General features: G+C 48.7%; 31 protein-coding genes and 3 tRNA genes. 29 read left to right on the plus strand and 5 right to left on the minus strand.

Annotation, left to right across the window (positions count from 1 at the left end):
• From OXH39_08935 to OXH39_08945, 3 genes are all read right to left on the minus strand, one after another.
• Positions 1-396, minus strand: a 396-nt coding sequence (locus OXH39_08935; GenBank protein MCY3550574.1) for a hypothetical protein, incomplete at its 3' end; no start/stop codon positions are given.
• A 259-nt stretch (positions 397-655) separates the two neighbouring features.
• Positions 656-973, minus strand: coding sequence for a hypothetical protein (locus tag OXH39_08940; GenBank protein ID MCY3550575.1), 318 nt, complete (start codon positions 971-973; stop codon positions 656-658).
• Between the two features lie 4 nt (positions 974-977).
• Positions 978-1,952 carry a hypothetical protein gene (locus OXH39_08945; GenBank protein MCY3550576.1) on the minus strand — a complete coding sequence of 325 codons (975 nt, stop codon included), beginning with the start codon at positions 1,950-1,952 and terminating at the stop codon, positions 978-980.
• Positions 1,953-2,403: 451 nt separating this feature from the next.
• Between OXH39_08945 and OXH39_08950 the strand changes: the two genes are divergently transcribed.
• Entirely contained in the window at positions 2,404-3,231 is an 828-nt protein-coding gene (locus OXH39_08950; protein MCY3550577.1) for a phytanoyl-CoA dioxygenase family protein, read from the plus strand.
• Positions 3,232-3,261: 30 nt separating this feature from the next.
• Positions 3,262-4,494 carry an Npt1/Npt2 family nucleotide transporter gene (locus tag OXH39_08955; GenBank protein MCY3550578.1) on the plus strand — a complete coding sequence of 411 codons (1,233 nt, stop codon included), beginning with the start codon at positions 3,262-3,264 and terminating at the stop codon, positions 4,492-4,494.
• Between the two features lie 52 nt (positions 4,495-4,546).
• Here the strand turns inward: OXH39_08955 and OXH39_08960 are convergent, their stop codons facing one another.
• Positions 4,547-5,530, minus strand: a complete 984-nt coding sequence (locus OXH39_08960; protein MCY3550579.1) for an alpha-ketoacid dehydrogenase subunit beta — start codon at positions 5,528-5,530, stop codon at positions 4,547-4,549.
• Positions 5,531-5,574: 44 nt separating this feature from the next.
• Positions 5,575-6,921 carry an aspartate aminotransferase family protein gene (locus tag OXH39_08965; protein MCY3550580.1) on the minus strand — a complete coding sequence of 449 codons (1,347 nt, stop codon included), beginning with the start codon at positions 6,919-6,921 and terminating at the stop codon, positions 5,575-5,577.
• A gap of 313 nt (positions 6,922-7,234) precedes the next feature.
• On the opposite strand from OXH39_08965, the gene argJ reads away from it, so the two are divergent.
• From argJ to OXH39_09100, 27 genes are all read left to right on the plus strand, one after another.
• A complete protein-coding gene (argJ, locus tag OXH39_08970) occupies positions 7,235-8,440 on the plus strand; it encodes a bifunctional glutamate N-acetyltransferase/amino-acid acetyltransferase ArgJ (protein ID MCY3550581.1) in 1,206 nt (401 codons plus the stop codon).
• Between the two features lie 145 nt (positions 8,441-8,585).
• Positions 8,586-8,660: transfer RNA gene (locus OXH39_08975), tRNA-Gly, on the plus strand.
• A 6-nt stretch (positions 8,661-8,666) separates the two neighbouring features.
• Positions 8,667-8,741: transfer RNA gene (locus OXH39_08980), tRNA-Cys, on the plus strand.
• 15 nt (positions 8,742-8,756) lie between these two features.
• Positions 8,757-8,830 (plus strand) — tRNA-Val (locus tag OXH39_08985).
• Between the two features lie 233 nt (positions 8,831-9,063).
• Positions 9,064-10,239 carry a hypothetical protein gene (locus OXH39_08990; GenBank protein MCY3550582.1) on the plus strand — a complete coding sequence of 392 codons (1,176 nt, stop codon included), beginning with the start codon at positions 9,064-9,066 and terminating at the stop codon, positions 10,237-10,239.
• A 205-nt stretch (positions 10,240-10,444) separates the two neighbouring features.
• Positions 10,445-12,232, plus strand: coding sequence for a threonine--tRNA ligase (thrS, locus tag OXH39_08995; protein MCY3550583.1), 1,788 nt, complete (start codon positions 10,445-10,447; stop codon positions 12,230-12,232).
• Between the two features lie 137 nt (positions 12,233-12,369).
• A complete protein-coding gene (locus OXH39_09000) occupies positions 12,370-13,002 on the plus strand; it encodes a penicillin-binding protein activator LpoB (GenBank protein ID MCY3550584.1) in 633 nt (210 codons plus the stop codon).
• A 75-nt stretch (positions 13,003-13,077) separates the two neighbouring features.
• Positions 13,078-14,412, plus strand: coding sequence for a hypothetical protein (locus tag OXH39_09005; GenBank protein MCY3550585.1), 1,335 nt, complete (start codon positions 13,078-13,080; stop codon positions 14,410-14,412).
• A 31-nt stretch (positions 14,413-14,443) separates the two neighbouring features.
• The gene (gene nifS / locus OXH39_09010; GenBank protein MCY3550586.1) at positions 14,444-15,604 is read left to right on the plus strand and encodes a cysteine desulfurase NifS; all 1,161 of its coding nucleotides are present in this window, start codon (positions 14,444-14,446) and stop codon (positions 15,602-15,604) included.
• A 207-nt stretch (positions 15,605-15,811) separates the two neighbouring features.
• Positions 15,812-16,966, plus strand: a complete 1,155-nt coding sequence (locus OXH39_09015) for an RNA-guided endonuclease TnpB family protein (protein MCY3550587.1) — start codon at positions 15,812-15,814, stop codon at positions 16,964-16,966.
• 346 nt (positions 16,967-17,312) lie between these two features.
• Positions 17,313-18,779, plus strand: a complete 1,467-nt coding sequence (locus tag OXH39_09020) for a DUF4159 domain-containing protein (GenBank protein ID MCY3550588.1) — start codon at positions 17,313-17,315, stop codon at positions 18,777-18,779.
• A 291-nt stretch (positions 18,780-19,070) separates the two neighbouring features.
• Positions 19,071-20,546 carry a DUF4159 domain-containing protein gene (locus OXH39_09025; GenBank protein MCY3550589.1) on the plus strand — a complete coding sequence of 492 codons (1,476 nt, stop codon included), beginning with the start codon at positions 19,071-19,073 and terminating at the stop codon, positions 20,544-20,546.
• Positions 20,547-20,709: 163 nt separating this feature from the next.
• Positions 20,710-22,173, plus strand: a complete 1,464-nt coding sequence (locus OXH39_09030; GenBank protein ID MCY3550590.1) for a DUF4159 domain-containing protein — start codon at positions 20,710-20,712, stop codon at positions 22,171-22,173.
• 125 nt (positions 22,174-22,298) lie between these two features.
• Positions 22,299-23,375, plus strand: a complete 1,077-nt coding sequence (locus OXH39_09035) for an Ldh family oxidoreductase (protein ID MCY3550591.1) — start codon at positions 22,299-22,301, stop codon at positions 23,373-23,375.
• Between the two features lie 112 nt (positions 23,376-23,487).
• Positions 23,488-24,525, plus strand: coding sequence for an Ldh family oxidoreductase (locus tag OXH39_09040; GenBank protein MCY3550592.1), 1,038 nt, complete (start codon positions 23,488-23,490; stop codon positions 24,523-24,525).
• A 59-nt stretch (positions 24,526-24,584) separates the two neighbouring features.
• Entirely contained in the window at positions 24,585-27,044 is a 2,460-nt protein-coding gene (locus tag OXH39_09045) for a T9SS type A sorting domain-containing protein (GenBank protein ID MCY3550593.1), read from the plus strand.
• A 247-nt stretch (positions 27,045-27,291) separates the two neighbouring features.
• Complete coding sequence (locus OXH39_09050; protein ID MCY3550594.1) at positions 27,292-28,368, plus strand: Rpn family recombination-promoting nuclease/putative transposase; 1,077 nt, start codon at positions 27,292-27,294, stop codon at positions 28,366-28,368.
• A 577-nt stretch (positions 28,369-28,945) separates the two neighbouring features.
• On the plus strand, positions 28,946-29,737 hold the full coding sequence (locus OXH39_09055; protein MCY3550595.1) for an SDR family oxidoreductase: 792 nt from the start codon (positions 28,946-28,948) through the stop codon (positions 29,735-29,737).
• A 108-nt stretch (positions 29,738-29,845) separates the two neighbouring features.
• Positions 29,846-30,571: a glycosyltransferase family 2 protein gene (locus tag OXH39_09060; protein MCY3550596.1), complete on the plus strand. Its 726-nt coding sequence runs from the start codon at positions 29,846-29,848 to the stop codon at positions 30,569-30,571.
• Between the two features lie 31 nt (positions 30,572-30,602).
• Entirely contained in the window at positions 30,603-32,216 is a 1,614-nt protein-coding gene (locus tag OXH39_09065) for a dockerin type I domain-containing protein (GenBank protein MCY3550597.1), read from the plus strand.
• Positions 32,217-32,456: 240 nt separating this feature from the next.
• Complete coding sequence (locus tag OXH39_09070) at positions 32,457-34,322, plus strand: bifunctional homocysteine S-methyltransferase/methylenetetrahydrofolate reductase (protein MCY3550598.1); 1,866 nt, start codon at positions 32,457-32,459, stop codon at positions 34,320-34,322.
• A gap of 21 nt (positions 34,323-34,343) precedes the next feature.
• On the plus strand, positions 34,344-36,272 hold the full coding sequence (locus OXH39_09075) for a hypothetical protein (GenBank protein ID MCY3550599.1): 1,929 nt from the start codon (positions 34,344-34,346) through the stop codon (positions 36,270-36,272).
• A gap of 11 nt (positions 36,273-36,283) precedes the next feature.
• Entirely contained in the window at positions 36,284-37,303 is a 1,020-nt protein-coding gene (locus OXH39_09080; protein ID MCY3550600.1) for an AIR synthase family protein, read from the plus strand.
• 79 nt (positions 37,304-37,382) lie between these two features.
• Positions 37,383-38,048 carry a methyltransferase domain-containing protein gene (locus OXH39_09085; protein MCY3550601.1) on the plus strand — a complete coding sequence of 222 codons (666 nt, stop codon included), beginning with the start codon at positions 37,383-37,385 and terminating at the stop codon, positions 38,046-38,048.
• Between the two features lie 233 nt (positions 38,049-38,281).
• A complete protein-coding gene (locus OXH39_09090) occupies positions 38,282-38,911 on the plus strand; it encodes an ANTAR domain-containing protein (protein MCY3550602.1) in 630 nt (209 codons plus the stop codon).
• Positions 38,912-39,271: 360 nt separating this feature from the next.
• Entirely contained in the window at positions 39,272-40,849 is a 1,578-nt protein-coding gene (locus tag OXH39_09095) for a ferredoxin--nitrite reductase (protein MCY3550603.1), read from the plus strand.
• A gap of 93 nt (positions 40,850-40,942) precedes the next feature.
• On the plus strand, positions 40,943-42,295 hold the full coding sequence (locus tag OXH39_09100) for an MFS transporter (protein MCY3550604.1): 1,353 nt from the start codon (positions 40,943-40,945) through the stop codon (positions 42,293-42,295).
• The last annotated feature ends 325 nt before the right edge of the window (positions 42,296-42,620 follow it).

The following is a 42,620-nucleotide window of genomic DNA, read 5'->3' on the forward strand; positions in this document are numbered from 1 at the left end:
ATCTTCAGTATCTGAATCGCCGAAGTAAGCAAACGCAAAAGGTTTGAAATGTTCATCCGCACATATAAAGAAGATTTCCTCCGGATTGATGTCTTGCTGGGATAAACCTTTCGCGACCTTACGTAGAATTTCTGAAAAGTCTGACTCACGTCTAAATCGAACGAGGAATGGTCTCCGATCTCCTAAAGTATCCTGAGAAAATCCTCTGAAGTCTTGACAATCTATGATATGTTCAGAGATAGACTGGTCAAGCCCAAGAAATGGAAGTGGCAAGGGAAGAGCAATCTGTGCAAGCGTTGCTTTTTCTGGAATGGGTAGGTCCAATTTCTCTTCCAAAAAGTGCATCAGCGTATCTTCATCACCGATGCATTGAATATCGTCTCGTGTTATTAACATTTAGGTCTCCTTTGTTGACAGTGCGTAATGCCTTGTTATCTGGCTCGACTTAGAATTTCACTATATCGCTTGTGAAGGTGGTTCTTGCATGATAGGGATGACGTAGCTCCGAATGGTGAAACCTTTGACAGTCTCCGTTTCTGTCCGGGGTGCTGGATTCTTCCGATGACGAACACAACATAGTATTACCCCGCTGCATCTCCAAAGGACCTCGAGTTTCAAAAGTTTTCATCACATCTTCTCGCGGACTTTAGTGTTTTTAATCAGAATTGTTGCTGGTCTGCCCTACGGTCTTTTTACGTTTGCGCCGCGTAAAGGAGATACCACCGAAGCCGCTGATAATCGCGATATAGAACCCAAGATCATACCACCACCCTGTGTTTTGAGGTTCATAGACACGGATATCTGGATTAAAAATTCCCCATATTAGTGAGATAGGGGCGATCCAGCCGTGCCAGATGCCCCAGAAAAAGCCAGCGGGTTTCTCGGTGGTGTGTTTGCCATCGCCGGGGACGCATCCTGCGGAAGTAATAAGTGTTATCAAAAGTAGTGTGCAGACGAATTTTTGGGTATTCATTCTTTTACTCCATATCAACAATAGCACGCGACAATGCCCAATCCAATCGTCGTCGATAGCATCCATCGCGGCGTATGCCCTTGAAGGCTGTTAGGAAAACATCGTGAGTTTTCTCTCGGATTTTTGCTAAGCGCGCATTGAGCATATCTACGTCCACACGCCACGGTACGCCAATTTTTGTGATGGAGCGGCAATGGACACGGATAGGATAGTCTTTTAGTTCTTCTGGTGGACAAAAGCGGATAGACGCAGAAACGGTGTTATCTATAGCAATGAGTCCAAGGTTTCCGTTCGGGTCATTGAACACAATGTTACGATTGCTGGAAGATTGAGGCAGGTGTGTCCGTAGTTCACGGAGTCCTCCGAGAAACTGATTGTTGCGCCATACCCTAACGTCCGATGTTACGTCCGGCGTAAACAGGGCGAGACCTACCGGATGCTCGGTATCTTCAAACATATAGAAGGTGTCTCTTGGTTTATTTTTTTTTATGGTTTCACCTTCTGTTTGTGGGACTAAGGAGATGAAATCGTGCAACCGTTGTCGGAACAGACCACTCCGAATGAACGCCTCTGGAATAATTGCTGCGACCCATCCACAGTGCACCAAGCACTGTTCAAGGGCATATTTGTAAAGGTCGTCGTAGCGGGTTGCTTTGGGAAAGGGTAAGCCGCGACGCGTTGCGGAATTGCGTGCCAGCCACGGTGGGTTGGTAATGCAAACATTGAATCCTTTAGGAAAATCCGCGAGCGTGTCACGTTGTACAATGCCTTCTGTGCCCGGCTCAATGTCAAAAAATGACCAATCGCGGCACTGCAGATGTGCTTCGTCAATCAACTGTGGAATGTCTTTAGCACCGGCAAAGGGTTCTAAAGCGATCTGTTGTTCCAGATTGGATGCCTTTGCCCATGTCTGGAACGGTTCCAACTGAAACGGGTTTCCGCGAGTATAATAGCGTCCGCTTGCTCGTTTTTCGTCCATTTTCTTACGTGTTTTTCTAATCGGTAGGTCTCTGTGGGTATGTCTGTTCTTCTGTCCAAAGGGGTTAGACAACTCATTTGCGAATACACTGTGTGCATTAATATAAACTTATTCCTCCTAAATGTCAAGTTGAATTTTCGTGTGAGCCAGCGTCATTGAGTGTCCAGTTTTCTGTCCGTTGGATAAAATAAGTCGGCATTTAGTAGAAGAATGCCGTTTTCAATTGACGTATTCGTTGTGTTTAGATATAATTGTCGGCAGTTTGGTTGTTGGTGTTAGTTGTCTGAATCAGGTGGTATCGAACACGCTCGGATCGCATGGAAGAAGCGGAACGGGCGAAGTATTACTTCCTTTAGCGGACCAGCAAAACAGAATTGACAGCCGAGACCAAATTTGGTATCATACCCACACTATAAACTTCTGACCCACGTAAAGAAACGAGGATCTTCTGATGCCGATTACGGATGCAATGCCGGAACTCAATCGAACACTTCAGTTTTTTCGTGTTGAAAACGACAATCCATCGACCTTAACGCATGCCCAAATTGAGCACTTCAACGAGAGAGGTTTTATTTCACCGTTGGATGTCTTTTCCGAAGCGGAGATGGCGGAACACCGCGCCTATTTCGATCAGCTCATGGAAAAGGCACTCGCGGCAGGGATGAATAGCTACTCCATCAACGGATGGCATACCACCTGCCCCGGTATTCACGATCTGATTACCGAAGGCAGAATTCTGGATTATGTGCAAGATCTACTGGGTGAAGTGCTTATCTGTTGGGGAACGCACTATTTCTGCAAGATGCCGGGTGATGTAAAGCAGGTGAGTTGGCATCAGGACGCTTCCTATTGGCCCCTTTCGCCAAGCAAGACTGTCACCGTATGGCTCGCGATTGATGATGCTGAGATTGAGAACGGTGCGATGACCGTCATTCCGAAATCACATTTACACGGGCAAATCGCATTTGAACCGAGCACCGCTGAGGAAAAGAATGTACTGGGTCAGACGGTGCACGGGGCTACACAATACGGGGACGCGCCTTTTCCGTTTGAGATGAAAGCCGGGCAGATGTCTTTGCATTCAGATTTGCTATTGCACGGTTCTGAACCGAACACTTCAGATCGACGGCGTTGCGGGTTGACGATGCGATTTGTACCGCCTGAGGTCCGCGCCTCAAACGATTGGAATCAACGCGCGATTGTCGCCAGAGGCAGCGATCCGAGTGGACATTGGGTCCACAACCCGCGTCCAGACGAGGATAGCATTCCGAAAAGGTAAAGAAATTTCTTGAAGGGACAACCCTACATAATGTTTCCACGACGACTTATTTTCGCCGCGATTGCGATCAGTAGTGCCGCCTGTTTTGTGCTATTCGGTTATGAATTTATCCGTTCTGTCTCCACTTCCTTGTTTGTTGATGCTTACGGTGCAGAAAACCTCCCACGCGGTATGATGGCGATCCCGCCGAGTATGATCGTACTGCTCTACGGTTACGGACGTTTACTCTCATGGCAGGGTGCGACGCGTGCTTTGGTAGTGACCTTGCTTTTTTCTGCCGCTTTGATCCTCTGGTGTTATACTGCGCTTTCCCGCGGCATGCATTTCGCTGCGGCGATTATCTATGTGTTCCGTGAAGCGTATATCGTGATTGTCATTGAGCAATTTTGGTCGTTTGTGAACAGTGTGCTGACAACTGAGCAGGCGAAGCGTATTAATGGACCCTTCTGCGCTGTCGCGTCTCTCGGTTCGTTCCTCGGTGGAACCCTTGTGAGTCAATTGGCAACTGTATTAGGCACTGAGGCGTTATTACTGTTCACAGCGGGGTCTCTCGTACCGACAGCGGTTCTCGGTGTAATGGCTTACAGGTTCGGCGGTGAACCCAAACCCAGCGAAGAAGAGACTGGTGGTAGACTCGGACACATTGGTATAAGAACCCTTTTTCGTTCCAAGTATCTGGTCTTTATCGGTGTGTTGATTATAAGCACACAAGTGGTGTCCACTGTGCTGGATCTTCGGTTCAATTTATTGGTGGAACTGGAGAGACCTGATAAGGATATGCGGACAGCATTTTACGGTTCGGTGTATGGAAATCTCGGACTTGCCGCTGGTATTTTGCAATTGGTGGTGGTGCCGCTCGCGCTTAGGTTTGTTGCCCTGCGTTACATTCATCTCGTTATTCCAATAGTTCACTTCGTCAGTAGTCTTATTCTGACACTTTCCCCGTCACTTCGGACAGGAACAGCGGCGTACGTGATTTTTAAAGCCTTAGATTACTCGGTTTTTCGGGCAGGGAAGGAATTGTTCTATATGCCGCTCTCGTACGACTCACGCTATCGCGCGAAGCAAGTTATTGATTCGTTTGGATACCGCTTCTCAAAAGGTGGGAGTGCAGGTGTGATTGAATTGGTAAAATTGGTTGTAAAGACGATTCCGGGTATTGCGTTCTCAATTACGGCGATGGTGGCGGCGATGGTGTGGACACCGGTCGTCTTGAGTTTGACGCGGGCGTATCAGAGGTTAGTAAACACGGAAGAGGTGTAATTTTCGGCTGCTGGCGCGCGAGCGAAACGCGCCAGTGCTTCACCGAATGCAATTAGATTTCATAACGGACGAGTTTCCTTGCGGCATCCGCAATTTGCTCGGCGTTCGGGATAACGAAATTCTCCATCACCGGTGCGAAGGGGACAGGCACGGGCATGGCTGCGACCCGCTCAATCGGTGCATCAAGATAGTCAAACGCCTCTCGCACGACAAGTGCGGCGATCTCCGCACCGAAACCAGCCCTACCGACTGCCTCGTGTGCAATGAGTAGCCGATTCGTTTTCCGAACAGAGTCGAAGATGCTCTCTTTGTCGAGCGGCATTAGCGTTCTCGGATCGATGATTTCGGCAGAGATCCCTTCCTCAGCAAGTGTATCTGCGGCGATGAGTGCGTTCAAGACCATCCGCGATGTCGCGAGAATTGTTATATCATCACCCTCACGTTTCACGTCCGCGACACCCAACGGAATTGTATACTCTTCGTCAGGGATTTCTCCCTCTTCTGTATAGAGGAGTTTATGCTCAATGAACATAATCGGATTGTCGTCTCGGATGGCAGTTTTCAGTAACCCTTTTGCATCGTAAGGTGTAGAGGGCATCACAACGAGCAAACCGGGGATGTGCACGAACCACGCTTCAAGGCTCTGTGCATGCTGCGCTGCGGAGGATCGACCGGCACCCCCCTGCGTCCGAATCACGAGTGGCACATCCAACTGCCCGCCGACCATATAACGAATCTTCGCGACCTGGTTCACGATCTGGTCCATACCCACCGCTGTGAAGTCGATGTACATCAACTCTGCGACGGGACGCATACCTGTGACCGCTGCACCGAGCGCAGTACCAATGATGGCGGCTTCCGAGATCGGCGTGTTTCGGATGCGGTCCTTTCCAAAATCTTGGAACAGTCCGTCTGTTACTTTATAAGCACCGCCGTACTCAGCGATGTCTTCACCCATCAGAAAGACGGCATCATCGCGTTCCATCTCTTCTACGAGTGCTTCCTTGAGCGCGTCCCGATACGTAATCGTCTTCATTCAATCTCCTTTACCTTTTGATAGCGTGCTATATGAATCCATCTTTAAAACGCGTTTTCCGCCTTCAACCATTCAAGCGTCTGTGCAAATGCTGCAACTGTTTTCGTGATGTCTTCCTCCGTATGCGCTGCCATCGTCATTCCACCGTTACTGGCGAGATCAACGCCGTTCAGCAACAGGCCACAGCGGAGACGCTCCAGCATATCTGGATCGCTGTTACCTTTCAGTTTCCGATAATCCCACGTGTGCGGATCGAAATCGGAGGCACGGACATCTTTTTCACCGTGTCCTATGAGCAGTCTAATCCCCGAAAATTCGCCGTAAACCACCCAGTCGAGTCCGTAGTCATCAATAACGCTGTTGAGCTCTGTGCGAAGTTGTGTTGCGATCCGATGCGCCTGCTTGTGCGGTTCGCCTGTTTTAATGATGTTGAGCATGGCGATCCCCGCGGCGGCAGAGAGTGGGTTCGCGTTGAAGGTGCCGGGGTGTGGCATTTTCAAGCCGTCGCGTTCTGATTTCATGGAGATCAATTCAAGGATCTCTTCTTTGCCAACAAGCGCGCCACCGGGGAGTCCACCCGCCAAAATCTTCGCCAGCGTTGTCATGTCTGGTGTGACGTTGTAATGTGCTTGCGCACCGCCGGGTGCGACCCGGAATCCGGTGATTACTTCATCGAAAATCAACAACACGTCGTGTGCTGCTGTCAGTTCACGCAGCTGCTTTAAAAATGTCCCGTCCGTCGGAACGATGCCGAAGGATGCGCCTGTCGGTTCGAGGATGACACAGGCGATGTCTTCGTCTGTTTTCAGCAGTGTCTCAACAGCGTCAATGTCGTTGGGTGGACATAGCAACGTTGTATCTTTTATCTCTTGTGGGATACCGGGAACACTCATATCGAAAGGTGGATATGCGCCTAAGATGAGGCTGTCGTGCCAACCGTGGAAATGTCCAGCGAATTTCAACACTTTATTTTTTCCTGTATAGGTCCGCGCAAGGCGGATTGCCATCAGTGTTGCTTCCGTGCCGGAACTAACGAATCGGACGCGTTCCGCTGAAGGAATTAACTGCGTCACGAGCGAACCCCATTCTAATTCCAATGGATGACATGCACCATAGTGTGTACCGCGTTGCATCTGTGTTGTTACGGCTTCCACGACTTCCGGTGGATTGTGTCCGAGGAGCAGTGCCCCGTGTCCCGCCCAGTAATCGATGAACTCCCTATCCTCAAGCCCCCACTTTTTTGAGCCTTCGGCACGGGTGATGTAAACCGGAAAGGGTGACATATACCGTCCATCGTGCGTTACGCCATCGGGAAACAGATGGTTCGCAGCGTCTGACATCTCTCTATCTTTTGCAAAAGTTTTTTGGTAGCGTTCTAAAATGGTGTGCATCTTTATTTCCTCGTCTTTTTTCAGTATTTGCGAATAATTATATCATACTTCCATTTTATTTGCTTTTTAATTTTACTTTTTTATTTTACCTTGCGGAGGAACAGCGTGCGTTCAACTCTCACATGCGTTTCTCAAATCCGTCCTCCACTACGTTACGGACTACAGGTTTGGAACTAAAGAACACCTTGATTTCGCCAGTCGTTCTGATAAGGGAGTACTGACAACTGACGACTGATAACTATTTTTTATCTTTTGACATTTCCTTCAAGACATAGTATAATTTTGCCCTACATCATTTCTCAAGGAGCGTTTCATGAAACAGATAGATGGCGGGATCACCGCGGTTTCGGGTATCCGGGCATCAGGTATCCATGCCGGAATTAAAGCAGCCGATGCAAAGGACGTAGCACTCATCGTTACCGATACGCCAGCGACCACCGCTGGAGTCTTCACAAAGAATAGCGTCACCGCTGCGCCAGTTCTTGTATGTCGCGAGCATCTCAGCGATGGACATGCACAAGCCGTTATTGTCAATAGCGGGAATGCCAACGCTTGCACCGGCGAGGTAGGCATGGCAAACGCACGACGGATGGCTGCCGCAACCGCCGAACAACTCGGTATAGATGCGAATCTCGTTCTCGTCTCCTCCACTGGCGTTATCGGACAGCAATTGCCAATGGACAAAATCGAAAGCGGGATCCAAGCCGCCGCGAGTGCTCTCAGCACCGAAGGTGGTGCCGATGCCGCGGAAGCGATTATGACGACCGATACGCATCCGAAATCTGTCGCCGTAGCGGTGGAGGTTGACGGTGTACCTGTGAAAATCGGTGGGATCGCCAAAGGGTCCGGTATGATCGCCCCCAATATGGCGACGATGCTCTCCTATCTGACCACGGATGTCCGAATCAGTGCCGAAATGCTCCAAACTGCCTTAAACCGCGTCGTAGATGATACCTACAATCTCTTGACGGTTGACACCGACCGCAGCACGAATGATACTGTGCTGATTCTCGCGACCGGTGTTGCTGATAACGCCAATATCGTTGCAACGGATGGAGAAGATTACGAAGCGTTTTGTGAGGGACTCCAGTTTGTCTGCACCGAGTTGGTAAAGATGCTCGCCCGTGATGGCGAAGGTGCAACGAAACTCGTTGAGGTGATCGTCAAACACGCCAAAAATCGGAGCGATGCTGAAAGCGCGGCGCGTGCAGTTGCGGAGTCGCCACTCGTTAAAACTGCCGTTTTTGCCAACGATGCCAATTGGGGGCGAATCATGATGGCGATTGGAAAATCGGGAGCGGAATTTGACCCGTATCAGGTGGATGTCTATCTTGCCGATTATCGACTCGTCGAAAACGGAATGGACGCTGGTTACGATGAAGACAAAGCCACCGCGCTGTTCGCCCAGGATCCAGTGCGGATCACGATTGATCTTCGCGCTGGGGACACTGAGATAACGATGTGGACCTGCGATTATTCCTACGATTATATTCGGATTAATGCGGATTACCGCACTTAGTCTGTTGGTACGTCTCGGTGGTGTCAAAAATTTTTGACAAAAAATCAAATTTTTGCTATTTTAATTTGACATTTAAAAGCAAATATATTAAACTATATATGCTTTGAAGATGTGTACTCTCTTCTGCGCAAATTATCAATATTATGCGGGAGTAGCTCAGTGGTAGAGCTCCACCTTGCCAAGGTGGAGGTCGCGAGTTCAAATCTCGTCTCCCGCTCCATCTTTTGGTGGCGTAGCCAAGTGGTAAGGCCAGAGTCTGCAAAACTCTTATTCGTCGGTTCGATTCCGACCGCCACCTCCATTCTTTTCTCTAAACGGGCGATTAGCTCAGGTGGCTAGAGCGTTTGCTTGACATGCAAGAGGTCGCTGGTTCAAGTCCAGCATCGCCCATCCTTCCACAATTCTTGCTCCAACGGATGTCCGCTGCGAAGTTCCCTCAAAACTGCACCGCTTTGTGCATTTTTTTAGATTGGTTTGCCCTTTTTCGTGCAATTCAACGACTGTAAAGCCGGTTTTATCGCTCTATTGAGCGTGTTTTCATTGGCATAGAAATTGCATCATATTTCTTATGAATAATAGTTGTAGAAATATCATTGGGTCAGTCTTTGCCAAGGAGTGAAACAGTGCGAACAATTTTTGCCAGATCAACTTTTGTTTTTGTGATTGTGCCGCTAATTGTCATTATTAATATGGGATGCGGTTTGGGCGTTTTCAAACAAAGCCGAGAAACTGCAATTCCCGTAAAAACACAAGGGAGTACTTTCATTGTTGTAGATACTACGGATGTGAAAAATCCGATAGTTGCGAGTTCTATTCCGCTGCCGTTCCGTGTCGGTTCAAACAACAACGTTGTCTTTTCAGGGCAGTACGCTTATATTACGACAACGCAACACCTACACGTCATTGAACTATCTGCCCCTCAGTATCCATCTTATGTAACATCTCTGGCGTTCTCTGATGAAATTGGCAAGGCACGCGTAGTTGGAGATCAGGTCTATATAGCGAGTCGTTATAAACTTTATGTTGTCAATGTCTCAAATCCGAATCGTCCAGTACTGCGATCTATCGTACGCTTAAACCACACAAACAAAATCAAAGATTTTGATGTTCATGAATCTTACCTATATGTTATGGATACCAATGACTATCTGCATATTTTTCATTTAGCAAAGGAGAACGCTCAATTCGTTGACGCTGTTGCCCTACCGCAATTCTGGTTTTTAGGGCTTATACCCAAGGGACCTACAGTAAAACCGATTCATAGAGCCAAGTCTTGGCAGGTCCTACTTGCCTATCAAAATGGGAACTTCTTGGAGTTATGTGGTGATAGATATGATAAACTCCGATTTTCAAAGGATTATCTGGTATTTGCTAACTATAGAGACTCAAACCCGTATATTACAATTGTCTGGCCAAGATCACGCTACGTGCGGCGTGGCGGCATGCTTGAACATTACGACGTGACGGGAAACTGTCTCGCGCATCTCTACACGGTCAATCTCGGAAAACGTACAGATGTGTATGCCGCTAACGCAGGAAATGTACTTTTGGTCGCTCAAGATCAGTGGAGTCATCTGATATCCGCTAAAGATAAAGTGGGAGCCCTCACAGATTTTCAGATTTCAGGTGATCTGCTTTACACATCAAACGCGAACGGATTCTTCTCTATTATTGATCTTGTTGAAGGTCACACGGATCGTTTTTTATCGGTCGCCCGCCTTGGAACATTACATCCAATGAGTATAGCCGTTGGTGAGAACTACACCGGTGTGTTATGTGATTCGGACGATTTGAAATAGCGAAGTCCTTTATACCGTAAACCTCATCGTCAATCGAATAAAACCCTCCAAAAACTAAGCGGTTTGACTTGACAGGTTTTTTAATTGGCATTTCCGCCTTATATCGTGTAGAATTATTTCGTAAACGGAGTCCGAAAAAGGACGTTAAATCTATTAAGACCAATTTTGAAACCTACACGAATGGACATATAGAGAGTAAACCGCAATGCGTGAACCCAATCAACCTGAAGATTACGAACAACGCCTACGCCATTCGACCGCGCATATCATGGCGTATGCCGTACAAAAACTATTTCCAGATGGCGAACGTACCGTTAAACTCGCAATCGGACCGCCGATTGAAAACGAGTTCTATTACGATATGGAGGTGCCACGCCCGATTACACCCGACGATTTCCCCGAAATCGAAAAGCACATGAAGGCGATGATTAAATCCAATGTGCCTTTTGAACACGAAACCTGGACCTACGATGATGCCCGTGAATGGTTCGGTGAACGAGACCAAAAATTCAAACTTGAATTAATAGACGGAATCTCTGACCGGGAAGTTAGTGCGAGCGATGAGGGTGTTGCCGACGAAGGTGTCTCTATCTATCACAACGGTGATTTCACAGACTTATGTAAAGGACCACACGTTGAAAAAACAGGCGAATGCCGATATTTCAAACTGCTCCGCGTTTCAGGAGCCTATTGGCGCGGTGATAGCAATCGCGAGCAGTTGCAACGAATTTACGGCACCGCATGGGAGACTAAAGCCGACCTTCAGGCATACTTAACACAACGCGAAGAAGCCGCCAAACGCGACCATCGCAAACTCGGACGTGAGTTGGAACTCTTTCAGATGCATCCCGAATCTCCCGGCAGTGCGTTTTGGCTCCCCAAAGGCGCGTTTATCTATAATCTCCTGTCTGAGAAAGTGCGGAAACTCTATCTCAGCGAAGGCTATCAAGAGGTACGGACACCTCTTATCTACGATAGTAGTCTCTGGGAAACTTCTGGGCATTGGGAACACTATAAAGACGACATGTTCCTCGTCGAAAGCGATGATGGTGAATCAGTAAGTGCGCTCAAACCGATGAACTGTCCGGCGCACATGCTCATTTATAAAAGCACACGCCACAGTTACCGAGACCTGCCCTACCGCCTACACGACCAAGGCGTATTGCATCGCAACGAAGCCACAGGTACACTGACTGGCTTATCGCGCGTCCGCCAAATGTGTCAGGATGACGCTCACAACTTTGTCACCGAAGACCAGATTGCGGATGAATACGAGCGCATTCTTGGACTCTTCCAACGCATTTATGGCACTTTCGATTTACCGTTCCGATGTGATTTGAGTACACGAAACCCGGAGAAGTTTATGGGCGATGTGGAGGTCTGGGATCGCGCGGAAACAATTCTTAAGGATGTGTTAAAAAACAATCAGGTTGAGCACACTATTGATCCCGGCGAGGCAGCATTCTACGGTCCCAAACTCGATTTTCAAGTGCGGGATTCACTGAACCGAGATGTGCAGTGTGCTACCGTGCAACTCGATTTCCAACTGCCCGAACGGTTTGATCTCGTTTATGTCGCACCGGACGGGTCTGAAAAGCGTCCCGTGGTTATCCATCGTGCGATTTGTGGAAGTTTTGAACGCTTCATCGCGATGCTGATTGAGCATTATGCCGGAGCCTTTCCGACATGGCTCTCTCCGGTCCAATGTGTTGTGATGACGATCAGCCAACGCTTCGTTGCCTACGGCAAAGAGGTCGAGCAGCTTCTCTCGCAAAAAGGGTGTCGTGTTGCGTTGGATAACAGCGACGACAAGATTGGCGCGAAGATTCGCCAAGCCCGCTTGCAGCGTGTTCCATATATGCTAATTATTGGTGGACGCGAGGAGGAGAGTCGCACCGTCAGCGTTCGCAGTCGAGATGAAGGCGACATCGGTGCAATGGCACTTGACACCTTCGTTGACAAAATCGTTCAGGAAGCCGACTTAGATTTTTAATTGGCAATCAGCCATCAGCAGTCAGCGATCAGAAAGAGAACCTTGTGGTGGTTATCGTAAACATTCCTGCCATACTGTGCCCTGCTGACAACCGAATGCTGATGGCTGAGAACTATTCGCAAAAAGGAGCATTTCTAATGGATAAAATTTTGACAGTCAAGCCTATCGTTTATAGCCTTACAATTTGCGCCTTCCTCACCGGAATAATAGTTTTTAGCGGTTGCAGTTCTTCTAAACAAGTTACCCGTGTTGCTGCCGACACCACGATTGATCTGTCTGGACGTTGGAATGACACAGATTCTCGCATGGTTGCTAATAAGATTATTGGCGATTGCTTAAATCACCCGTGGATAAACGATCACGGTATAAATACCGGTGGGAAACCGGTTGTGATTGTAGGCGGCATCCGTAATAAAAGCATGGAACATATCCCTGTCGCTACATTTATAACCGATATTGAGCGCGCCTTCATTAATTCGGGGAAGGTCCGCACTGTATCAAGTTCGAGTGAACGTAGTGAGATTCGCGAAGAACGCGCCGACCAAGGAGAATTCGCTGCACTCGAAACCGTTAAACGGATGGGACGCGAACTCGGTGCCGACTACATGATGACAGGTGAAATCAATACGATTGAGGACCGTGAGGGCGGCGATCAGGTCGTCTTCTATCAAACAGATCTCACGTTGACAAACATTGAGACGAACGAGAAGATTTGGATCGGTCAGGAGAAGATTAAGAAGTTCGTTGGACGAGGCAAGTTTAAAATGTAAAACGTTCGCGATGCGTCTGTTGGGGCGGGTCCCCGTGCCTGCCCGCTATTATTCGCTTCATATTTACGGAGACCGATGATCAAAACACTCCCTTTTCTGCTTATTATTTCCCTGATGATAGGGTGTGGCGGCTATAAATTTCAAGAAGTCATAGAACCACTGGAGAGTGGACAGCCAGAAAGTGCCTACACCTATCTTCAGAAACACGCACCGAAAACACCGGATATTCCATACCAGTTTGAATTGGGGTTGGTCGCCCATTACGCCAACCATTTTACGGAAAGCAATGCAGCACTTGACATAGCCGGAGATATTGCAGAGGACCGTTATACGAAAAGTGTTTCAAAAGAGTTAGGTTCCTTGGTCACCTCCGACAAATTACGTCCTTATTCTGGTACGCAGTATGAACGGCTGCTAAGCCACTATTATCGTGCGCTCAATTATGTCTATCAAGGTCAGTTAGATGGCGCATTGGTAGAGTGCCGCCGTGCCACGAATCTCATTAACTACTTCAAGGGTGAAGACGAGAAGTATGATTTCTTCGGCACTGGTTTTTTGGCATACCTTTCTGGCGTATTATTTGAAGCCACTGGTGAGTGGAATGATGCCTTGATTTCTTACAAGCAAGCCGCCGAATACTATAAAAACGCCTCAGAAAAAACCGGCGTGGAAACACCAAAAGACATCGGAAACGCACTGGTCCGATTGACACGCAGGCTTGGGTTTGCTGATGAGTTTGAGCGTTACCAGCAGCAATATGGTGAACTTCCACCACGTCCTGAAAATACCGGCGAGTTGATTCTCTTTTATGAAAGCGGCTACGTCCCTGCCAAAACTGAAGAGTCTTTGACGTTTCCGATCCTGAAAAAAGATGATGTGGAAGATGAAAAGTTTGTTCCTACGCTGATAGGACGCCAAGGAATGGTCTTTGAGGATGTCGAATTGGAATATCTCCTGCGGGTCGCGATTCCGACAATTAGTTCCCATCGTCCGCGCTTCGCAGGAATCAAAATAGCAGTAGGACAAGATCAAAAGACAGGCGTGCTTGTAGAAGATGTGGAAACCATCGCAATAGAAACCTTCAATGCACAACGTCCTCTCATTCTCTTGCGAACTTTAGCACGTGCCTTAGGGAAATACCTACTGACTCGACAGGCAAATAAGAAACACGAAGCTTTAGGTCTCCTTACGAATCTCGCGGGCGTTTTAACAGAGCAGGCGGATACGCGTTCTTGGCGAACACTGCCGAATCAGATTTTTATGGTGCGGATGCCGCTCCCCGCAGGCACGCATACACTCAATCTCTCATTTTTAGATGCAAATGGACGGGTCCGCGGAAGTCAGTCCGTGCCGGACATTAAGATTGATGCAAATCGGATAACCTTTTGGAATCATCGAACTTATGAGTGATCCTCTTTGAATCGTAATTTGGACAAAAAACATGGAACGGATTTATTTAGATTACAACGCCACAACACCACTCCATCCGGAAGTCCGGGACGCGATGATGCCCTATCTTACCGAGGCATTCGGCAACGGCTCCAGTATCCACGCTTATGGGCGGGAGGCACGCACTGCGATTGACACCGCACGCGAACAGGTCGCGGAACTTATCGGTGCCAAAAGTCCGAGTGAGATTGTTTTCACTGGGAGCGGTACCGAAGCAGATAACCACGCCATCAAAGGGTTGACCGAGTTGCAAAAGAGCCGCGGCGCAGGCAACCATATTATCACCTCCTCTGTAGAACATCACGCTGTCTTGCATACCTGTCAATATTTGGAACAGTGCGGTTTTGAGGTAACTTATCTTCCCGTAGATAGGTATGGACGAATTGATATTGAGCAGCTCCGCGAGGCGATCCGCGACACGACGGTGCTGATCTCCATCATGCACGTCAACAACGAGAATGGTACTGTCCAGCCGCTTGAAAAGATATGTGAAATCGCTCAGGAACACGAGATCCCTCTCCACACCGATGCCGTGCAATCGGTTGGAAAGTTGGAGATGAACGTCCAAGCACTCGGCGTGAATCTCTTGGCGTTTTCTGGGCACAAGATTTACGCGCCCAAGGGTATTGGTGTCCTCTATATCCGCCGCGGCACTCGGTTGGCGAACCTCGTCCACGGGGGTTCGCATGAACGCAACCGACGTGCCGGATCCGAAAACGTCCCTGCTATCGTAGGGCTTGGTGCTGCTGCTGATCTTGCGAAACAGGAGCAGCGTACCTACGCACAGCATCTTGACTCATTAACCCAGCAATTGCGCGAAGGATTGGATACACACATTGATCGGTTACACTACAATGGACACCCCGACCACTGTGCACCCGGCACGCTTAACGTCTCCTTTGAAAATGTGGAGGGCGAAAGCCTCATCTTACGCTTGGATATGGAAGGCATCTGTGTCTCAACGGGTTCGGCGTGTACTTCCGGCTCTATGGAGCCGTCGCATGTCCTCGCCGCACTCGGTTTACCGCCACGTTTAGCACAAGGCACCGTCCGTTTTTCGCTCGGTAGAAACACAACCGAAGCCGAGATTGACGCGGTTATTGCCAAACTACCAAAAGTCATCCAGCAGATGCGTACACTATATAGAGGATAGATTTTCCATCAATCTTCGGGCAGGAGACCCCATGCTTTAGCTTGGGGAGGAATGCCCACACCTATATTTTTTTTCTTGATATTGGTTCAAGATGTAATATGATGATAGTATCACGTTGAAAACCAGCAAGACGAGCATAGTCTCTCGGAAACCATGTGCTGGTTTCCTCCCACTTGTCAGGGATAAACGCGTGATACGTGCGACTCCATGAAAAAGAAACGAAAAAGAAAACAGCACCGCAGAGTGTATAAATATCAGATACGCGAACACCCACAAAGTATGCGTCTTGGCAACATGCTTGACGACTTGTGTGATGTGCATAACCATTTTCTCAAACTTGAGAACCGCTATTACCGTATCTATGGTAAGTATGCGGGGCGTTATCGGTTGCAGCCCCATTTGACACATTTGCTCCAACGCACACACCAACATTGGGCATGGATACCGCGCGACACCCTTGACGCTGTGATTATTCGTCTGCACCTTGCTTGGGAAAGTTTTTTTGACATACCAGGTTGTGGTCGTCCAAAGTTTAAGCGTAAAGGTCGTTATCGTTCCGCCAAGTTTCAAACTGCCTATCTTCTTGAAGAAGGTCGTGTGCGTATTTCGTTCAAAGAATGGGACGAATCGACACAAACATTTAAGTTCAATAAACGCTGGTTCTCTTTCCACCAGCACCGTGAATGGCAGGGGAAGGTCTGCTATATCCAAATCCTTCGCGATGCTGCTGGCACTTACTATCTGTATATCGTGACAGATGACAATTCGAGAGAAATCTTGCCTGCTACAGGTGAAAGCGTAGGAGCAGATTTCGGTATAGATACATACTTGACCCTTAACACGGGTGAGAAAATACAACACCCACAACCTTTGAAACAATCCTTGAACGAACTCCGAAAACGCAACAAAGCACTCAGCCGAAAAGTCAAAGGTTCTAACAATTGGTGGCGTGCTGTCGGTGAACTTGCGAGACTGTATCGGCATATTGCTAACCAACGCAAAGACTGGCACTACAAACTTGCGACAGATCTTTGCCGAAGGTTTGACTTTATCGCGACCGAGACGCTGAACCTTGAAGGTATGAAACGGCTTTGGGGACGTAAAGTCTCTGACCTTTCGTTTGGACAGTTTGTTGACATATTGAAGTTCAAGTGTTTCAAACATAATCGCGAGTTCCGTCAAGTCGGGCAGTGGACCCCTACAACAAAACCGTGTTCGGATTGCGGGTATCACAACAAAAATCTTTCTCTTTCAGATAGGCAGTGGACATGTCCGGAATGTGGTTCATACCACGACCGCGACATAAACGCTGCGATAAACATTTTACGGGCTGCTCGTGGTCCCGTTGTGGAGACGGTGTAAGACGATTGACGCGTTTGCGAAAACCGCTACCGTCTACGAAGCACAAGCCCCTGCCTTTAGGCAGTGGGTGCCTTGACTCTCACCCAACCGAGGTAAGTACGGTTTCCAACTGGGATTCCTGCTCGTTACTGGCGAAGAGGTGCCGTTCTTCCAACTGGTAACACCTCTTCACTTTGATTTGACTGCAGCCCCTTTTTGTATATTTTAAAAATACGATTGTTCATTTTTTGTGCAGCTTGCCTCGTTGAATCTACACATTTCCCGCGAATTCGGCGTATTCAACATTGGCACGAAAATTGCTACTACCTTCATATCAACAGTTTTACGTTTTGGAGGTAAGGACATAATGAACAGAAAAGTAACCTCGCATGCTTTAATGATTGCATTGATGTGTCACGTTATTATTGCTTTTGTTGTCGGAATCTATCTGCTCGGACAGACGAGAGAGTTTAAGGATCTGATAGGTATCGAAATCCTGGAACTGAAGGAACGACCGACACCTAAGGTGGCGACGTATGTCGTGAAACCTTCCATTAAACCGAGTATTCCGATGCAAAGCACTGTCATTGAACAGATTCAGATGCAGCCCCGTGTGGAGACGATACCTCCTCGCGAGTCTCGGTTCCAGCCACAGACAGGCCTGAAATTTTCGAGCCAAACCGTTAAAGTAAAGCCCCCAACAGATCCGAACGTCCCGAAAGTAAACACCTTGAATCCGAGGGTGCCAACAAGTGTGATACACGGTGAGGTGTTGATGTTAGATGCACCTGATGCTTTGGCATTTTCTGCACCTGTGGTAACAGCCCTTTCCGTTCAAGCGAGAAACGTCAACCGCGGTATTGCAGGACAGTTAAAAGTCACCCTTGAACGTCCACCGGGTCTGACAATGGTTGAGAACGTTGGTGCTGCACGCGATGCGCTTGACGATGTCGTCAAGAACGTTACGCTTTCCAAGTATGTTGTCCCACCGCTACCGAATGGGGAACCAGGGGGGCGCGTGATTGGCAAAGGCAGAGACATCCAAGGCGTATTTCGTTTTACACGCATCCGACACACGCTCTCTGACTGGTGGGCGGATGCTTCTGCGCTCAACTCATTGACGCAATGGCTCAATGAACGCACCAAAATTAAAGCCGATATGAACGTTGAAGGCGGCGCATTGAAACTCAACGATGCCAGCCTCTTCAAAACGCCGCTCGTTTTTATGACCGGACATGATCCAGCAGTTGTCCGATCTCGCGATCTCCACCGAAAAAATTATGGTGCTGGTAGAATAGATGGTCGTTTCTCTGACAACGAAGCAGCAGGACTGCGTCGCTATCTCGTCGAAAAAGGTGGGCTCCTCGTCTTTGACGACTGCGGTGTAGAGGCACCTGCACAGGCGATGACTCGCCTCTTCCTGGCGCAGATGCGATACATTATGCCTGAATATCACATTGGGCGCATTTCCAACGATCACGAAGTCTATAATAACTTCTATGGGATGGGTGGACCTCCGATCGGATATGACATCTTCTGGTGGGGCACACGTCCACCGAAACGGAACTACCTCGAAGGTATCTCCATCGGTGGCAAACTCTCCGTTATCGTTATCCGTCGTGACTACATGTGCTCAATGGAGTCTATCAGTCTCCCTGTGCGTAGTGTTCACTATTCACCTGGTGTCTTTCGTTTCATGACAAACGTTGTAGTATACGCGTTGACACACGGCGCGATTTCCGACTACTCCGGTTATGTCCCGAAGGATTTATTACGTGAAAAGGAACTTCCGACGCGTCCACCTGCTGCCGCGAGGGTTGGTAGTTTCGAGTAGCATCTTTACCTTCCAGCGCGTCCAAGTTTCCTTGAAGGAACTAAAAAGTAGGTTGGGTTGAACGCAGTGAAACCCAACTTATTCTCTAATTTCACACTGCCCTCGTAATTCCAAGTCTTACCGTACTTGCCATAGTTCCACTGAAGGTTGCCCTTTTTTGTGCAATCTGATGCCCCCTTCCGTGCAATTTAACCCGTTTAAGCCACGAATTACCGCAGATTCAGCGTTGTTTGCATTGGCACAGAAATTGCATTTACCTCTAACAACGATTATTTTTGGAGGTAATAACGAATGCGTACGAAAAGAACCTCAGGTGCCTTGTTGACTTCTTTGGGACTTCACCTTGTGTTAGCGTTTGTTGCTGGTCTTTATCTGATTGCTCAAACGCCTCATTTCCAAGAATTCATAGGTGTTGAAGTACTCAAACAGCAAGCACCACCGAAACCTACGGTACGGAAACTTATTGTGAGATCTTTTACGAAACCGACTGTTCCGACGCAAAATACAATTGTTGTTGAACAGGCGCCAGTGAAACCCCGTGTAACAACCGTCTTCGGTGATAAGGATATTTTCCGACCCCAGACAGTGCTTGGGGTTTCAAATCAGACTGTCAAAGTCGAAGCACCAATCAATCCAAATGTGCCGAAAGTGGTCGCCCCGAATGCGTCAGTCCCACCAACTGTAACACATACAGATGTTCCAGTTTCAAACGCTCCCGATGCCTTGGCGTTCTTTGCTCCTGTGGCAAGTGTCCCAGCTGGACCGGCTAATATTGGTCGTGGTGTTGCTGGCACTGCAGTTCAGGTAAAGATTGCTTTTGAGCATCCACCTGGACTTGCGATGGTCGAATATGTTGGTGCCGTAAATAGCAGTATTGATCATGTTAATAGAAGAATAAATCTTGGTTCTGACGAAGTGCCACCTGCTCCCAGGGGTGAGCCGCATGGCCACGTTATCGGAAGAGGGAAAGACATCCGTGGTGTATTCCGTTTCACACGGGTCAAACATAGTCTCTCTGACTGGTGGGCGGATGCTTCTTCCTTGAACGCGTTAACCAAGTGGCTCAACGAGCGAACGAAAATCAAAACCGACATGAATGTTGAAGGTGGCGCAGTGAAGCTCACCGATGCCAACCTCTTCAAAATGCCGCTCGCCTTTATGACAGGACATGATCCAGCACTTGTCCGTTCTCGAAACCTCCTTGGACGGCAATATGGTGGTGGTAAACTGGATGGCCGTCTCAGTGAGGCTGCGGCTGCGGGGCTGCGTCGGTACCTTGTTGAGAAAGGTGGATTCCTTGTCTTTGACGACTGTGGTGTGAATGCACCTGCACAGGGGATGGTTCGTCTGTTTCTCGCACAGATGCGTTATGTGATGCCTGAGCATCAGGTTGAGCGGATCCCAAATGATCACGAAGTTTATAACAACTTCTATGAAATGGGGGGTCCTCCCGTCGGCTTCGACATCTTCTGGTGGGGCACACGTCCACCGAAACGGAATTATCTTGAAGGTATCTCTGTTGGGGATAAGTTGTCTGTTATCGTTGTCCGTCGCGACTATATGTGCTCGATGGAAGCCGTGAGTCTCCCGACGCGTCCTGTTCACTATTCACCGGGTGTATATCGTTTCATGACGAATGTTGTGGTGTATGCGTTGACACACGGTCAGATTTCTGACTACTCTGGTTATGTGCCGGAGAATAAGTTAGCGAAGACAGAGCTCCCGACACGCGCCCCTCAAGCCGCAAGAGTCGGTAATTTTGAATAGCGTTTTGTGTCTAAGAGCAGTTAAAAACTGTTCACTTTATCCAAGGTTGTTCAGTTATCTACCGCTGGTAACTGAACAACTCTATTAGGATTGGCATCAAAATTATATTTGTCTCGATAAGTTTATCTTTTCGAGGAAGTTTATCTTTTCGAGGTGATGACGAATGCGTGAGAAAATAACTTCAGGTGCGTTAATAACTTCGTTGGTCCTTCATCTTATCATCGCTTTTGTTGCTGGTATCTATCTTGTCACACAGACTGAACGGTTTAAAGACTTGATGGGCATTGAAGTGCTCCAACCCGAAGAGCCACCGAAACCTATGATTGGGCGGTCTCTTGTAAAACCCGCTGTTAAGCCGACTGTTCCAACACGAAAAATTGTCATTGAGCAGATTCAGGTGCCACCACGTTTGGATACTGTGTTTCTCCGTGAACCGACGTTCCGATCGCAGAAGGTACTTGGGTTTTCGTACCAAACCGTCAGAGTAAAACCGCCAATAGATCCAAACAGACTGAAAGTAGTTACGCCGAACCGGGCAGTGCCAACAGATGTGATACATGCTGATTTACTCGTGTCAGATGCCCCAGATGCCTTAGCATTTTCCGCGCCTGTGATAACGGTACCTTCCGCACGAACGAAAGATGTTGTCCGTGGTATCGCAGGACATTTGAAGGCCACTCTTGAGCATCCACCGGGACTCTCAATGGTTGAAAATGTCGGTGCTGCACGCGATGCGCTCGGCGATGTCGTCGAAAACATTACCCTTTCCAGTTATGTCGTACCACCTCTTCCCAAAGGCGAACCGGGTGGACGCGTCATCGGTAAAGGTAGGGACATCCACGGTGTGTTCCGTTTTGCTCGCGTCCGGCATGAACTTTCTGACTGGTGGGCAGATGCTTCTGCACTCAACGCCCTGACGCAATGGCTCAACGAACGCACGAAAATCAAAACCGATATGAACGTTGAGGGAGGCGCGGTGAAACTCAACGATGCAAACCTCTTCAAGACACCGCTCGCCTTTATGACAGGACATGATCCGGGGCTCGTCCGTTCTCGGAAGATGTATGGATGGAAGTATGGTACCGGTAGAATAGATGGTCGCCTCAGCGAGTCTGAAGCCGCTGGTATGCGTCGCTATCTCGTTGAAAAAGGCGGCTTTCTCGTCTTTGACGACTGTGGTGTGAATGCTCCTATGCAGGCAATGGTTCGCCTTTTTCTCTCACAGATGCGTTACGTCATGCCTGAATATCAAGTTGAACGGATCTCCAACAACCACGAAATTTACAATAACTTCTATGGGATGGGGGGTCCTCCAGTCGGTTTTGACATCTTCTGGTGGGGCACACGTCCACCGAAACGGAACTACCTTGAAGGTATCTCTGTTGGTGAGAAGTTGTCCGTTGTTGTCCGTCGCGATTACATGTGCGCGATGGAGACTGTCAGTTACCCGACGCGTAGTGTCCACTATTCGCCAGGAGTCTACCGTTTCATGACGAATGTGGTAGTGTATGCGTTGACGCACGGCTCGATTCCTGACTATTCCGGTTATGTGCCGGAAGACTTATTACTTGAAAAAGAACTTCCGACGCGTCCACCTGCCGCTGCGAGGGTTGGCAGTTTTGAATAGCGTTTCTCCGGTAGCAACAATTCCCTTTTCCTCTTGACAAAAAAGACATATTCCATACAATAGGATGCATTGTTTCCAGAATCTATCACACTGCTAACTAAATTTATATCTAAAGGACCCACATAATGGAAAAAACGCATCTACTTCAGGCACCACACCTCCATGCGATTGCACGCAATATCTTCGTTGCCGCCGGTGCATCGCGGCACATTGCAGAGGATGTCGCCGAAATCCTTGTTAACGCCAACCTCGCCGGACACGATTCACACGGTGTGCTACGTGTACCTGCTTATCTACGCGGCATTGATGATGGACACTTGAATCCTGCCGCTGAACCCGAAGTCCTCGCGGAAACCCCTAATACTTTACGTGTTGATGCGCAACGTGGATTTGGACACTATGTCTCGCGTTGGTCAATTAGCAAAGCCATTGAGAAAGCAAAAACTGCTGTCTCCTGCTCTGTCAGCATCAGCAACATTGGACATATCGGACGATTGGGCGAATATGCAGAGGCAGCGGCGAAGTCCGGATGTATTGGACTTATCAGCGTAGGATCAGGTGGTAAAGGTGGGGGGCCGACGGTGCCTTATGGTGGTTCGCAAGGCACTTTCAGCACAAACCCAATTGCCTTGGGGGTGCCAACCGGCGATGACAGTCCTTTTATCGTTGATTATGCCACGAGTATGATTGCTGAGGGGAAGATCCAGGTCGCGCGGAGCAAAGGTATCGACTTACCGGAGGGCTGCATCCTTGATAAAGAGGGGATGCCGAGTGTCAAACCCGCCGACTTCTACGATGGTGGTGCACTCCTTGCATTTGGGAAACATAAAGGTTATGCTCTTGCTATGTTCACTTGTCTCCTTGGTGGATTGGCTGGGACATTTGACACAGAAAGTGGCAGAATGGGTGGCACTTTCATGCAAGCCATTGATGTCAACGCTTTCACACCGGTTGATGAATATCAGAGAGGTGTCCGTGCCTTCTTAGACGGCATCAAATCCACACCACCGGCACCGGGCTTTGATGAGGTATTGGTTCCTGGTGATTTTGAGCACCGGTTCCGCACACAGCGATTGGTGGAAGGGATTGAGATACCCGATACTATCTACAATCAACTTCAGGAAGCTGCAGACAAATTGGGCGTTTCCATCGGCGAGGAAACCATTGAGGAAGACGACAAGGCACACTATGGTACGCTTTAGAAACGGCAGTCAGCAGTCAGTAATCAGCAGAGAGAATGGAAGCATGGAAGACGGGCACCTAACCTTCCTGCCTTCCTACCTTCCAACCAAACGCCGCAAGGGAAATTAAAAAATGGAAAGGCACATATTTGAAGCCGCACACCTTCAGGCATTTACAAATAACCTATTTGTGGCGGCAGGCACACCGCAGCACATCGCCGATAACGTTGCCGAGATTTTGATAAAAGCCAATCTTGCTGGGCACGATTCGCACGGTGTGCTTCGTATCCCCTCCTACCTTGACGGGATTGAAAACGGTGGTATCCGTCCGGCTGCTGAGCCAGACGTACTACGGGAAACCGATGAGACGCTTCATATTGATGGTGGGAACGGCTTCGGACACTACACCGCTCGCTATGCAATTCGGCGCGCAATCGAAAAAGCAAAAGTTGGACGCACCTGTTTCGCGACACTCACCCAGACGGGGCATATCGGCAGGGTTGGGGAATACGCACAAGAAGCCGCTGAATCGGGTTGTATCGGAATGATTACCGTCGGTGGTGGTTCAAAAGGCGGCGGACGTATTCTTCCGTTCGGCGGTGCAGTTGGTGCACTCGGCACGAATCCGATCGCTATCGGTGTCCCGACAGGCGATGACACACCCTTTCTCATTGATTTCGCAACCAGTATGATCGCAAACGGTAAAAGTTACGTTGCTGACAGCGAAAATCGCGATCTGCCAGAGGGATGTGTTGTTGACAAACATGGGAACCCCACCGTCAAAACTGCTGAGTACCGCGATGGTGGACATCTCCTCGCTTTCGGCAGGCACAAAGGTTATGCGCTATCTCTCTTCGTCTGTTTGCTCGGTGGGTTGGGAGGGACCTTCAACATTGACGCTGGACAGATAGGTGGTCTCTATATGCAGGTGATTGATGTCAATGCGTTTACACCCCTTGAGAAGTATCAAGAAGGGGTCCGCGCTTTTTTGGATGCGATCAAGACGACACCCCCTGCCCCCGGTTTTGATGAAGTGTTGGTGCCCGGTGATTTTGAAGTCAATACTCGAACCCATCGCCTCGCAAACGGTATTGATGTCCCAGATACCATCTATCAGCAGCTGCGCGAGTGTGCTGAAAAGTGGAATGTTCCTATGGTAGAAACCCGGTGATTCGGCTATAGAACCTACTGACATAAAATCAAAAGCGACTGACTCCGGAAATTCACCCTATGCGATTCAAGCCTCTGTTTCTCACGATAACCGTTTTATTAACACTCCCATTCATTGCCACTGCTCAGCAAGAACACACCATATTTAGACATGGCGGAGGTATCCAGACGGTAGCATATTCACCGGTGAATTCCTCCCTCATTGCGAGTGCTGGTGATAATGGCACCATAAAGTTGTGGGATTTGCAAAACGATACTGTATTGACTCTCAGGGGACATACGGGGCAAATCAACTCTGTAGCCTTCTCTCCGGATGGACAATTACTTGCCAGCGGCGGTGATGATTGGACCTTCAGATTGTGGAATGTCCGCACGCGACAACGCATTGCTACCCTTGAACATATTACCGATCGGACTCGGTCTCCAATTGAGGAGGTCGCGTTTTCCTCGGATGGACAACTCCTCGCCACTGCGGGTCTACATGTAAAATTATGGCAAGTCAGCACGCAGACCGAGATAGCAACACTTCGACACGACGAATACGTCCGGGCGTTAGCGTTCTCTCCGGATGGACAACTTCTCGCCGCCGGAGACCGTGATGGTCTTGTGAAGGTTTGGAACCTTCAGGATCGACAGGTTATTTCTCAACTTGATGGTGATACTGTTATTGTTTATACGCTCGATTTTTCCCCTGATGGCAGAACCCTCGCCAGTGCAGGTTACGACGGTCAGATTAAATTGTGGACTGTCTCTGATTGGACACTTCTCGGAACATTCCAAGATCGAGAGACAGCTTATACGCTTGATTTCTCGCCAGATGGGAAAGCACTCGTCAGCACCGGACATGCAGCGGTAATTCTCTGGTCGGTTGAAAGTGGGGAGGAAATCACTTCCTTGATCGGACATTCCGGTTGGGTTAACGGATCTGCGTTTTCCCCTGATGGAAAGACGCTTGTCAGTGGTGGAGACGATGGCACTGTCCGAGTCCAGAACATAGAATCCTATCTGCAGACATTGCAACAACGAGAAATGGTACGGCTCATCTATTTTCTTCCACGTAACCGTATCGCGCAACAAGATATTGACACAAAATTGGATACCCTCATAAAGGACGTGCAGCAGTTTTACACCCAACAGATGAACGCTCATGGGTTCGGTGGGAAAACCTTCACGTTTGAAACCGATGCAACCGGCAACGCCGTCGTGCATCACGTGAAGGGTAGATTCAGCGACGCGTATTACCGCAAAGAGACGTTTGACAAAATTATAGAGGAAGTTGAGGAACGATTTGATTTGTCAAAAAATATCTACTTAATTTCCATAGATACCGGCAGTGAAAAGATTGATGTCCAATGGTGTGGTAAAGGTGGCATCCATGGGACGACAGGAGGCAAGGCAGTTGTCCCCGCTTCTGGTGGTTGCTTCGTTGGAGACCAGGGCATTGACACCGCTGCACACGAACTCGGACACGCCTTTGGCTTAGATCACGATTTCCGAGATGATGCCTATCTGATGTCTTACGGATCCGACCCCAACCAATTATCATATTGTGCCGCCGAGTGGTTAGATGTCCACCACTACTTCAACACGCATCAAACTTCCTTCAACGAACCCACAGTAATTACGATGCTTACCCCTCTTGCATTGCCATCCAATGCGATCCGTTTCCGTTTCAAAGCAGCCGATGCTGATGGACTCCATCAAGCGCAGTTGATTATCCCAACTTCCAAGGGGGACCCAGCGGATGGTGTCAAGCTACACAGTTGTGAGGTTTTAAACAGCGAAATTAACCAGATCGCATTTACCACAACCGAAGTAACACCAGGATTCGCGACGGAAGTAACACTTCGAGTGATTGATGTATATGGTAACTTCATGCAGGAGACATACCCAATTAGCGCGAATGATGTCGCGTATGTCGATGTCAACGCCGACGGTGTGATGGATGTTGATGATTTGGTGGTGGTTGCTTCTCACTTCGGCACAGCCACCCTTCGCGGGGCAGATCCAAACCCAGATGTCAACAACGACGGGGTTGTGAATCGTGAGGATCTCCTATTAGTTGTGGAGGCGTTGGAGTCTCAGGAAAGCACGCCTACCGCACCTACCCTCATCGCTGACAACTTACAAAGATGGATATTTGAGGCGAAACGACGCAACTATAGAGATACCGCCCTTCAAAGCGGTATCGTAGTGTTAGAGCAACTGCTAACGCAGTTCCATCCAAGAGAGACAGCACTACTGCCAAACTACCCGAACCCGTTTAATCCGGAGACCTGGATTCCGTATCAACTCGCAGCCCCTGCGGATGTCTCACTGAGCATCTATGCTGTCAACGGGCAGATCGTTCGGCAGTTAGCACTCGGATATCAGCCCGCAGGGGTGTATCAGAGCCAAAGCACAGCCGTCTATTGGGACGGGCGGAATGAACTGGGTGAACCTGTAGCGAGTGGAGTTTACTTTTACACGCTGTCTGCTGGAGACTTCACAGCAACGCGTAGGATGTTGATTCAGAAATAGTATCAAATGACCTTATGATAGTTGGAATGCTGATGTTTATTAGTTTCCCTGCCACGTTCATGAGCGGGTTGCGTTGGATTTGCGAGCATCTTCTTTGAAAAATGCTGCTTTTGGGATAAAAGTGCCTAAAGTATAGCAAAACCGGGAACAATTATCTTGACAAAGGGGCTTGACGTGTGTTAGACTCTCTGACATAAGTTGGATGCGTGTGCCTCTGATGGGCCTCGGTGTCCGAAGAGGAGGATGCATGTTCATAGAACGCGACCTTCGGGAGTTGTCAAATGTTTCAAACATCCACTTCCCCGATAGGAGCATGAAATGGTTGCTTCGCCAGCGCGAACACCTCCAGGCGTTGCTGAGAATGTTTGGGAGTGAGATCGCCGATGCCCTTGACTTTGAGCACGTCGAACAACTCAATCGGAGTTTTATCTCCGATGAACTGCGGACCCAAGAATCCGATATGGTCTTCAGGGTGCCGTTTCGGTCGCCGACACAAACAGGTCAGGAAGTCATCGTCTATCTGCTCATAGAGCACCAATCCACCGTTGACGCGTCCATGGGGCTTCGGTTGCTCTCTTACATGACGCAGATATGGATGGAGGAGCGACGGGAGTGGCAGGAAAAGAAACGTCCGCGGGGAGAGTGGCGGTTGACACCTATCCTGCCGATTGTCTTTTACACCGGGCATGGTGAATGGAAAGCCCCGCTATCGCTAACTGCCCTCATGAACATCCCGGAAATCCTCACCCGCTTCGTCCCGACCTTTGACACCTTGCTCCTCGATGTCAAAGCTACAGCCCCTGACGAACTGACCCAAACAGGGCACGCCTTGGGATGGTTATTGACAGTCCTACAGCACGAGCAATCCGAGGCACCCGTTATGCGTCAAGCACTCCTTGACGCTTTAGAAGGGCTGAGGGACTTGCAGACACACGACGCAGCGCAGTATACGCGCGCGATATTGTATCTGTTTCTCCTCATCTTACATCGCAGAGACGCGGCCGAACATCAAAACCTACTTCGTATCCTCACTCAAGAGAATACACAGAATCAGGAGATCGTCAACATGGCAGCATCTATCATTGAAATCAGTGAACAACGTGGACTTCAACAAGGCATCGAGCAAGGTATAGAGCAAGGGGAGATCCGTGGCAAACAAGAGGCACTTCTGAAGCTGCTACACCACCGTTTTCAGAGCGTTCCTGATACGGTTCTCATGCGGGTGCGTACCCTGCAGAGCCTTGTTGAGCTGGATGTGCTCTTTGAAAAGAGCCTGACAGCGGAAAGCCTTGAAGACCTTCAGGAGTCATCCGGTGCAGATTGAGATACGGCTAACATCCCCGGACAGAGGAGGCGGCGTTGCTTGTCCATCACCTTACGCTTCGTCTTCCCATTCTTTCTGCTTGCCGGGTAGATTCGATGTGCCTCTCATGAAGAGCATGTTGGTGATGTCAATATATCTACCTGTTAGGTGAACTCATATTATGAGTTTAACTCATGGGGTCATTTGATACAAACTATAAGTGAAAACGGCACCGCTGGGGACCGCCATCCTGTGAATCCTTGAATTCTGCAAATCCTGATTCAGACAATGAACCCCTAAATGCCTCATTATTTACATCCTTGAACCTTCATGAGAACGCACCTGCCGTTTTCGAGATAACAGAAATTGCGCTTGACATTACACTGTCGTAGTGTTATACTTAATCTGGTAAAATCAATTCCGTTTTTTGAAAGGACGTAGGGCGTTGTGACGGTGGACCGAAAACTTATAGAAATGAGTTAAGAGCGGAGCAGAGGGAAAACATTAAGACCGTATACATTCTCAGTTGCCTCGCGATTCACCAGACACCATCGCGAAACGAAGTGAAGCGATGCCCAGGAGCCCATAGTTAAAAAAAATGAATCTCGGACTCACGGATAAAATTGCAGTCGTAGGTGCCTCGAGCAAAGGGCTTGGACGCGCGATCGCCCTCGGTTTGGCACAGGAAGGTGCGAAAGTCACCATCTGCGCGAGAGATAACGACATACTGGAAGCAACAGCAGATGACATTCGCAAACAGACCGATACTGAAGTTTTAGCAGTACCGACCGATGTTAGTCAGCCGGAACAGGTTGAAAACCTCATTCATACAGCGATTGATCATTTCGGTGGTATTGATATTTTAGTTAACAACGCTGGTGGACCCAGAGCCGGACGGTTTGATGACTTGGAAGCACAGGATTATCAGGATGCTGTCCAGTTGAATCTGATGAGTACGATAAATCTCTGTCGTGCTGTCGTCCCGACGATGCAGGCGCGTGGGGGTGGACGGATTATCAATCTCACCTCTGTTTCCGTTAAGCAGCCTGTAGATAATCTCATGTTATCAAACATGGCACGGACAGGTGTAATCGGCTTTGCGAAAACACTCGCCACGGAGTTAGCACCGGACAAAATCCTTGTTAACAACGTCTGTCCGGGTATTATCTTTACGGATCGCATCCAGCAGCTCGCAACGGTACGTGCGGAAGAGGCAGGCATCACATTTGATGAGGCACTCGCAAATATGACGGCGGACATCCCACTTGGTAGAATTGGCGATCCCGATGAGTTCGCGAACTTAGTTGTATTCCTCGCCTCGGAGCGCGCAAGTTACATAACAGGAACAACGATTCAGGTAGATGGCGGCATGGTGAAATCACTGCTTTAATGGTTATCAGTTGTCAGTTGTCGGTTAAGAGAGGGTTTATGGAATTGACGCAATATACAACCGCCATAAGTTTTAACTGATAACCCTTAGACGGAGGCGTGATGAACGATGTTAATATCTGTGATCATTCCTGCGTTTAACGAAGAGCAGACAATCGGACAGGTGCTGGAGGCACTATGTGCCCTGCCATTTGAGAAACAGTTTATTGTTGTTAATGATGGTTCGACCGATGGGACTTATGAGGTGCTTGAGGAGCTGCGAGCGACTTATGAATTGACAGTCGTGCATTGTAAAGAGAACAGAGGTAAAGGCTTCGCGATTCGGAGTGGACTTCCATACGTAAAAGGAGAGGCGGTCGTTATTCAAGATGCGGACATGGAATTGGCTCCGGCGGATCTCCCTGAACTGTTGAATTCGCTGCAAAAGGAGAACGTTCAGGTGGTTTACGGTTCAAGATTTCTAAATGGACGAGGGAACGCCAGTCTTCATAACTTCATCGCAAATCGTATTCTCGCTATCTACACGAATCTCCTCTATGGGTGTCGAATTACGGATGAGTCTACAGGTTATAAAGCCTTTTCAACAGAACTGATAACGCGGTTAAATTTAACGTGTGAAGGATTTGAATTCTGTCCGGAGGTCACAGCAAAAATTTTGCGCGCTGGTTATTGTATTGATGAGGTACCGGTTTCTTATTTTCCGCGTACGAAGAAGGAAGGCAAGAAACTTCGCTTCTGGTCAGATGGGTTATTTGCCGCATGGACGCTCTTAAAATATCGATTCATTTCAAAAACGGAACTTTTCAAAGACACAACGCAAAAAGAATTGCGTTAACGTCGAACATTTGGAGGTTAAATTAATAATTATGTCTAAAAAAATCGTTTATTCTATGCTCATCTTTCTGCTGGTAGGTGGTGTGTCCTTTTCTGCACTTGGGCACGGTAATCTTCCGACGCTGCTGGAGGATGTTAACAAAGACGGGATCGTGAACATTCAAGACTTGGTGCTTGTTGCTGCGTCCTTTGGACAACCGAGGGATCGCAATGCCGAGCAGGATCCTGATGTAAATCGCGATGGGATCGTCAATATCCTGGACCTCGTTCGGGTGAGCAACAGTTTTGGGCAAACTGCACCGGATGAAAACTCGGCATATCATGATATTCAGGAGTATGTCTTTGATAAAAGTTGTGCGAACAGCATCTGCCACGCAGCTCCTGCAAACGCTGGTAATTTAAATCTCACCTACGGTCTCTCTTATGAGGATTTGGTTGGGAGCGTGCCACAGAACCCTGCGGCGGCAGCGGCAGGTATGAAACTCGTTGACCCGGGAAATCCAGAGAACAGTTTTCTTTTAACGAAACTGATGGGGCCCACAGCACCAGAACAGGGTGCCAGAATGCCGTTTGGTGGCGGCGTACTCCACACTGGGAAAATAAATGCGGTTCGTACATGGATTGAGGCAGGCGCGCCACAGACCGGTAAAATAGCAGGTATCGGGGACCTCGGTGTCCTACGCGATCCTGACGAAAAATTTGAACCGCCCGCGCCACCAGCCCCTGGAGAAGGGTATCAACTCCGTTTACCGCCGTTCAAGATTGAACCCGGCACTGAACGCGAAATTTACTATACCACCCAAATCACTGATGAAAACGGAGATCCGGTACACGGAGACATCTTTATTAATAGAGTTGAGATTTTCTATCCTGCTGGTAGCCATCACTTCATTCTATATCGGTTTACCGAAGAAGGTTTGGCGAACGGGGTTCCAGAGAGGGGTATCACACCCGGAATTGGTGTTGACCCAGCAGATTCTTTCCGTGAACTTGACACACAGGATCCGCTGGTACTCGGCAATTTTGGTGTTGATAGGCTTTTCGTTGTTGGAACGCAAACCGATGATACCCTCTTTGAGTTCCCTGAAGGTGTAGGCTTACGTCTGCCCGGCGACACGATTTACGACCTCAATTCGCACTACATCAATCTGCTCGGTGACGAGACACTGATTGGCGAAACCTACGTTAACATCTATACGATTCCAGAGGAAGAAGTCCAATACGAGGCAGTTGAAATTTTCGTTTCTAATCGTCAAATTAACGTGCCACCCGGAACAACGCGTGTCGCCAAAATGACATGGTATATTGAAGATGAGCTGGAACGCCGAGGTCACGACCCGGGAACAGCGTTAAACGTCTTTTTATTGACATCTCACATGCATCGGCATGGAGAATTGTTTGAAATTTTTCAGGGATCAACAGGCGATTTGCTGCATCGGAGTGTCGCTTACGATGATGCCCCCATTAGCCTTTTTGATCCAGTCCTTAGTTTAGATTCGGACGATACAATCAGGTTCCAGTGTATCCACAACAACTACGATACAAATGAACCGCTCGAATTTGGACTTACGTCTGAGGATGAGATGTGCATTATCTTCGGTTATTATTATATCCCGACTGAAAGCGCGGGAGAAATAATTAAGTAGTTAACAGTTAACAGTTTTCAGTTAAAGAGGTATATTGTCTACAGCGCATTTCATAGATAGGTCAGATTATGCCAATTGTTGTAGCGCAGTTTCCTGTTAGTCGGTGCATGTGCGTCCACAATCTTGTAGATAGCAACTTGGGTTAGATTACATACAAGTTGCTATTTACGAGATAGCCCTTAATCAAAACCTCTTTTAACTCTCACTGCGAGGCAAACTGATAACTGACGACTGAATACTATGTTAAAAAAAGATAACTTCATGGAAGTCCTCGCGCGCCGAGTTTTAGTGTGCGACGGTGCTATTGGAACCGAACTCCGTAAAAGGATTCCTTCACACTTACAGTGCGTCGATGCCTGCAATATTTCTACAGAACATGCTGAGAAAGTTGTAGCGGTTCATCGCGCTTACATTGACGCGGGTGCCGATGTCATCCAAACAAACACCTATCAGGCAAATAGGGAGGCATTGGCTATCCACGGCTTGGCTGATCAGGTTAAGGAAATTAACAGGACGGGCGTATTGCTGGCGCGCGAGGCAGCCCAAGACACCTGTTATGTGGCTGGTTCCGTAGGGCAAATTTCGTTCCAAACCTTAGATACGCCAGGCCCTTCCACCAAGGCAATCCGACGGCTTTTCAAGGAGCAGATGGACGCGCTTGTTGAGGGAGGCGTTGATCTTCTTGTACTTGAGACCTTCGTTTCTCCCAAGCAAGCGGAAATTGCAACAAAACAGGCACTCACTTACGATGTTCCGGTCATCGTTGAAATCAGTGGTGTTTCAGGTGGCACTGTGGGCGCTGGATTGGATGTACGCGTCTTTGCACAAGAATTGGAACAGCTCGGTGCACATGCAGTCGGTATCAACTGTAGGGGACCACATGATCTCGTTGAGGCGATGGAGCTCCTTGCCCCCGTTATTAAAGCCCCTATTGTGGTGCAGCCCAATGCTGGTAATCCGAGAGTAGAGCAAGGGGAAATTGCGCTGTCCTACACAGTCGAAGCTGAGGTTTTCAGGGACTACGTTGGAAAGTTAGTCGAACTTGGTGCAAATATGATTGGCGGTTGTTGTGGCACAACACCGGCGTATACTGCGAAAATCCGACAGGCTATCGCTGGGCGCGAACCTGTAGAACGGCAACAGCGTATCTTCGTCCTTCCAAAGATTAGATCAGTAGGGGCGAGGTCACCTCGCCCCTACGATAACCCTGTGCAGCAGGTATTTGAAACACGCAAGCACATCGTAAGTGTAGAGATGCGCGCCAATACATTTCCACAATTGCGGGCAATGTTGAAGGAGGCAAAAGGTCTCGCCGCAATAGGGGTAGACCTATTTGATGTGACTGACAATTCCGGTGCGGCGGTGAACATCGGGGCTATTGCCACAGCGTATCGCCTTCAACAGGCAACCCAAATTCCGACGCTCATCCATTGGACAACCCGATCTCGTAATCTCATCAGTATGCAATCACATCTGCTGGAGGCGGAAGCGTTGGGTATTCGCGGTATTGTTGCCTTATCCGGTGACCATCCGAAAGCCGGTCCTTATGAGGCAGCAAGCCTTGTTCCCGATGTCCGTGGTGCGGTTCAATTGATGGGACTCATCTCTCGGTTGAATCAAGCGGAACTCGCCGACGGTTCGTCGATTGGTGAACCTTGCGGTTTCTATTACGGTGGCGGTTTCACGATTGCTGAGAATTTGCAGCCGCACGTCAAGCATCTGACAAACAAAGTGGCACAAGGGGCGAAGTTCGCCTATACCCAACCCGTTTGGACCTATCAGGACATCGTGAGAACGCAGCAAGCGACAGAACATCTCGGTATAAAGATCCTTTACGGTATTTTGCCACTCACAAGTTTTCGTAGCGCATCCTACTTACGCGATAATTTGGGGCTTTACATCCCACAGTTTATCGTTGACAAATTCCGAGACCTTGGAGATACCGCTGGACACGAACTCGGTATGCAATTGTGCTTAGAATTGGTTCGAGACATCCGCAATCAAGATGAATGCACAATTGACGGTATCTACCTCATTCCACCCGCCCGTATGAATTGGAAAAACAGGGCACGGGTCATCTCAGAAATCGTTAAAACCTACCGCTAATGATGTTTTAATTGACACCCGATGCATGGACAAAAAACTTTGACCTCATCAGCACGCGTTACTGGACGTTCGCTTCTTTTAGGCGTTTTATTCATTCCGATCAATGTCTATTGGATGACAATTGTTGAGGTGAAGTACTACTCCCTTGACGGTTCGTGCCTACCTCTTTTTATCCAACCTATTTTCATTATGTTCGTCTGTGTCCTCGCTAATTGCGTGTTGAAACGTCTTGCGCCGCGACAGATGCTGCAGCAAGGCGAGTTGCTGGCTATCTACATTATGGTGGCAATCTCCTGCACATTTGCCGGACACGACACGATGCAAAATATGTTCGGTAGTATCGCGCATCCGTTCCGATTTGCGACGGAAGAGAATGAGTGGCAGGCACTCTTTTTTCGGTATCTACCGTCGTGGCTCACCATTTCCGATGCCCAGAGTCTACAAGGCTTTTACGAGGGCGAAGCCACCTTTTATACAAGGCGTAACTTTTCCATTTGGGCGAAACCGTTGGCATTCTGGGGACTTTTTTTCCTCATTATGATGTTTATGATGCTTTGCATCAACACACTTGTCCGGAAACGGTGGGCGGAACAAGAGAAACTGGCGTATCCAATTATCCAGCTCCCGCTTCGACTCTCAGAAGATGGCGGAATTCTCCTACTGAAGAATCGGATGATGTGGGTTGGTTTCAGCATCGCTGTAGCTATCGGCGTGATTAACGGGGTTCACTACCTCTTTCCCCAGTTTCCAGAGATTCCTTATATCAAACGGACCGCCGTATTCCGAGATATTTTTACTGATCGTCCGTGGAGTGCTATTCGTGGAACCCGTATTTCCGTCTATCCATTTGCTGTCGGGTTAGCATTTTTCCTGCCTTTGGACCTCTCCTTCTCGTGTTGGTTTTTCTTCGTTGTGCGTTTAGCAGAATTTGTGATCGCCGCTGCACTCGGGACGCGTTATTTCCCTGCGTTAAACGAACAGGCGTATGGCGCGTGGATCGCGCTCTTCCTGCTTGCAGTCTGGGTCACGCGGCGGCACTTGACTGAGGTAATGAAAAAGGTGTTCGGGTTCAAATCGCGTCTTGATGATTCGGACGAACCGATGCCGTATCGTGCCGCATTCTTAGGGATTATCGGATCGCTTATCGCGCTCGGTATCTTTTCCTCTATAGCGGGAATGGCGTTATGGGTTGCGGGGGTCTTCTTTGGGGTCTATTTCTTGCTCTCCTTTGCCATCACTCGTGTCCGGGCGGAACTCGGCACGCCGCATGAGATTTACTATGTCAATCCGCACGATATGTTGGCGACAGTGGGTGGCACTCGACAGTTTGATGCGAGTAGCCTCACCATTATGTCGCTGTTCTATTGGTTCAATCGTGGTTACCGCAATCACCCGATGCCGAATCAGATTGAAGCGTTCAAATTGGCGGAATCGACCGGGATGGGCAACCGACGTTTATGGGTAGCGATGCTGATCGCGATTGTTATCGGGATTTTAGCGACTTTTTGGGCGAATCTTGACATCACCTTCCGAAATGGTGCCGTGGCGAAGGCGGGTGGATTCAAGGGATGGGTCGGCAGAGAGTCGTTCGGTCGGCTCCAGCGATGGCTCCATAATCCAACCGAACCAAATATGGTCGGCATCGGTTTTATGGGTATCGGCGCGCTTCTGACGTTTGTGATGATGTATATGCGGATGCATTTCTTGTGGTGGCCCTTCCACCCAGCGGGTTACGCCCTCGCAATCAGTTTCGCGATGGACTACTTCTGGTTTGCCTTCTTCGTGGCGTGGTTCCTAAAGTTGATGATTTTACGGCATGGAGGTTTGAAGCTGCATCGTCAAGTCGCACCACTCTTTTTAGGACTCATCTTAGGCGATTACGTTATTGGTAGTATCTGGGCGATCATTGGACCTACACTCGGCTTGCGGACCTATAAAATTTTTATTTGAAAGCGAGAAACATGAATCTGCCTGTTGGGAAACTGAAACACGATTTTTTAAAAGAACTTCTACCGACGCATAATAGAAACGCAGGCGTGGTTGTCGGTCCACAACTTGGTGAAGATGCCGCAGTCATAGAGTTAGGCGACAACTATCTCGTTGCGACCAGTGATCCGATTACCTTTGCGACTGAAGATATTGGGTGGTATGTGGTATGCGTCAATAGCAACGACATTGCAGCGATGGGGGCTGTACCGAAATGGTTGCTGGTAACCCTGTTGTTACCCGAAGACGCGACGACACCCACAATGGTTCGAGACATCATGGCGCAACTCACGCAGGCATGTGTAGAGTTCAACATTGCGCTGTGTGGTGGACATACCGAAGTTACGCCTGCTGTAACACAACCCATTGTCATAGGACAAATGATGGGGGTTACCGATAAAAATGCCTTGTTCACTTCAGCGGATGCTTGTGTAGGGGATGCGTTAATTCTCACAAAAGGACTCGGTATCGAAGCCACTGCGATCATCGCGCGTGAATGTGAGGAGCAGTTGCGTGAAAAGTGCGATGCCCTATTCTTGGAGCAGGCGAAGAACTATCTCATAAATCCCGGAATTTCCGTCCTAAAGGACGCGCAAATTGCGATCACTACCGGCGGTGTACACGCTATGCACGATGTCACAGAGGGCGGTGTCGCAACTGCCGTGTATGAGTTGGCAACCGCCGCCGAGTTAGGGGTGACTGTCTATTCGGATAAACTTTTAGATTCGCCAGTATTGTACGGAAACATAACACGGACGTTGTGTGATATGTTCGGACTCAATCCGCTCGGTGTTATTTCGTCTGGTGCCATGTTAATTGCGTCGGAACCTGAAAAAGGTGAAGCAATCTGTCAAGCTCTCGGTGTGGCTGGTATCAACGCCGACATCATCGGAGCGTTTTTGCCATCTGAGCATGGACTGTGGTTGGAAAATGCCACCGGTACACGACAACCACTGCCTATTTTTGAGACGGACGAAATCGCCAAGCTTTTGTAGGGGTTGGGTAACCCAACCCCTACCCTACGCCGGACGGCGTACCTTTGCATCACAGCCCCTTTGGGGTGTCGTAAGAGAAATGAAAATCCAATTGCGAGACTATCCCCTAACGAGTACCATCATCAAGTTAAAAACTGGTCGGGTTCAACTCACACTTATAGAGGAACCCGATTGGTTTCTCGAACAACTCAGTCGAGAGGACAAAGAAGGAAAACTCTATCTTCCCTACTGGACCTACCTCTGGGAATCTTCGATTGGTCTCGCTCACCATATAGAGAAAATGGGTGCGCGGTTAAAAGGTTCACATATTTTGGAGATTGGATGTGGGTTTGGATTGACTGGGATTGTCGCCTGTCAGATGGGAGCGCGGGTGATTTTCACGGACGCAGAACGAGAGGCACTCCGTTTCGCACAACATAACGCGGATCAGAACAGTGTTCACCAGCACGCCGATTTCGTCCAGATGGATTGGAACACCCCCTGCTTCAATCACAAATTTCCGTACATTCTCGCTGCCGATGTTATTTACGAAGAACATCACTGGACACCGATTGTAAATTTACTTCAAGGGTATCTCGCACCTAACGGAGTTGCCCTCTTCTCCGAACCGAGCCGAAGTAACGCGACTGGGTTTTTCAAACAACTCTCCGATAACGGTTTTGTCCATCAAAAATCTATCTGTCCTGTCACATTGGACAGACAAACTTGCGAAGTGTGTATTTACACTGTGCGTCGCGATGCATAGCGTTCATTGCTAAAAAAATAGGAAAAATGCCTGTTTTCTGCTAAAAAAATAGGCAAAAATTTACGTCCCGCGGGCACTCCGTGGGGTTTTTGTTTTGCAGAAGCCTTGCGCGCCTTAGAGAAACCAGTGTTCAGTGTTTTTGGCAAGGTTTTTGCTAATGCTTTTGTGTAAGGTTAACATTCCTTGTTGTTTCCAGCACATTTGCGTTGAATTAACTTGGGAAAGGGTAGAGGATGGAAACGGTCACCTCAACACCGGAATCCCCACCCGTTACTGGGAAGGGGCGAGTCCTAATCATTGATAACAATCCGGATCGGGCGAATTCGTTAATCGATATTCTGAAAGCCGGTCGTTATAAAGTCGCTGTGCCTATGCGTTTACAAGAGGGTGTGGCTGAACAGGTTGCCCTGATAAAGCCAGATGTTATACTGATTGGTGTCGATTTTCCGGGGGGCGCGGTACTCAGTTGGGTCGCGTCTCTCCACGAAAGTTATCCATGCCCCACAGTCATGTTCTCTCGAGATGAGCGATCCGAAACGATTCAAGCAGCGACCCGTGCGGGCGTGTCGGCGTATGCTGTTGGAAAACTCACTGGTGCCCGGGTTAAAACCATTATTGAAGCGGCTGTCGCCCGGTTTTATGAATTTCGGGCATTGCAAGAGGAACTTGAAAAGACAAAAACAAACCTTGCCGAACGCAAAATCATCGAACGCGCAAAGGAACTGGTCGCGCAACAACGCGGTTGTAACGAAGCGCAGGCGTATCAAATTTTGCGGAAGATGGCGATGAATCGCAGGAAACGTCTCGCGGAAGTTTCGCGGGATATACTATCAGTTGCAGAAGTATTGACGAATAAATTATAGCAGGGATATCCGTTCTCACTGAAACTGCGCGGGTTCAAGGGTGAACAGCGCGTGCACATTAGGATTACTTATTTTGTTCAGTAGGGGCGAGGAATGTAATGCAAGGAACGGATTTGGTCTATTTAAAGACCAAATCCCCTCGCCCTACGGGCAGGCAATATAGATAATAACAACACCCAACCAATGGTGGTTTGGGACTGGACACAGGTGTCTATCTGGCTGAGTTTTACACTCGCTGATAGATGCCTTTTTTTATTTTTTATCAGTCAGAGACCATGCGTGGTAGGAACCCAAAAACGACTGGATATTAACCGAAAGCTGGTGACCCATGACCAACAGCCATGCCAAGGAGGTTCAAAGGTGAACGAATTAAAAAAGAAAACTATTCTGCCAAACAGAAAGGTGCGTTCAGCACCAACAGCGGCTGGGAAAAAAAGGAAGTCCAAAATAAATGCTGCAGAACTCCTCAAGCAGCAGAAAAACGGACTTGAGGTAATCAATGACATTCCAAACTACATTCGGGATGGATGGGAATTGATTCCGCCAAACGAACGCGACCGACTCAAGTGGGTAGGTGTCTTTTACCGAAAGCAGACACCTGGGGCGTTTATGATGCGGCTCCGTATGTCCAGCGGTTTTAGTAACGCCGAGCAGCTCCGCGCGATCGCTGAAATCAGTGAGGCACACGGACCCGGATTCGTGGATCTCACGACGCGTCAACAGATTCAACTCCGAGGTTTCGCAATTGAGAACGTTCAGCACATCTGGAATCGACTTGAAGAGGTCGGTTTAGGTTCACTCCAAACGGGTTTTGACAACATTCGCGGTGTAATTGGATGTCCGGTTGCGGGATTAACACCGAATGAACTCTTTGATGCTTCGCATGTTTGTAGAGAATTCACAAGACTCATTGTCGGCAACAAGGAATTTACCGATATTCCGCGCAAGTTTAATGTCGGTATCACAGGCTGTTTGGATAACTGCACGCATACCTCCTCGCAAGACATTGCCCTTACACCTGCTGTAAAGGAGGTTGATGGTCAAGAGACGAATGGTTTTAACGTTGCTGTTGGCGGAAAGATGGGATCTGGTGGTTACACACTCGCGCAACCGCTTGATGTGTTTATTACCCCTGAAGAAGCCGCAGTTTTGTGTGCAGACATTACGCTAATTTTTCGAGATCACGGACCTCGGACAGCTCGCAATAAATCTCGCCTCGCTTTTCTGATTGCGGATTGGGGTGTAGAAAAATTTCGAGAAGAATTAGAAAGACTACGGCACAGAAAACAACCGCTCCTGACTGCGGGTAAAGATATGCGCGGGAAAAACAGGACCGACCACACCGGTATCTTCTCACAGAAAGAGCCACACCTCAACTATGTCGGGCTTGTTGTACCGGTCGGACGCATCACGGCGGCGCAACTTTTTGAGGTCGCCCGACTTGCAGATGAGTACGGTAACGGCGACATCCGCCTCACCCAAGGGCAGAATCTGATTATCACTAACGTGCCGGACACAAAGATCGGCGACTTAACTGCCGAACCGCTCCTTCAGGAACTCCGCTATGACCCCTCGGAGATCATGCGCGGGATGGTGAGTTGCACGGGGATCGACTACTGCCACTTCTCGCTTATTGAAACGAAAGAACGGGCGATGGAAGCGATTCGGCATTTGGAAGCAAAACTCGGTAATACCAAACCGCTGACGATCCATTGGTCTGGGTGTCCTAATGGCTGCGGCAACCACGCTGCAGCGGACATCGGGCTGCTCGGCAAGAAGATTAAGATTGATGGGATTGTTACCGATGCAGTGGACGTGTTCCTCAAGGGCGATGCCAGTGCGAACCCTAAAGTCGCACCAAAGTTATTGGAAAATGTACCCTGCGACGATTTACCGCAGGTACTTGAAGGACTCGCTCCTTACCTTTCACGGAGGTAGGATGGAAGGTTGGAAGAAGCATCTTCCCACAATCCGCCAGTTTTCCATCCTTCCCGTCAAAATTCTTAACAATTTAAAAAAATGGGGACCTTCATGGATATTAAAAATAAAGCAACACAGATAAACCTCTTTAGCTTAAAAACGATCCAGATGCGAACCTTTCATACCACATGGTTTGCGTTCTTTTTAGCCTTTTTCGGGTGGTTCGGCATTGCCCCACTTATGGCGATTGTCCGTGAAGACCTGATGTTAACAAAAGCGCAAATTGGTAATACGATTATCGCTTCCGTAGCGATTACGGTGCTGGTTCGTGTCTTAATCGGACCGCTCTGCGACAAGATCGGTTCCCGAAAGGCGTATACATGGCTTCTAATTCTCGGTTCACTGCCCGTCATGGGTATCGGGCTTGCCCAAAATTATGAAACATTTCTCCTTTTTCGATTGGCGATTGGTGCCATCGGTGCCTCGTTCGTCATTACACAATATCATACATCGGTGATGTTTGCACCCAATTGTATCGGCACAGCGAATGCGACAACGGCAGGATGGGGCAATCTCGGCGGCGGTGTTACGCAGATGGTGATGCCTCTCATATTTACCGCTGTTCTCAGTTTCGGTGTGAACGAATTCCTTGGATGGCGACTGGCGATGATTGTTCCCGGTATTGCGCTATTTATCACTGGGTTCGCTTATTACTTTCTTACCCAAGATGCACCAGATGGCAACTATAAAGAGCTCCGTGAACGGGGTGAACTTGAACCTTCGGAAGGTAAAGGCAAAGAATCTTTCATGCTGGCGATTAAAGATTACCGCGTCTGGGCACTTTTCGTCATTTATGCCGCCTGTTTCGGAGTTGAGTTGACTATTAACAATGTCGCTGCGCTCTACTATCACGACCAATTCCAGTTGGATGTCAAGACCGCAGGACTCATCGCTGGATTGTTCGGTTTGATGAACATCTTTGCGCGAACCGTCGGCGGTGCCTTCTCCGATTTCTTTGCCAAAAAGATGGGGCTACGTGGACGCGTTATGTTCCTCTTTGTTGTCCTGTTAGGTGAGGGGGTCATGCTGATGCTATTCTCACAAATGGCTGTGCTTGTGCTTGCTGTTGGAACGATGATTGTCTTCAGCCTCTTCGTGCAGATGTCCGAAGGCGCGACGTTTGGAATCGTTCCGTTTATCAATAGGAAGGCGTTGGGGGCTGTTGCTGGTATCGTCGGTGCTGGTGGAAATGCTGGCGCGGTTGCAGCAGGGTTTCTATTCCGCTCCGAGAGTATCACGATGCAGCAAGGCTTACTGTATCTCGGCGTAATGGTCGCAGTTGCCTCAGTTGCCACGGCGTTGGTGAGATTCTCACCGGCAGTTCAAGATGCAGAGAAGAAGGCGTTTGATGCAGCGCTCGCTGAGAGGCAACGTCTAAAAGCCGATGTGATACAAAGCGCGTAATCCGTAACGAAGCGAGGGCGTTTTGGCAATGTAATGCAAGGAACGGATTTAGTCTATTCCCAGACTCAACCCAGTGTTTCTTCAGTTCTAAGAACAGGCGCGCTAAATACCTAACTCACCTCACTGAACCGCAAGGAAAATTAAAAAAAATGCACAATCTACCTGACGGAACCGCAAGGAAAGTTAAAAAAACAGGAAAAGCGGTATGCCCTTATTGTGGGGTCGGTTGCGTTATTCGCGCAACCGTCCAGGAGAATAAAATTACAAGGATTTCAGCGGACGACGATGTCGCCCCGAATTACGGTATGCTCTGTCCAAAAGGCGC

Source organism: Candidatus Poribacteria bacterium (assembly GCA_026702755.1).
Taxonomy (GTDB): Bacteria; Poribacteria; WGA-4E; order WGA-4E; family WGA-3G; genus WGA-3G.

Excerpts from the sequence above, each read along its gene's own strand:
- OXH39_09100 (MCY3550604.1), top strand. The coding sequence starts at position 40,943 with ATGGATATTAAAAATAAAGCAACACAGATAAACCTCTTTAGCTTAAAA.
- OXH39_08960 (MCY3550579.1), bottom strand. The coding sequence starts at position 5,530 with ATGAAGACGATTACGTATCGGGACGCGCTCAAGGAAGCACTCGTAGAA.
- argJ (MCY3550581.1), top strand. The coding sequence starts at position 7,235 with ATGAAACAGATAGATGGCGGGATCACCGCGGTTTCGGGTATCCGGGCA.
- OXH39_09090 (MCY3550602.1), top strand. The coding sequence starts at position 38,282 with ATGGAAACGGTCACCTCAACACCGGAATCCCCACCCGTTACTGGGAAG.
- OXH39_08950 (MCY3550577.1), top strand. The coding sequence starts at position 2,404 with ATGCCGATTACGGATGCAATGCCGGAACTCAATCGAACACTTCAGTTT.
- OXH39_08965 (MCY3550580.1), bottom strand. The coding sequence starts at position 6,921 with ATGCACACCATTTTAGAACGCTACCAAAAAACTTTTGCAAAAGATAGA.
- OXH39_09050 (MCY3550594.1), top strand. The coding sequence starts at position 27,292 with ATGTTCATAGAACGCGACCTTCGGGAGTTGTCAAATGTTTCAAACATC.
- OXH39_09055 (MCY3550595.1), top strand. The coding sequence starts at position 28,946 with ATGAATCTCGGACTCACGGATAAAATTGCAGTCGTAGGTGCCTCGAGC.
- OXH39_08955 (MCY3550578.1), top strand. The coding sequence starts at position 3,262 with ATGTTTCCACGACGACTTATTTTCGCCGCGATTGCGATCAGTAGTGCC.
- OXH39_08940 (MCY3550575.1), bottom strand. The coding sequence starts at position 973 with ATGAATACCCAAAAATTCGTCTGCACACTACTTTTGATAACACTTATT.
- OXH39_09070 (MCY3550598.1), top strand. The coding sequence starts at position 32,457 with ATGTTAAAAAAAGATAACTTCATGGAAGTCCTCGCGCGCCGAGTTTTA.
- OXH39_09020 (MCY3550588.1), top strand. The coding sequence starts at position 17,313 with ATGAACAGAAAAGTAACCTCGCATGCTTTAATGATTGCATTGATGTGT.
- OXH39_09040 (MCY3550592.1), top strand. The coding sequence starts at position 23,488 with ATGGAAAGGCACATATTTGAAGCCGCACACCTTCAGGCATTTACAAAT.
- OXH39_09000 (MCY3550584.1), top strand. The coding sequence starts at position 12,370 with ATGGATAAAATTTTGACAGTCAAGCCTATCGTTTATAGCCTTACAATT.
- OXH39_09085 (MCY3550601.1), top strand. The coding sequence starts at position 37,383 with ATGAAAATCCAATTGCGAGACTATCCCCTAACGAGTACCATCATCAAG.
- OXH39_09005 (MCY3550585.1), top strand. The coding sequence starts at position 13,078 with ATGATCAAAACACTCCCTTTTCTGCTTATTATTTCCCTGATGATAGGG.
- OXH39_09080 (MCY3550600.1), top strand. The coding sequence starts at position 36,284 with ATGAATCTGCCTGTTGGGAAACTGAAACACGATTTTTTAAAAGAACTT.
- OXH39_09030 (MCY3550590.1), top strand. The coding sequence starts at position 20,710 with ATGCGTGAGAAAATAACTTCAGGTGCGTTAATAACTTCGTTGGTCCTT.
- OXH39_08945 (MCY3550576.1), bottom strand. The coding sequence starts at position 1,952 with ATGGACGAAAAACGAGCAAGCGGACGCTATTATACTCGCGGAAACCCG.
- OXH39_09060 (MCY3550596.1), top strand. The coding sequence starts at position 29,846 with ATGTTAATATCTGTGATCATTCCTGCGTTTAACGAAGAGCAGACAATC.
- thrS (MCY3550583.1), top strand. The coding sequence starts at position 10,445 with ATGCGTGAACCCAATCAACCTGAAGATTACGAACAACGCCTACGCCAT.
- OXH39_09035 (MCY3550591.1), top strand. The coding sequence starts at position 22,299 with ATGGAAAAAACGCATCTACTTCAGGCACCACACCTCCATGCGATTGCA.
- OXH39_09015 (MCY3550587.1), top strand. The coding sequence starts at position 15,812 with ATGAAAAAGAAACGAAAAAGAAAACAGCACCGCAGAGTGTATAAATAT.
- OXH39_09045 (MCY3550593.1), top strand. The coding sequence starts at position 24,585 with ATGCGATTCAAGCCTCTGTTTCTCACGATAACCGTTTTATTAACACTC.
- OXH39_09065 (MCY3550597.1), top strand. The coding sequence starts at position 30,603 with ATGTCTAAAAAAATCGTTTATTCTATGCTCATCTTTCTGCTGGTAGGT.
- OXH39_09025 (MCY3550589.1), top strand. The coding sequence starts at position 19,071 with ATGCGTACGAAAAGAACCTCAGGTGCCTTGTTGACTTCTTTGGGACTT.
- OXH39_09075 (MCY3550599.1), top strand. The coding sequence starts at position 34,344 with ATGCATGGACAAAAAACTTTGACCTCATCAGCACGCGTTACTGGACGT.
- nifS (MCY3550586.1), top strand. The coding sequence starts at position 14,444 with ATGGAACGGATTTATTTAGATTACAACGCCACAACACCACTCCATCCG.